The following is a 49,890-nucleotide window of genomic DNA, read 5'->3' on the forward strand; positions in this document are numbered from 1 at the left end:
TCCCTGCGGGATCTTCGACCCTTGACCCACACCGCCACGACCAGGAGGGCGCAGCTATCCCGGAGCTGCTCACCCGAGTGGTCGCAGTTGGGGGTCACCCCAGCCGGGCTAAACCGCCCGCGGAACCACACCCACTGTGACCCAAGAACCGACCCGCACCCCGAAAACCCCGCCGAGCCCAAGCATCAAGGCCGAACCAGATCAATCCACACATGCGGCGCCCCAGTAGGCGACGTGACGTAGGACCGCCCGGTAGGCCGCAAGTCCGGGTTGGCCTCGTACCGGTCGGCGAGTTCCTTCGTGGCGGTTTCGTCTCCGTTGTCGGAGGCAACCAAGAGCTCAGCGACTTCGTCGGTGAGGTGGACGTCGGCGCCGTCGAGGGTGTCGGTCATGGTGCCCCAGTTGTCCCAGAGGAGGAGTTCGTCGCCGTGGAGGTGGGCGAGTTGGAAGTGGACGTAGTTGCGGATGAACCAGCCGCCGCCGATGGGGGAGCCGGGGTCGATGCCGAACAGGTTCTCGTCGAGGTCGCCGGAGCGTACTCCCAGCCACACCTCCGCCGCCGAGAGGAACGGGCCGCCGCGGGGTGACTTGAGGAAGGGGCCGCGCGGCATGTCCTGTACGTCGAAGGGGTGGCCGGAGGCCGGGTCGAGTTGGGCGTCGATCATCACCCAGCGGTCGCCGTTCCAGTACTCGACGACGACGTGGTCGTGGTTGTAGCCGTCGCGGAAGTAGTCGGAGAACCCGATCCGGCTGCGGGCCGGGATGCCCTTGTGGCGAAGGGCCGACACGGTCAGCAGCGTGTAGTCACGGCAGCAGCCGACGATCCGGTCGAAGGGGTCGCGCGGTTCGGCCAATGGCTTGCCGTTGCGTTTCTGATCTGTCGCCAGCATCGACGAGACCCATCGGTGGTCGATCTCGGCGAGCCGGTCGCCAGTGAACTGGATCCCGCCGCCGCGGTAGTGGATCACCAGGTTGCGAATCACCGCCGCGATACCGGCGACGTCGTCGGGCAACGCGTCGTACAGGTGCGCGTACACACCTGGATCGCTGTACGAGGTCTGAACGGCGTAGTCCATCAATGTTTCCCTTCGGGACTGCGTGGAGCTGAGGAAATGGGCAGGGCGATGTCGACGGCCGGCTGGTCGCGGGGGAGCAGGTGACAGTCGGGCAGGTAGACCTCACGCGGCGGGCCGGCCGTGGAGACTCCGGCCGAGCGGACCCAGTCGCCGACGAGGTCGTAGGCGAGCATGATCCGCGGGTACGCGCACTCGTCCATCGTGATCGTGCAGTACGCCTCCCGGTGGGACGGCTCGACCCGGATCGCGATCGGCCCGGACGGATCCACCAGGCCCTCGAACGGCACACACACCTCGACCGTCGCCTCGGCCTCCGGGGTGACCGCGCCGTGGTAGATCACCCACGACCCACCGGTCAGCGTCGCGCCGGCGTCGGTGAGGTGCCGGCGGATGTCGTCGGTCGAGGTCACGATCACCCCGACCAGCGACTGCTGATCGGTGTCGCTCCGGATCGCCGCGATCTTCGTTTCGGGTACGTCGCGGGTCAGCACCGGCCGGGGTGACAACCCGGGCGTTCCGGACCGCGAGAGCCGGTCCCGCAGGTACTCCAGCGTCGCCCGCCGGGCCGCCGTGGTCGCCTCTTCGGCCGCCCACCACCGGTCCAGCCGGATGAGTGCCTCTTCGTCCGATCCCGCCAGTACTTCGGCGATCGTGGTCAACGGCATGTTCAACTGCCGCAGCACACTGATCCGCCGGGCCCGCTCGAGCTGCTCCTCGTCGTACAGGCGGTACCCGTTCGACGGGTCGACCTGGGCAGGCGGGAGCAGCCCGGAGACGTCGTACAAGCGCAACGCCTTGTGCGACAGCCCGGTACGCCGCCCGAACTCGCTGATCGTCAACACGCGACCACCAAACCCCCTGCCCCAGGGGCAAGGTCAAGATTCACCCTGGGAACGCGTGCAGATCCGGCTCGACCCACCCTGTCCGCGCGGCCGGTGAAGCCAACGTGCGCGAGTGGTAGAACCGCGTCAGCAGCCGCTTGTCCATCAGTCCCGGATTACGTCGCAACAACTCGTCGAAGCTCTCACCCGGCGCCTCGGCCATGTGGTACGCCGTCAACTCCACCCACGCCCGGCTGACCGTCGCGTTGTACTTCTGCGGTACGCCGGCATACCGAGCCGTCCGCTGGATCCCGTCACTGATCAGCTCCACCGCGGCGGCCGTCCCACACCGCCGTACGGCGAGCCACGTCAGCTTCACGTGCTCCCGATGCCCGAACCGCTCCGCGGAAGCCATCACTTCGCCCATCAACTCATCGAACGTACTCACACCGCACCCAAGGCCGTCAGCACTCGCCGTGCCTGTCTCACCGAGCCCGGCGCGATCCCTGCCAGCGCTCGCTCTTCCAGTTCCGCGTACGCCCGCTGCACCCGGCCGGCGCTCTTCACGCCGGCCGAGGTCAGCGAGATCTCCACCGCCCGCCGGTCACCCGGCCGCGGCGCCCGCTCGATCTGCCCCTTCTGCTCCAGCCGGTCCAGTACGCCGGTCAACGTGGTCGGCCTGACTCCGGCCGCTGCCCCGAGCTCCGACACGGTCCGGCCGCGACCGTCGGCCAGATTCGCCAGCACGTTCAGCTCCGAAGCCGTCAGCCCCAGCTCGGCCAGCTCCGTCCCCAGCACCTGCAGCGTCGCGTGGGTCGCCCGCTGCAGCACCACCAGCAACAACTCATTCTCCACGGATCCAGATTATCCGGATCCGTAGTATTCAGCCAGTCACTTCAGTCGGCAGCGCGGCAAGCAGGGCGTCGGCGTGGCGGCGGTAGCCGAGGTTGTTGGGGTGGAAGCTGTCGGGGGCGAGCAGGCCGCGCCACGGTGGGCGGGCGTGGCGGGAGACCCGGGCGACCGGGAGACCGCGGCCCGTCGCGGTGGTGGAGATGAACTGGTTGATCCCGGTGACGTACGGGCTGCACACACCGCCGACCCGCCAGAACCGGTCCGGAACGGTCAGGTCCATCACTACCGACGACGACGGCAGCCGGTCGATCACCGAGCGCAGTTGCTCCCGGAATCGGCGAGGCGGCGTGGCGAGGATGTCGTTGTTGCCGATCCCGCACGTCACCAGGTCGGCCCCCAGTCCCTCGACCAAGGGAAGCTGGTCCTCGAGCACGTGCCGCGTCTGCGCACCGGACCGGGACAGGTTGACCACGCGCCACGGACGACCGGTCCGGCGCAGGGCGTTGAGCACCTGGCCGACGTACCCGTGCAGGGGTGTCGAAGCGCCCAGCCCCTGCGCCGTCGAGTCCCCGAGCACGACCCACAACGGTCCATCGGCCGCGAGAGCCTGATCGTTGTGCCGGAGCCAGAAATCCGCGTACGTCCGGGCTTGGACGTCGACGTACGCGACCCCGTCCAGCCATCGCCGCAGCGTCGGTCCGGTGGGCCTGCGGTCCGCGTCACCCCAGTGCATCACCGCTCGGTGCAGCGCGCCGATCGGCGTCGTACGTTCGCGGACGGCCCGACGGCGCAGCAGGAACATCGGTCCCCCAGAGATGAACAGAAGGTGACCGGTGAATGTACTGCAGGAAGGTTAACGCCCCTCAGAGTGCGCGCAGCAGCACCAGGCAGCGGGGAGCGAGCGGAACGGTGGCACCGGCCTCGACCTCGGTGACCATCGAGTTGCTGGTGTCGAGCACCACCTCGTACGCCGGAGCCCAGGAAGCATCCGGTACGACGACCTGCCGCGTCTCGGGCGTCGCGTTCAGCGCCAGCAGGAACGAACTGTCCGTCAGCGCGTTGCCTTCGGCATCGGTCGCCCGGAGCGCGTCGCCGGCCAGGAACATCCCGATCGTCCTCAGGTTGCCGTCGTACCAGTCGGCCTCGGTCATCTCGCCACCGTGCGGCGCGATCCAGGACAGGTCCTTGCGGCCACCCGGTACGACGGGTTCCCCGGAGAAGTAGTGCCACTGCCGCAGGACAGGATGCGCCGTCCGCAGCGCGATCAGCTTCTTGGTCAGCTCCAGGTGATCCGCCCAGAGACCCGGCAGGCTCCAGTCGAACCACGAGATCTCGTTGTCCTGGCAGTAGGCGTTGTTGTTGCCGTGCTGCGTCCGCCCGCACTCGTCGCCGGCGGTGATCATCGGTACGCCGGTGGACAGGATCAGCGTGGACATCAGGTTCGCCATCTGCCGTTTGCGCAAGGCGATCACGGCCGGGTCGCCGGTCTCGCCCTCGACCCCGCAGTTCCAGGACCGGTTGTCGTCGGTGCCGTCCCGGTTGTCCTCGTGGTTCGCCTCGTTGTGCTTGTGGTCGTAGCTGACCAGGTCGCGCAGGGTGAACCCGTCGTGCGCGGTGATGAAGTTGATCGACGCGTACGGGTACCGCCCGTCGTCGCCGTACAGGTCACTGGATCCGGACAGCCGGTAGGCGAGGTCCTTCACGCCGTCGGACGTGTTGCGCCACACGTCGCGCACGCTGTCGCGGAACTTGCCGTTCCACTCCGACCACGGGGTGCCGAAGTTGCCGACCTGGTAGCCGAACGGGCCGATGTCCCACGGCTCGGAGATCAGCTTGACCCGGCCGAGCACCGGATCCGCCGCGACCTCGGCCAGGAAGGGATGGTCGACCGTGTCCACCTCGTGCCGCTCGTTGCGGATCAGCGTCACGGCCAGGTCGAACCGGAAACCGTCGACGCCCATCTCCTCGACCCAGTAGCGCAGCGAGTCCATCACCAGCCGGCGCACCTGCGGGTGTGAGGTGTCCACCGAGTTGCCGGTGCCGGTCACGTCGTACGTCGTCCCGCCGTGGCCGAGCCGGTAGTACGCCCGGTTGTCGATCCCGCGGAAACTCAGCGTCGGTCCGTCGAAACCGCCCTCGGCGGTGTGGTTGTAGACCACGTCGAGGATCACCTCGATGCCGGCGGCATGGAACGCGGCCACCATGGCCTTGAACTCGGCGACCTGCTCACCGCGGGAACCCGACGACGAGTACGGCGCGTGCGGCGCGAAGTACCCGAGGCTGTTGTACCCCCAGTAGTTTGGCAGCCCGCGCGCCGCGATGGCCGGCTCGGTGAGGAAATGATGGATCGGCAACAACTCGACCGAGGTGACGCCGAGGTCGGTCAGATAGTTGATCACCGACGGATGCGCCAGGCCGGCGTACGTCCCGCGTTGATGCTCGGGTACGTCGGGATGCAGCTTGGTGAAGCCCTTGGTGTGCAGTTCGTAGATGACCGTCTCGCCCCAGTGCACCGGGCGGCTGATCGGGGGCGGCGGCTCCGACCCGGCGACGACCACGCTGACCGGGACGTGCCCGGCCGAGTCGCCGTCGGAGGAGTCGTAGATCAGTGGGCTGGAGTAGTCCAGCGTGCCGTCGACTGCTCGTGCGTACGGGTCGAGCAGCAGCTTGGCCGGGTTGAACCGCAGACCGTGCGAGGGATCGAACGGGCCGTGCACCCGGTAGCCATACCGTTGCCCATGGCCCACTCCGGGGACGAACCCGGTCCAGGACTCACCGGTATGGGCCAGATCCAGGTTCCGCTGGCTGCCGTCGTCGGCGATCAGCGTCAGCTCGACCCGCTCCGCGGCGGGAGCCCACAGGGTGAACGTGGTGCCATCGGTCTGGACCACAGCCCCCAGGTGGAGCCCGGTGTCGAGAGCACTCGGGGCGGCGGTCGCTTCGGTCACCGGCACATTCTGCACAAGACCTCTCAAACCGTCGCGGGCGCAGGGTGAGTTATCGATAACGATGGTGGTTGTGTTCATGGGACGGTAGTTGCGAACGTCTGTGCGCAATGATACGAAAGGATCGTTACTAAATTACCCATGCTGGTGCCAAGCTAAGCAGGATTTCCCGGACTCGAGTAAGGGACCTCATGTCGGAACAGTTGGCCGATCTGACCGTCGGCCTGATCGGCGCGGGCAACATCGCGCACGTGCACGTGTCGGCCTGGAAGGCACTCGGCGCCCGCGTCCTGGTGCACTCCGAGGCCGGTGCGGCCGAGCTCGCCGAGCAGTACGGGCTGGAGGTCGCGCCGTCACTCGACAGTGTCTTGCAGCAGGTCGAGTTCGTCGACGTCGTGACCCCGTCGCCGACGCACAAGGAGATCGCGCTGGCCGCGATCAAGGCCAGCCGGAACGTGATCTGCGAGAAGCCGCTGACGCTGACCGCGGCCGACTCGCACGAGGTGATCGCGGCCGCCGCGGCCGCCGGAGTGAAGGTCTACCCGGCCCATGTGGTCCGGTTCTTCCCGGCCTACAGCGCGGCGTACGACGCTGTCCGGGCCGGCCGGATCGGCGAGGTCGCGGTGGCCCGGTTCTTCCGCCAGGCGTCGTCCCCGGCCGGTGCCGGGTGGTACCGCGACGTGGCCCGCTCCGGCGGCGTGATCATGGACCTGATGGTTCACGACCTCGACCAGGCCCGTTGGCTGTGCGGCGAGGTGACCAGTGTGTACGCCGTCCAGAACCCGCCGACCGTGGACGGGATCAGCCCGGTCAACGTCGCGGCGCATGTCACGCTCACCCACGACACCGGTGCGATCAGCCATTGCCGTGCGACCTGGGGTGCGACCGGGACCAAGTTCCAGTCCGGGTTCCACGTCGCCGGCGCGTCCGGCGTACTGAAGTACTCCTCCGAGACCGACACCGGGTACGCCGAGGAGCTGCAGGACGGTGCGATCGGCGGCGACCTGCTGATCCCGGCGTCGACGCTGGGGGAGAGCCCTTACCTGACTCAGCTTCGTGAGCTCGCTCTTGGTCTGCGCGGCGGGCCCGAGCCCCGAGTGCTTGCCTCGGACGGCGCGACCGCGGTCTACCTGGCCGAGGCTGCCCGGTCGTCCATGGAGACCGGCCGCACCATCGACATGACAACCTTCGACCCGTCGGGAGCAGTGGCATGAAGGTCGCGATCGCCTCGTTCGCTCACACCCACGCCTCGTCCTACGCGTCCCTGCTCGGTGCCATGCCGGATGTCGACGTACTGTCGGCCGACCCGGACGGCGGGTCCGCACCGGATGCGGGTCCCCGCGGCGCGGAGTTCGCCGCGAAACACCAGGTGGCGTACGTCGATTCGTACGACGAACTGTTCGACTGGCGCCCCGACGCCGTCGTGGTGACGAGCGAGAACGCGTTGCACCGCGAGTTGGTCGAGCGGGCCGCGGCTGTCGGTGCGCACGTGCTCTGCGAGAAGCCGCTGGCCACTGAGGTCGCCGACGGCGAGGCGATGCTGGCCGCCTGCGCAGAGGCCGGCGCGATCCTGATGATTGCCTACCCGGTTCGCTTCGCGCCGTCGTACCTGCGGCTGCGCGCCTCCGTTGAGGCCGGGAAGCTCGGCGACGTGTTCGCCGTACTGGGCACGAACAACGGGAAGATCCCGTACGACCAGCGGCAGTGGTTCACCGACGCCAAGCTGGCCGGTGGGGGAGCGCTCGTCGACCACACCGTGCACTGCGCCGACCTGATCGACGGCCTGACCGGTGGTGCCTCGGCCACGCGGGTCTACGCGGCCGCGAACCACGTTCTGCACCAGGACAAGAGTGTCGCGGTAGAGACCGGTGGGCTGGTCACGATCACCTACGACAACGGGCTGTTGGCAACCATCGACTGCTCTTGGAGCGTGCCGGACAACGGCCCGACCTGGGGTGGCGTGTCCCTGCAGGTGACCGGGACCAACGGATCGGTGGAAATCGAGCCGTTCCTCCCGCACGTCGGCGGGACGGATGCCGCGGGGGAGGTGTTCCTGCCGATCGGCACCAACCTGGACGCCTCGATGCTGCACACGTTCCTGACCGCGGTGCGCGAGTCGGGCCCGGCGGTGGCCGGCACGACGCCGGCCGTCGTACCGCAGCCCGATGGCGCGGTCGGCCTGCGGACGCTCCGGATCGTGGACGCGGCCCGGCGGTCCGCGATCTCGGGTCAACCGGTCGATCTGTAGCCTCCCCCGCAGTACAAGTGTGTGGAGTGGTCCGGTACGGTTCCGGGGATGTGACCGGCGGGTAGGACCCCGAGCTGTAAGGAGCGAGGCGATGGGCGAGTTCGTCAACCTCACCGTGAGCGACGGTGTCGGCACGATCCGGCTGGATCGGCCGAAGATGAACGCGCTGAACGTCCAGGTCCAGGAGGAGATCCGGACCGCCGCGCTGGAGGCGACGGCGAACGACGAGGTCCGCGCGGTGGTGATCTACGGCGGCGAGAAGGTGTTCGCGGCCGGCGCGGACATCAAGGAGATGGCCGACATGTCGTACGCCGACATGGTCAAGCGCTCCGGGCCGTTGCAGTCCTCGCTGTCCGCGGTCGCCGCGATCCCGAAGCCGACGGTCGCGGCCATCACCGGGTACGCACTCGGCGGCGGCTGCGAGCTGGCCCTGTGCGCGGACTACCGGATCGCCGCCGAGGACGCCAAGCTCGGCCAGCCGGAGATCCTGCTCGGCATCATCCCCGGCGCCGGCGGGACGCAGCGGCTGTCCCGGCTGATCGGTCCGTCCAAGGCCAAGGACCTGATCTACACCGGCCGCTTCGTGGACGCCGCGGAGTCGCTGTCGCTGGGACTGGTCGACAAGGTCGTGCCCGCCGCGTCGGTCTATTCGGAAGCTGTCGCCTGGGCGTCGCAGTTCTCCCGCGGTGCCGCGCTGGCGCTGCGGGCCGCCAAGGAGGCGATCGACGCCGGGCTCGGGGTCGACCTGCAGACCGGGCTGGAGATCGAGCGGCAGCAGTTCGCCGCGCTGTTCGCCACCGAGGACCGCGGCATCGGGATGAAGTCCTTCGTCGAGAACGGCCCGGGCAAGGCCGAGTTCAAGGGAATCTGACGTGACCACAACTTCTCATGGCTCCGCCGAGAAGCCCGCTGCCACCGCCGAAGAGGTCGAGGCGGCCTGGAACGACAACAAGCTCGCCCAGGTGCTGTACCACGACTGGGAGGCGTCGACGTACGACGAGAAGTGGTCGATCTCGTACGACGAACGCTGTGTCAGCTACGCGCGGGACCGGTTCGTCGCGATCGCCGGATCGGACGGCTGGCCCTACGGCAAGTCGTTGGAGATCGGCGCCGGCACCGGCTTCTTCACGCTGAACCTCAAGCTGGCCGGCGTTCTGGACGAGGCGCACGTCACCGACCTCTCACCCGGCATGGTCGAGGCGGCCAAGAAGAACGCGAAGACCCTCGGGTTCGCGATCGAGGGCCGGGTCGCGGACGCCGAGAAGCTGCCGTACGACGACGACACTTTCGACCTGGTCATCGGGCACGCGGTCATCCACCACATCCCGGACGTCGAGCTCGCCTTCCGCGAGATGCTGCGCGTGCTCAAGCCGGGCGGGCGGTTCGTCATCTGCGGCGAACCCACCCGGTACGGCGACTTCGTGGCCCGGCGGTTGTCGCGCTTCACCTGGTGGGCGACGACGAACCTGACCAAGCTGCCGGCGCTGACCGAGTGGCGCCGTCCGCAGTCGGAGCTGGACGAGTCGTCACGGGCCGCTGCTCTGGAGGCTGTGGTCGACCTGCACACGTTCGACCCGGACACACTGGCCCGGATGGCCGGTCGGGCCGGGGCGGTCGACGTACGGACGGTCACGGAGGAGTTGTTGGCCGCCTGGGTCGGGTGGCCGATCCGGACGTTCGAGGCCGCCGTACCGGAGCAGAAGCTCGGGTTCGGGTGGCGGATGTTCGCGTACAAGTCATGGCTGCAGCTGTCGAAGGTGGACAAGCTGCTGTCGGCCGTCGTACCCGACGAGCTGTACTACAACGTCTCAATCACTGGTGTGGCCCGGACCGGGGCGGCGGGGCGGGGACGGAATCCAGAGCAGTAGGGTGACCTGATGCGGTTGCTGACCGCGGCGAATCTGCGCTGGGTGGTGCGCCATCGGGCGTGGACGCCGTACTACCTGAAGCGCTACTGGCGGTTCGCCTGGTTCAAGCTCCGTCACCCTGGTGTGGTCACCGAGGGATTCGTCTTCCTGGGCAAGAAGCTGGAGGTCGTCGCGCGGCCCGGGCACGGCCGGATCATCCTCGGCAAGTGGGTGCACCTGGGTGACGAGACCCGGCTGCGCGCGCACGAGGGGACGCTGCGGATCGGCGACAAGGTGGTGTTCGCCCGCGACGTCACGGTCAACTGCTACCTGGACATCGAGATCGGCGCGTCCACGCTGATCGCGGACTGGACCTACATCTGCGACTTCGACCACAAGACCGAGGACCTCGGCCTGCCGATCAAGGACCAGGGCCTGGTCAAGTCGCCGGTCCGGATCGGCCCGGACTGCTGGCTGGCCACCAAGGTCACCGTCACCCGCGGAACCGACATCGGCCGCGGCGTGGTGATCGGCGCGAATAGTGTTGCCCGTGGCAACATTCCTTCGTACGCCGTCGCAGCCGGGGTGCCGGCCGTGGTCGTCGCCGACCGCACCGCCCGGTTCGCCGCCGACGCAGCCCGCCGGGCCTACCTGGCCGGACTGGCCGAGGCGAACGACCGGATTGCGGCCCGGCTCCGTGCCGGTGAACCCGTTGAGCCGAGTAGGGACGGCGTACCGGGGGAAACTGAGGGTGATGGCGGTGACGCGGCGGGTGAGGGAGTTGACGACGAGGGGTTCTCAAGTTACTCACCAGTCGGGCACTATGTCCCCCACGTTCGGTCGCACACCGACCGGCTGACCGTCGGAGAGGAGATCCAGCGTGGCTGACCAGAGCGGGACGGACGCGGCTGGGCGGTCGCCGCTCGACCAGGCGGCGGCCGACTCGATCACCCCGGCTGAACCGCCGGCGGCTCGAGAGATCGGTGTGAACCGAAGGCTGGACCCAGAAGTGCAGGCAGTGGACGGCAGGACGGCTTCACCGGCCCCGCTCGCGGGTGCCCGGCGCAGGTTGTCGCCGCGCCCTGTCCCGGTCAGCCGGCGCAGGAGAGCGCCGGCGCAGGAGACCACGACGGCGACGGACGAGGAACCGACCCCGGCTGAGGAGATGGACGACGTGGGTACGCACGACGAGAAGGCGGCTGCTGACAAGGCGGTGACACCGCCCGAGGAAGCAGCCGACAGCAGCAAGGACAGCGCCGGCGAGGCGGGCGGCCGTGGGGCGACCGCGACGGCGACGAAGTCGGCCCGGCCGAAGACCGCGGCGGAGATCGTCGCCGAGCAGCGGGCCCGGGAGAAGGCCGCGGCCGAGTCCTCTTCATCGGCATCGGCTGCGGGTTCGCCTTCGGCTTCGGGTTCGGGTTCGAAGGATCCTGGGGAGACCGCGGTGACCAAGCCGGTGGCCAGGGTGTCCTCCAGCACTGCGAAGACGGGTGCCGCGGGCAACAAAACGACGTCGGTCAAGACCACGTCCGCGGGGAAGAGCAAGCAGGCGCTGAGTTCGGTGGGCTCCGGAGTGCGGAGGCTGCGGAACCTGATCGCCTCGCTGATCTGGCTCGCCGCGGTGATCGCGGCCGCGGTGCTGGCGCTCGGTGCGCTGTTCACCGCTCTCGATCAGACGAACCAGAGCAACGAGATCGTGCGCTGGGTGCTGGAGCGCGGGCACGATCTGGTGGGCCCGTTCAAGGACCTGTTCCGCCTCGAGACCGCCAAGAACACCCTGCTGGTCAACTGGGGCATCGCGGCGCTGGTCTACCTCATCGCCGGCAAGATCCTCGAACGCTTCGTCCGCCCATAGCTCGCTGGCGGATTATTTCGCCGCTGGCGTGCTGCAACCCGCCAGCGGTGCAACAACCCGCTACCGAGGGTGTGCCACGAGGACCAGGTCGAGGGAGTCGTCCAGGTTGCCGGGGCGGATGACGAAGTCTTCGTGGGTGGTGCTCCGGACCAGTTCGGTCAGGTTGTCGTCCCAGGCGTCGTACCCGGTCGCGAGCTGGGCGTCCACGCAGGAGCCGTACTGCGCTTCCCACGTGCGCAGGCGGTTGCGGTGGTGGAGTCCGAGTGCGTGGGTGATCTCGAAGTGCGGCTCGAGCAGTTCGGTGAATTCTGCAGCCGTCAGCTCCCGGGTGTGGTACCAGTTGCCGCTGGGGAACGTCAGCCGGTTCGGCGTACTCAGCACCAAGGTGCCGGCCGGATCGAGGATGCGCGCGCACTCGGTGACGAACCGCGGCTGCTCCCACAGGTGCTCGATCGTCTGCAGCGAGGTGATCAGGTCGAAGGTCGCGTCGGCGAACCCGGTCTGGACGAGGTTGCCGCGCACCACATTGACCTGTGGATAAGCCCGGCGGACGTGCCGAAGAGTCGTATCTTCATAGTCGAGACCGGTCACGGAGTCCGCCCCGGCCAGGCGGAGCAGCTCCGCGCCGTAGCCCTCGCCGCAGCCGGCGTCGAGGACGCGACCGGTGGGTGACAGCTGGGCGGTGATCCAGCGGTAGGCGGCGTCGTGGCGCGCGAACCAGTAGTTCTCGTGCCAGATCCCGGGCGCTGTTCTCTCGCCGGTGAGCGGTAACGTCTCGGTCACCCGAGTCAGACTAGTGCTGGGCCGGACTGTGATGGGACTCGCACGGGAATATGTTTCTCGTGAGTAACATCCGTGGCAGGCTTGGGAGAGACCGTTAACCAGAAGGGGTCCCACACGCTATGAAGATCGTCGTCTGCGCGAAGTTCGTGCCGGATGCCACCGCGGACCGCCGCTTCCGTCCGGAGGACAACACGGTGGACCGCGCCGGTGTCGACGGGCTGCTGTCCGAGCTGGACGAATATGCCGTCGAGACCGCGCTCACTGTGAAAGAAACTGGCGGGGACGCTGTTGATGGCACAGTGACCATCCTCACGGTCGGCCCGGAGCAGGCCGCCGACGCGGTGAAGAAGGGTCTGCAGATGGGCGCCGACGCGGGTGTCCACGTGATCGACGACGCGATCCACGGCTCGGACGCGGTGGCCACCTCGCTGATCCTGGCCAAGGCGCTGGCCAAGCTCGAGGCCGACCTGGTCGTGTTCGGGATGGGCTCGACCGACGGGTCGATGGGGGTCGTGCCGGCGATGGTGTCGGAGCGGCTCGGGCTGCCGGCCGTGACACTGGGCTCGGAGGTGACCGTCGACGGCCAGACCGTGCGGATCCGCCGCGACGGCGACACCGCGAGCGACACGGTCGAGGGCACGCTGCCGCTGGTGCTGAGCGTCTCCGACCAGGCGAACGAGCCGCGGTACCCGTCGTTCAAGGGCATCATGGCCGCGAAGAAGAAGCCGGTGCAGACCTGGTCGCTGGCCGACCTGGAGATCCCGGCCGACCAGGTCGGTGGCTCCGCGGCCTGGACCGAGGTGGTCGAGGTGACCGCCCGGCCGCCGCGCACCGCCGGCACGATCGTCACCGACGAGGACGGTAGCGGTGCTACCCAGCTCGTCGACTTCCTGTCCACCAACAAGTTCCTCTGAGGGGCGATCAGTTCATGTCGAACGTTCTGGTTCTCGTTGACCACACCGCCGGCAAGGTCCGCAAGACCACCGCGGAGCTCCTCACCATCGCCCGCCGCCTCGGTGAGCCGGTCGCCGTCTTCGTCGGCGACGGTGTGCAGGAGGCGCTGCCGGCGCTCGGGCAGTACGGCGCGACCAAGGTGATCGCGCTGACCAACCCGGAGCTGACCCAGTTCCTGGTGGCGCCGAAGGCCGAGGCGCTGCAGCAGGTCGCGGCCAAGGTCGAGCCGGCCGCGATCCTGATCTCGTCGAACGCCGAGGGCAAGGAGATCGCCGCCCGGCTGGCGGTCAAGCTCGACTCCGGCCTGATCACCGACGCCGTCGACGTCCAGGCCGCCGACTCCGCTCCGGTCACCACCCAGTCGGTGTTCGCCGGCAACTACACGGTCCAGGCCAAGGTCACCCACGGCACCCCGATCATCACGGTCAAGCCGAACGCGGCCACCCCGGAGGCGGCCGAGACCTCGCCGGAGGTGGAGGAGTTCGACGTCACCATCTCCGACGCCGCCAAGACCGCGCGCATCGTCGAGTCGAAGCCGCGGGAGGCGACCGGCCGTCCGGAGCTGACCGAGGCGGCGATCATCGTGTCCGGTGGTCGCGGCACCGGTGGTGACTTCGGCCCGGTCGAGGCGTTCGCCGACTCGCTCGGCGCCGCGGTCGGCGCGTCCCGCGCGGCCGTCGACTCGGGCTGGTACCCGCACGCCTACCAGGTCGGCCAGACCGGCAAGACCGTGTCCCCGCAGCTGTACGTCGCGGCCGGTATCTCCGGCGCCATCCAGCACCGGGCCGGTATGCAGACCTCGAAGACCATCGTGGCCGTCAACAAGGACGAGGAAGCCCCGATCTTCGAGCTGGTCGACTTCGGCGTCGTCGGCGACCTGCACAAGGTCCTCCCCGCCGCCACCGAGGAAATCACCAAGCGCAAGTCCTGACTCCCAGGCTGGGTCTCTACCCCCGGGGACCCAGCCACCACCCCGGCCGGAGTTCACCCCTCGATCTCCGGCCCTCGACGGCCCGGCCCGGCACCCCTCCCGGGCCGGGCCGTTACCACTGCGCCTAGCTCCAGACGCGGCGGCGGGAGTCGATCCCGGTGCCGTACTCGGGGTCGCGGCCGCGGATGAGGAGCCAGTGGTCGGTGGCTCTGGCTCGGTAGAGGCGGAGGTCGGCAGGGGCGCGGAGTTCGTCGGCGGTGAAGCTGCGCAGCCCGGCGAGGCGGGCCGAGTAGAACGCGGCGCCGCGCTCGAGTTCGTCGTCGGGGACGAGTTCCGCGCGGGCGCGCAGGTAGACGGCCGATGCCTGGCCGACGGCCACGCTCGAGTCGTAGATGGCGATGCTGACGTCCGGGTCCCGCGCGACGTTCACCGAGTGCTCGGCATCCGGTGAGGACACCCAGTAGAAGTCGGCGTGCCCGTCCGGCGTGAAGTACACCGGCGTGACCCACGGCCGGCCGTCCGCGTCCACGGTGGCCAGCGTCATGTACTTGTTCGCTTCGATGACCGCGGCCGCCCGCTGGTCGAGGATCTCCTGTGTCATGACTGCTCCTTTCCGGTACGACGACCAGACTGCGGGCCGACGATACGGAAAGTCATCCGTGGTCACCACCGATCCACCGAGCACGCCCCTATACAGCGGCTGGTGTCCCACCGCTGAGGCCCGAGGAGCGGGAACAACCACGGCGGACATACCCTTGAAGCCGATATGACTTCTTCCGACCGTCGCACGGTGTACCTGGACCACGCGGCGACGACTCCGATGCTGCCGGCGGCGATCGAGGCGATGAGCCATCACCTCGCGCGGACCGGCAATGCGTCGTCCCTGCACGGCTCCGGCCGCGCCGCCCGCCGGACGGTCGAGGAATCCCGCGAGACGATCGCCGCCGCGCTCGGTGCGCAGCCGAGTGAGGTGGTCTTCACCTCCGGCGGCACGGAGGCCGACAACCTCGCTCTGAAGGGCCTGTGGTGGGCCCGCCTGGCCGAGGACCCGCGCCGCCGCCGGATCCTGCTCAGCGGGATCGAGCACCACGCCGTACTGGATCCGGCCGTCTGGCTGGCGCGGCACGAGAAGGCCGAGATCGAGTGGCTGCCCGTCGACGAGCTCGGCCGGGTGCGGCCCGACGACGTACGGCGAGCGATCGAGGCGGACCCGGAGTCCGTGTCGTTCGTCACGTTGATGATGGCGAACAACGAGGTCGGCACGATCCAGCCGGTCCGCGAGGTCGCGGCGCTGGCTCGTGAGTACGACATCCCCGTGCACACCGACGTGGTGCAGGCGGTCGGGCAGCTTCCGGTGGACTTCGCCGAGCTGGGAGTCGACGCGATGACGGTGTCCGCGCACAAGCTCGGCGGCCCGTACGGCATCGGTGCGCTCGTCGTCCACAAGGAGACGAAGCTGACGCCGGTCCTGCACGGCGGCGGCCAGGAGCGCGACGTACGGTCGGGCACCCTCGACGCGCCCGCCACCGCAGGGTTCGCGGTGGCGGTGGAGCACGCGGTCAAGCACCAGGCGGACGAGGCGCGCCGGCTCACCGAGCTGCGGGACGCGCTGGTCAGCGGGATCGTGAACACCGTCGAGGGCGCGCAGCTCTCGGGTGACCCGACGGACCGCTTGCCCAACAACGCACACTTGTCCTTCAGCGACTGCGAGGGCGACTCGCTGTTGCTGCTGCTCGACGCCCGCGGTATCGAGGTCTCCACCGGGTCCGCGTGCAACGCCGGGGTCGCCGAGCCGAGTCATGTCCTGCTGGCCATGGGGTACGACGACCAGCGGGCGCGCGGGTCGCTCCGGTTCACGCTCGGGCACACCACCACCCGCGCCGACATCGACGCCGTACTGGAGAACATCGGGCCGGTGGTGGAGCGGGCCAAGTCCGCCGGTCTGCAGAACGTGGGAAGGAACAGCTGATGCGGGTACTCGCAGCCATGTCCGGCGGAGTCGACTCCGCCGTCGCGGCGGCGCGGATGGCCGAGGCCGGGCACGACGTGGTCGGAGTGCACCTGGCCCTGAGCCGGAACCCGCAGTCGTACCGCAGCGGCGCCCGCGGCTGCTGCACGATCGAGGACTCCCGCGACGCGCGCCGGGCCGCGGACGTGATCGGCATCCCGTTCTACGTCTGGGACCTGGCCGAGCGGTTCCACGCCGACGTGGTCGAGGACTTCGTCAGCGAGTACGCCGCCGGCCGCACGCCGAACCCGTGTCTGCGCTGCAACGAGAAGGTGAAGTTCAGCGCCGTACTCGAGCGTGCCCTGGCGCTGGACTTCGACGCGGTCGCGACCGGGCACTACGCGCGGATCGTCGAGACCGAGCACGGGCGTGAGCTCCACCAGGCAGTGGATCCGGCGAAGGACCAGTCGTACGTGCTCGGCGTACTCACGCAGGAGCAGTTGAAGCACGCGTTCTTCCCGCTCGGCGACACGGTCAAGACCGAGGTGCGCGAGGAGGCCGAGCGACGCGGGCTGTCGGTCGCGGCCAAGCCGGACAGTCACGACATCTGCTTCATTGCCGACGGCAACACTCCCGGCTTCCTCAGCAAGCACCTGGGCGAGGCGCCCGGTGACATCGTCGACGCGCAGGGCAACAAGCTCGGCGAGCACAAGGGCACCCACGGCTTCACCGTCGGGCAGCGCAAGGGCCTGCGGATCGGTACGCCGGCCGCCGACGGCAAGCCGCGGTTCGTGCTGGACATCAGCCCGGTGGACCGGACCGTCACGGTGGGATCGCGGGAGGAGCTCGCGGTGTCCTCGCTGATCGCGTCCAAGCCGCGGTGGTGTGGTCCCGCGCCGACCACCGAGCTGCAGGTGAAGGCGCAACTGCGGGCGCATGGCGAGCAGGTCGCCGTCACCGCGCGGGTCGAGGGGGACGAGGTGCTGGTCGCGTTCAACGAGCCGACGTCGGCCGTCGCGCCCGGTCAGGCGGTCGTCCTGTACGACGGCACCCGGGTGATCGGCTCGGCGACGATCGACACGGTGTCGCGGGTGGCGGCACAACACGCATGACGACAACCGGGCTGGGTTCGCTACCTGGTGACGACATCCGCGAGTGGACCAAGGTCCTGCTCGACGCGGTGGACATCCCGTTCCTGGCTGAGCTTCCGGCGCGTCCGTACGGCGACATGCTGAGCCGGGCGGTCGCCGTACTCACTGAGCTGGCTGTCGACCTGCAGCCGGCCGGGTGGCGGCTCACGGGTGGCAGTGACCCCCGGGCGAGTCTGGACCAGCGGCGGGCGCGGTCGTTGCTCGCTGAGGATCTGGATGTGCTCGAAGAGCTAGCGGACGGCTACACCGGGCCACTGAAGCTGCAGCTGACCGGTCCGTGGACCCTGGCGTCCACGGTCGAGCGGCCGCGTGGCGACAAGGCGCTGGCGGATCACGGCGCTCGGCGGGACTTGGCGGAGGCGTTGGCGCTGGGGCTTGGTGAGCATGTAGCCGAGGTACGACGCCGTGTGCCCGGGGCGGAGCTCGTCGTACAGGTGGACGAGCCGGGGCTTCCCGCAGTACTCGCTGGAGCAGTCCCCACGGCTAGCGGTTGGAGCAAGCACCGTTCTGTCGACGGTCCAGGCGCTGTGGACCTGCTCAGCCTTGTCACGTCGGTGGCGCCGACGGTGGTGCACTGCTGCGCTGCCCGGCCGCCGGTGGAGGTGTTCACCAAGGCAGGCGCGACCGGCGTCGCCGTTGACGTCTCACTCCTCACCGAGGCCGGCTGGGAGCAGATCGCCCTCGCCGCTGAAGCCGGCACCACGCTCTACGCCGGTCTGGTCGCCACCACCGGCCCGATCCCCAATCCCGAGCAGGCGGCCGATCCTTTGGTACGCCGCTGGCGCGAAATCGGCCTGGATCCCCAACTCTTGAAGCAGGTCGTCATCACACCCGCCTGCGGCCTGGCCGCCTCCCCATCCCCGGCCGACGCACGCTCCCGCCTGGCCCTCCTACGCCGTACCGCGGAAGCCATCGCCGAAGCAGCCGACAACACCTGAAACGTCGGTGGGCCACTGTAAGTTCTCCCCATGAGTACGGAGGAGATCCCGGAGACGACTGCTGCCGAACAGCCTGCTGCGCCGCCAGAGGTGCGTGAGCGGCACGCCGCCTTGAGCCAGGAGATCGAGGAGCACCGGGTCAGGTACTACTTGTCCACCTCGACCATCTCGGACGCGGACTTCGACGCCCTGATGCACGAGCTGGAGGCTCTCGAGGAGCAGTACGCCGAGCTCCGCACCCCAGACTCACCGACGCAGAAGGTCGGCGCCCCGATCTCCACCCTGTTCACCCCGGTGCAGCACCCGACCCGGATGGAGAGCCTGGCGAACGCGTTCTCCGCCGAGCAGATGGAGGCCTGGGCCAAGCGGCTCGAGCGCGAGGTCACGGTCAAGCAGATCCACGCCAGCGGCTTCCTGTGCGAGCTGAAGGTGGACGGGCTCGCGCTCGATCTCGTGTACGAGAACGGCCGCCTGGTCAGCGGCGCGACCCGCGGCGACGGGCGCACCGGTGAGGACGTGACGCTGAACGTCCGCACCATCAAGAGCATCCCGAACGACCTGAAGGGCGAGGACCTGCCGTCCTTCCTCGAGGTCCGCGGCGAGGTGTACTTCCGGGTCGAGGACTTCGAGGAGCTGAACGCGCAGCTGGTCGAGGCGGGCAAGGACCCGTTCTCCAACCCGCGCAACAGCGCCGCCGGATCACTGCGGCAGAAAGACCCACGGGTGTCCGCGAGCCGCCCGCTGCGCTTCGTCGTCCACGGTCTGGGCCGGGTCGACGGTTATCACGTCGGCCGGCTGTCGGAGGCGTACGAGCAGCTCAAGGCCTGGGGCCTGCCGGTCAGCGACCGCGCCCGCAAGGTCGAGACGCTCGACCAGGTGAACGACTTCATCGCGTACTACGGCGAGAACCGGCACTCCGTCGACCACGAGATCGACGGTGTCGTGGTCAAGGTGGACGAGGTCGACCTGCAGCGTGCGCTCGGGTCCACCTCGAGTGCCCCCCGGTGGGCGATCGCGTACAAGTACCCACCGGAGGAGGTCACCACCAAGCTCCTCGACATCGAGGTGAACGTCGGCCGCACCGGTCGCGTCACGCCGTACGGAAAGATGGAGCCGGTCCGGGTGGCCGGGTCGACGGTCGAGTTCGCCACCCTGCACAACGCGCAGGAGGTGAAGCGCAAGGGCGTCTGGATCGGCGACACCGTCGTCCTGCGCAAGGCCGGTGACGTCATCCCGGAGATCCTCGGACCGGTGGTCGAGCTGCGGCCGGATGACGCTCGTGAGTTCGTGATGCCGACCGAGTGCCCGTCCTGCGGTACGACGTTGCGCCCGATGAAGGAAGGTGACGTCGACATCCGCTGCCCGAACTCGCAGTCCTGCCCGGCGCAGCTGCGGGAGCGGATCTTCCACCTGGCCGGGCGGTCGGCGTTCGACATCGAGGTGCTCGGGTTCAAGGCCGCGGACGCGCTGATCGGTGACGAGCTGATCACCGACGAGGGCGATCTGTTCGGGCTGACCGAGGAGGAGCTGGCCCGCAGCCCGTTCTTCACCACCAAGGCGGGGTCGCTGTCGGCGAACGCGCAGCGCCTGCTCGCGAACCTCGAGACCGCCAAGACCCAGCCGCTGGCCCGCGGCCTGGTCGCCCTGTCGATCCGGCACGTCGGGCCGACCGCGGCGCAGGCGCTCGCGACGGTGTACGACGACATCGAGGCGATCCGGGCGGCGAGCGAGGAGGAGCTGTCCCAGATCGAGGGGGTCGGCCCGACCATCGCGCGCGCGATGGTCGAGTGGTTCGAGGTCGGCTGGCACCAGGCGATCGTGGACAAGTGGAAGGCGGCCGGCGTCCAGCTGCGGCAGGAGCGCACGGGTCCCAGCGTGCCGCAGACGCTGACCGGCCTGTCCATCGTGGTGACCGGCACGGTCGAGGGTTTCAGCCGGGACGAGGCCACCGAGGCGATCGTGTCGCGCGGCGGCAAGGCGGCCAGCTCGGTCTCCAAGAAGACATCGTTCGTGGTGGTCGGGGACTCCCCGGGCTCGAAGTACGACAAGGCCGTTCAGTTGGGCGTGCCCATCCTCGACGCGGCCGGTTTCCGGGTGCTGCTCGACGAGGGCGCCGATGCCGCGACGAAGGTCGCCACCACTCCCGAACCGGGCAACGCCTAGGAGCAACCGCTCAAGGTGTCGTGGGTCACCCCCGGGCACGTCGTCATCCGATGGATCCGTTGGCTCGGCTGAGCCGTCGGACTGTTAACTTTGCACGTCCACACGTGGGTCAGAAGGAGCAAATATGACGACGCCGCCACAGGGACCGTGGGGTCCTGGGCAGCCGGGGGGCCAGCCGGGCGGGCAGCAAGGGGGACAGGGGGGCCAAGGCGGTTGGGGTCAGCAGCCACCCGGCCAGGGTGGTGGCGGTTGGGGCCAACGCCCTCAGCAGCCCCCGAAGCAGGATCAGCCTCCGCAGCAAGGCGGCGGTGGTTGGGGACAGCAGCCCGGTCAGCCGAGCCAGGGTCAGCCTGGACGACCAGGCCCCGGTCAGCCAGGTCCCAGCCAGGGCCAGCAGCCTGGCCAGGGTGGCTGGGGGCAGCGGTCCCCGCAGCAGGGCGGCGGCTCCTACCAGCAGCAGCCTTGGAGCCAGCAGGGCTCGCAGCAGGGCGGCTGGCATCAGCAGCAGGGTCAGCCCGGGCAGCCGCAGTGGCAGCCGGGTGGCGGCTCCAAGGGACCGGGTGGCATCGGCAAGGACAAGATGCCGCTGGTGATCGGCGGTGGCGTGGTCGGCATCGTGCTGATCGGCCTGCTCATCTTCCTCGGTGTCCGGGCACTCGGCGGTGACGACGAGCCCGAGGCGGGCCCGACCACCACCCAGTCGAGTGAGCCGACCGGCAGCCCGACCAACGGCGGCGACAAGGGTGGCTCGCTCGGTAACGCGACCGGTCAGGCCAAGACGGCGACCGAGAAGCTCCAGGCCGACGGCTACCAGTGCAGCGACCTGTTCAACACCGGCCAGGGCGCACACCGCGGCTGCTTCAAGTACGACGGCCCGACCGAGGCCGAGGTGATCTTCCAGTTCCAGCCCGACGGCACCATCATCGGCGTACTGCTGCAGTCGCAGAACGAGGACAACGTCAACAACGCCGAGGTCACCTTCGACGCGGCGCTGCAGGCGCTCGGCAACGACACCTTCGGCGGCAGCGAGGTGAAGAAGGTCCAGGACGCGGTCAAGACCGGCCAGAAGTCGCAGAAGGTCGGCAGCACCTGGGGCGAGTTCAAGCTGCGGAACAACGGTGACGAGCTGCAGCTGTCCGGTGGCAAGTCCGGGTCGGACTCGTTCGACCTGCCGCGGAAGAGCTTCGACACCACGGAGGACCAGCTGGTCGCCGCGCTGAAGGCCAAGAAGTACGTCTGCACCAGTTCCTGCAGCAAGCCGGTCGGCAAGTACGGCTCGCAGCGGGTCTACTCCTATGGCAGCAAGGGCGAGGGCATCCGGTCGCTGGAGATGAGCGCCTCGGGTGACCCGGAGGACGTCAAGGCGGCGCTCCCGGCGGCGGTGAACGACGCGTTCGCGGCGATGCGTGGGGCGGATGTGGCGGCGCTGAAGTCGTACGTCCAGGCGCACAGCGACGGGAAGTCGTACGCTGCCTATGTGGCCGGATGGCGGGTCGAGATCCTCGCCAACAACGAGGACTCCTACTCGTCGTCGCGGATCTCGATCAGGTACGAGACGTTCTACGTCTGAGCACGGGTGACGGGAGTCGGATGAAGTTCCCCAGGGAGAAGCGGGAGTCGCGGACGGTGGTCACTCCGCCGCCGGAGGCGATCCAGCGCGTCGACGGCGGCGGTCCCTGGGGTCCGACCCAGTTCGACCTCCCGGACCGCAGCGGCAGCAACAGCCAGTCGATCCTGATCGTCGTGCTGGTCGGCGTCGTGGTCCTGCTGATCCTGGCCGGCCTCTGGATCTTCGCCTACATCCGCTTCAGCTAGACCCTCGAAAGCCTCCCCTCCACCAACTGGAGCGGGAGGCTTTCGCATGCCCGACCGCCCTCGGAGACGGCTGGTGAGGTCAGGCGGTGGCGCGGATGGTGACGGCGAGTGAGGCCAGATAACTGAGACGGGCGACCTCGGAGCCGAGGAACTCGGGCCCGCCGCGGCGGCCGATCACGAGGATGCGGTGGCCGGACTCCAGCGGCGCGGCGACCAGGACCGACTCGGCCAGGCCCTTGTGCTGGTCCGGAGCGGCCAGCGTGGTCGCCTTGTCCAGCGGAAGCCACGTGTCGGCCACATCACCGAACTCCGGCGTCGCACTGGTCTCCAGTGCGACCTTCACCTCGCTGCCGGTGCCGTCCAGCAGCGCGGCCCAGTCGGCGTGCAGCACCGCGGGTGACTGCTCGACCAGGATGTCGATCGCGTCGGCGGGTGCCGACGTCATCTGCTCGACGGCCTCGAGGTCCATGTGCAGTCCGCCGCCGGCGCCGTACCGGGAGAACCAGATGACTTCGACGCCTGGTACGCCGTTGCAGGCGGAGACGAGGCGGTCGGGCAGGACGCCGGGCGGCAGGTCGACGACGATGTCGTCGACGGCGGTGCCGTTCTCACGTCGGTGCTCGACGATCTCGATCGCGTGGATGTCGGCGCTCACCTCACCGAGGGCGGTGGCCACCGTGCCCAGCGAACCGGGGCGGTCCGGGATGATCAATCGCAGCAGGAACACCGAACGATCATCTCCCAGCCGAGGACTCTGCGCGTAACGCCATGTCGCGGCCAATGTTACAGAGCGGAGCACGGGGACACGCCCGGCCCTCTCGGCAGATGGGCAGGTACGCATTGTCCACAGCCTGGGGGACGAGGCAACACGGGCGTGACAACCGCCCACTAGGATGGCTCGGGTGTCACCGAGAACCTCTCGGTGTTCCTGCGAACCATTGGATCAGTTCATGCCATCGATTACCCGCGAAGAGGTCGCGCACCTGGCGCGACTGGCGCGGATCGAGCTCACCGACGCCGAGCTCGACCACCTCGCACCACAGCTCGACCAGATCATCACGCTGGTCGGGCAGGTCAGCGAGGTGGCCGCGGACGACATCCCGCCGACCTCACACGCCCTGCCGATCACCAACGTGATGCGCAAGGACGAGAACGTGCCGTGCCTCACGCCGGAGCAGGCGCTGTCCGGCGCGCCGGCCGCGGAGGAGCAGCGATTCCGGGTGCCGCGGATCCTGGAGGAGGACTGATGACCGACCTGATCCGCAGGACCGCGGTCGAGCTCGCGGAGCTGATGACGTCCGGCCAGGCCAGCTCGGTGGAGATCACCCAGGCGCATCTGGACCGGATCGCCGCCGTCGACGACTCCGTGCGGGCGTTCCTGCACGTCGACACCGAGGGCGCGCTGGCCCAGGCCGCCGAGGTGGACAAGAAGCGTGTCGCGGGGGAGCAGCTCGGCCCGCTGGCGGGTGTCCCCCTGGCGCTGAAGGACGTGCTGACCCAGGAGGGTGTGCCGACTACGGCCGGCTCGAAGATCCTCGAGGGCTGGAAGCCGCCGTACGACTCGACCGTGGTCAAGCGGTTGAAGGCGGCCGGCATCGTCATCCTCGGCAAGACCAACATGGACGAGTTCGCGATGGGCTCCTCGACGGAAAACTCGGCGTACGGCACCACCCACAACCCGTGGGATCTCGGCCGCATCCCGGGCGGTTCCGGCGGTGGGTCCTCGGCCGCGATCTCGGCGTACGAGGCGCCGCTCGCGATCGGCACCGACACCGGTGGCTCGATCCGTCAGCCGGGTGCGTTCACCGGCACGGTCGGCGTCAAGCCGACGTACGGCGGCACGTCGCGGTACGGGCTGATCGCGCTGGCCTCGAGCCTGGACACGCCCGGCCCGTGTGCGCGGACGACCCTGGACACGGCGCTGCTGCACGAGGCGATCGCCGGGTACGACCCGATGGACTCGACCTCGATCAACCAGCCGGTGCCGGCCGTTGTCGAGGCCGCGCGGCGCGCGGATGTGAACGGGCTGCGCGTCGGTGTGGTCAAGGAGCTCGGCGGTGAGGGCTACCAGCCGGGGGTCGAGGCACGCTTCCACGAGGCGGTCGAGCTGCTCACCAAGCTCGGCGCCGAGGTGGTCGAGGTGTCCTGCCCGCACTTCCAGTACGCGCTGCCGGCGTACTACCTGATCCTGCCGAGCGAGGCGTCGTCCAACCTGGCCAAGTTCGACGCGATGCGGTACGGGCTGCGCGTCGGCGACGACGGCGTGAACAGCGCGGAGAAGGTGATGAGCCTGACCCGCGAGGCCGGCTTCGGCGACGAGGTCAAGCGACGCATCATGCTCGGCACGCACGCCCTGTCCAGCGGGTACTACGACGCGTACTACGGGCAGGCGCAGAAGGTGCGGACGTTGATCCAGCGTGACTTCGCCCAGGCCTACGAGCAGGTCGACGTGCTGGTGTCGCCGGCCACGCCGACGACCGCGTTCCCGATCGGCGACCGCGCCGACGACCCGATCGCGATGTACAAGAACGACCTCTGCACGATTCCGGTCAACCTGGCCGGCAACGCGGCCGCGTCGTTCCCGTGCGGCCTGGCCGACGAGGACAACCTGCCGGTCGGCTTCCACGTGATGGCCCCGGTGATGCGCGACGACCTGCTGTACCAGGTCGGTTCCGCGCTCGAGGCCGCGCTGGCCGAGCAGTGGGGTGGCGTGCTGATGACCAAGGCTCCGGAGCTGGAGGTGACCCGATGACCGCAGACGTCCTCGACATCAAGGACGCACTGGCGCAGTACGACCCGGTGATGGGCCTCGAGGTCCACGTCGAGCTGAACACGAAGTCGAAGATGTTCTGCGGCTGCCCGACCGAGTTCGGCGCGCCGCCGAACACCCAGACCTGCCCGGTCTGCCTCGGCCTGCCGGGTGCGCTGCCGGTGGTGAACGAAGGCGCCGTGCGCGCGGCGATCATGATCGGCCTGGCGCTGAACTGCGACATCGCCGAGTGGTGCCGGTTCGCCCGGAAGAACTACTTCTACCCGGACATGCCGAAGAACTTCCAGACCTCCCAGTACGACGAGCCGATCGCGTACAACGGGTGGACCGAGGTCGTGGTCGACGGTGAGACGTACCGGATCGAGATCGAGCGCGCCCACATGGAGGAGGACACCGGCAAGTCCACCCACGTCGGTGGCGCGACCGGCCGGATCCACGGTGCGTCGCACTCGCTGGTCGACTACAACCGGGCCGGGATCCCGCTGATCGAGATCGTCACCAAGACGATCGAGGTGCCGGGGGAGAAGGCCGCCGCGGTGGCGCGGGCGTACGTGAGCATGCTGCGGGACCTGCTGCTCGCGCTCGGCGTCTCCGACGTCCGGATGGACCAGGGCTCGCTGCGCTGCGACGCCAACGTCTCGCTGAAGCCGTCCGGGTCGACCGTGTTCGGCACCCGCACCGAGACCAAGAACGTGAACTCGTTCCGCTCGGTCGAGCGCGCGGTGACGTACGAGATCACCCGGCAGGCGGCGATTCTCGCGTCCGGCGGCAAGGTCGTGCAGGAGACCCGGCACTGGCACGAGGACACCGGGATCACCACCTCCGGCCGGGAGAAGTCGGACGCGGAGGACTACCGCTACTTCCCGGAGCCGGACCTGGTCCCGGTCGCCCCGTCCCGCGAGTGGGTCGAGGAGCTGCGCGCTTCGTTGCCGGAGGCACCTTCGTTGCGGCGGGCGCGGTTGCAGCAGGACTGGGGTTTCACCGACCTGGAGATGCGCGACGTCGTGAACGGCAACGCGCTGGAGCCGATCGTCGCGACGGTCGAGCTCGGGGTGACGCCGGCCGCGGCGAAGAAGTGGTGGCTGGGTGAGCTGGCCCGGGCGGCGAACGAGTCGGGTCAGGACCTCGACGCGCTCGGCGTCGGTCCGGCCGAGGTCGCCGAGGTGCAGAAGCTCGTCGACGCCGGGTCGCTGAACGACAAGCTGGCGCGGCAGGTGTTCGACGGCCTGATCAAGGGTGAGGGCACGCCGGCCGAGATCATCTCGGCCCGCGGCCTGGCGCTGGTTTCGGACGACTCCGCGCTGATCGAGGCCATCGACCGGGCCATCGCCGCCAACCCCGACGTGGTGGAGAAGGTCAACTCCGGCAAGCCGGCCGCCGCCGGCGCCCTGATCGGCGCCGTCATGAAGGACATGCGCGGCCAAGCCGACGCAGCCAAGGTCCGCGAGCTGCTCAACGCCAAGCTCGGGATCTGAATCGACGGTACCCGGGGTCAGCCGAAGGGCTGACCCCGGCCCGGCGCAGCCTCAGGCTGCGTCTTTCTGCGCCGGCGTCTCGTGCGGAGCATCGGCGATGACCTGGCGCTCCACTCGGCCGTCGTCCACGTCGTGAGCGTCGGCGAGCAGGGTCCGGGCGACCGAGAGCTCCTCGACCGGGCAGCGGACCTCGTAGCGGGTCGGCACCACCTCGGTCGCGACCACCTCCGGCCGGTTCCGGATCAGGGCGCGGAACAGTCCCCACAGCGTCCCGAGCAGGCCGCCGTACACGAGGCCCCAGATGACCACGACGAGTCCGGTCAGGCTGGTCTCGGCCACCAGCGTGACGAACACACCGGCCAGCAGTCCGAGCACCGCGCCGTGCTGCGCGCCCGCGGCGGTCAGCTTGACCACCGGCGCCGCTTGCGATTTCTGTGCCAGCCGGAGGTCGGCCCCGACGATGTCCAGGGACCCGGCGTCCATCCCGTAACTTCGCAGGTAGTCCACTGTCCGCTGAGCATCCTCGAACGTGCTCACCGAAGCGATCACACTGCTGGGTACGACGGACACCTGGTCGGGCCGCATTACGGTCTCCTCCTTGAACGTGGCGGAATCTTCTTCCACAAGTACCAGACGGGCGAAGAGCCCAAACGGTTGGCGAGAACCGTCAACGGCTGATCGTGATGCGCAGGATCCGGTCGTCGCCGTTCTGGGTGTCACCGCGGCCGTCGGTGTTCGAGGTGGTCAGCCACAGGGATCCGTCCGGTGCGGCCTCGACCGTTCGCAGCCGCCCGAACTCGTTCGTGAAAAACGCCTGCGGCTCGCCGGTCCGCTTGCCTCCGGCAACCGGTATGGCCCACAGCCGCTCACCGCGCAGCGAGGCCATGAACACGTGCCCCTGGGCGAAGGCGATTCCCGACGGCGACGCGTCACTCGTCCGCCATTGCGCGATCGGGTCCGTCATCCCGTCCAGCCCCTCGATCCCTTCCGCGGCCGGCCAGCCGTAGTTCGCGCCCGAGGTGATCGTGTTGAGCTCGTCCCAGGTGTTCTGCCCGAACTCGGCGGCGTACAGCTGGTTCCCGTCGAAGGCGAGACCCTGCACGTTCCGGTGGCCCTTGGAGTACCACAGTCGGCCGCCCGGATTCCCCGGTGCTGCCTTCCCGTCGGTGGTGATCCGCAGGATCTTCCCGCCCAGCGAGGCGTCGTCCTGTGAGTTCGGCCGGTCGGCTCCGTCACCGGTCCCGGCGTACAGGTAGCCGTCCGGCCCGAACCGCAGCCGGCCGCCGTTGTGGATCGACGCCGCCGGGATCCCGTCCAGGATCACCTGCTGGTCGCTCAGCCGGTTGTCCCGGTAGGTCAGCCGGGCGATCCGGTTTTCACCGCCGGCGCTGTAGTACGCGTAGATGTACGGGCGGCTCGGGTACTGCGGATCGACCGCGAGCCCGAGTAGGCCGCCCTCCGACGACGGGTCCACGTCGTCGACCTCGCCGACCTCGGTCACCCGGCCGCCCGCGATCCGCTTGATCTTGGCCGAGTCGCGTTCACTCACCAGCGCGCTCTGGTCGGGCAGGAACGCCAACCCCCACGGCACCTCGATCCCGGTCGCCACCGTCGACGCCACGGCCAGCTTCACCGGCCCCCGCGGGGTGGCGGTGGTCCGCGGCGGCGCCGACGTCGTGCCCGGGCTCGTCGGCGCAGGCGTCGTACTGGTCGAAGGACTGGTCGCCGAGGTCCCCGACCCGGACGCCTCGCCGCCGTCCCCGGAACACCCGGCCACGAGCGCGAACGCGGTCAGCATCACCGCGGTACGAGACCCCTGCCTGACCTTCGTCCTGACCACGCCGTCTCCTCGGGTCGATGCCGTACCCCCAAGTTAGCGGCTCACACCAGCCCCGGACGTCAGCTGAGCCAGGTCGGGCGTAACGGGAAGTGGGCGTTGGCCTCGTCGTCGAGTTTTACGGCGAGGACCTGGTGGAGTTGGGTGTTGTTGCGTTCGAAGCCGACGCGGCAGGCGGCCAGGTAGAGGCCCCAGATCTTTGCGGTGGGGTAGCCGACCTCGGCGACCGCCTCGTCCCAGTGGGCGACGAGGTTGTCGGACCAGGCCGCGAGGGTGAGCGCGTAGTGCTCCCGCAGGTTCTCCTCGTGGCGGACCTCGAAGCCGGCGTCCTGGGCCTCGGCGATGATCCGGCCGGAGCCGATCAGCTCGCCGTCGGGGAAGATGTAGCGGTCGATGAACGCACCGGTCGAGCGGTACCGGTTGTCCGGCCGGGTGATGCTGTGGTTCAGCAGCCGGCCGCCCGGCTTGAGCCGGTCGAGCAGGAAGCCGAAGTACGACGGGTAGTTGCGCACGCCGATGTGCTCGGTCAGGCCGATCGAGCTGATCGCGTCGAAGTCGCGCTCGGCGACGTCGCGGTAGTCGAGGAAACGCACCTCGGCCAGGTCCTCCAGGCCGTCGCGTTTGATCGCCTCGGCCGCCCACTCCGCCTGCGCCGACGACAACGTCACGCCCAGCGCCTTCACGCCGTACTCGCGGGCCGCGTGCCGGACCATGCCGCCCCAGCCGCAGCCGACGTCGAGAAGTCGTTGCCCAGGGCGCAGATCGAGTTTGCGCGCGACCAGGTCGTACTTCTCGAACTGCGCCTGCTCCAGCGTCGCGTCCGGCGACGGGTAGACGGCGCACGTGTACGTCATCGACGGGCCGAGGATCCACTCGTAGAACGTGTTCGACACGTCGTAGTGGTGGTGGATGGCGGACCGGTCCCGCGTCCGTGAGTGGCGCAACCCTTCGAACGTACGACGCCACTTCGGCAGGTGCTCCTGCGGCGGTGGAGGCGGCGGTTTGAGGTGATTCCAGCCCAGACCGCGGACGATGCGCAGTGCCTCGGCCGGCGTCGGCCGCTGGAAATGCAGCTGGTTGAGCATCAACTGCATCAGCGGGTACGGATTGCCCGGATGGACGCCGGTGATCTCCAGGTCGCCCATCACGTAGGCGCGGACCATTCCGAGGTCGCCGGGCGCGGTCAGCACGTAGGACAGTCCACGCTCGGAGGCGAGATGCATGTGGATCGGTGAGTCTTCAGGTCCGGTGGCGCTGCCGTCGTACGCCGTGAACCGGAACGGCAGCCCGTCCGGTGTCACAGTGGTCAGCGCTTCGGCGATCGAAACCCGGGTCTCCAGGGTGGTCATCGGCGTGTCACCGCCTTCTCGTAGAGCCCGGTGAGCCGGGCGTCGGGGTCGTAGCGTTTCTTGACCTCTGTCAGGGCCGGGACGTTGTACAGCCGGTCGAACGTGTCTCGGTCGTAGTAAGCGTCGGAGTACAGGGACTTGTGCCCGTCGAACTCGGCCACCGCCTGCTCGATGCGGCGATTCACATCACCGTCACGAGCGCCGGGAGCGATCGGCACGGTGCCCCAGAAGCCGACGTTGACGTACGTCGTCCCCGGCTCGAGGGGATACAGCGGCCAAGCGGCGGAGCCGCGCAGGCGCAGCGGGCACAGCCACACCGGGCGCATCCCCACCTCGGCGTCGAACCAGCGCAGGAACCCGGCCAGCCGGGTGACCGGGATCTCGACGTCCTGGATGACGCGTTCGCGATCCGGCTTGCCGCGGCGGCGGTTGATGCGCGCGGCCACCTGATACCTGTTCTCGAGGCCGACGAGCTTGTGGAACACGTCGCTGCGCCGCCAGCGCTTCGGCCACAGCCGTCGTACCAGCGGCTTCTGCGCGCCGAAGGCGGCCGAGCACCAGAACCAGTCGGTGTCCCACCGCCACAGGTAGTCGTGCGCGGTGAGGAAGTCCTTCGGGCGCTGCTGGATCGAGCGGTAGTAGATCTGCTGACCGGTGTAGTCGCTCGTCCGCACCGCTGCGTCGCTGTTGCGGCCCAGCGTCAGGTACGCCTCAGACGGGCTGAACGCGACCCCGTCGACGAAGTGCACCGGCTCGTCGTCGTACATGCCGGAGGCAATGATCTCCTCGATCACCGGGGCCAGCTGGTCGAGTCCGAGCTGGACGTGCCGGAGCGCGACGTACGGCGAGATGCGGTCGAGCTCGATCTTGAGCCGGGTCGCGTAGCCGAGCGTGCCGTAGGAGTTCGGGAAGGTCCGGAACAGTTCCGCGTGCTCGCCGTCCGGCCGGGCGGTGACGAGGTCGCCGGCGCCGGTGAGGATGTCCAGCTCGAGGACGGACTCGTGCGGCAGGCCGGCCCGGAACGACGAGGACTCGATGCCCAGCCCGGTCACCGCGCCGCCGAGGGTGATCGTCTTCAGCTGCGGCACGACCATCGGCGTCAGCCCGTGTGGGAGGGTCGCGGCGACCAGGTCCTCGTACGTGCACATGCCCTGGACGTCTGCCGTTCGCGCCTCCACGTCGACGCTGATCACCCCCGTCAGTCCCGACACGTCCAGGCCCGGCCGCTCGATCTCGGTCCGGGGCCGGAACAGGTTCGAACTCCGTTTCGCCAGCCGGACCGGCTCCCCGGGCGGGATGCGCTGGTACGACGAACGAAGCCGTCCCACGGCCTGATCGTGATCAACGGTCGCAGCCAGATCCGATGTCGAGGGCACCGATCCACTGTACGACGAATGAGCCTGTGGACGGCGGGATGAAAAGTGTCCGGTCCGGCGAGTAGGTTCTGGGGCATGGCTGACGTGAAGGCATGGTTGCCGTGGGAGGACGCGGAATCCACCCTCGGCGGGGTGCCCGCGGGATTCGACGTGGAGTGGTACGCCGGTGGTGACCGGCCGGCCTCGATCGACCAGGTGGAGTTCTACGTGCCGGCGTACATGGGCGGCTCCGAGGTGGTCGAGGTGGTCCGGGACATGCCTGCGCTCAAGGTGGTGCAGCTGCAGACGGCCGGCTTCGAGAACGTGCTGCCCCATCTGGCCGATGACGTGACCTTGTGCAACGCGCGGGGGGTCCACGACGCGTCGACGGCCGAGCTCGCGGTCGGCCTGATCCTGGCGTCGTACCGTCGCCTCCCGCGTGCCGTGCGCAACCAGGATCGGCACGTCTGGCCCGCGTCCTACGACGAGATGGACGACTCGCTCGCGGACCGGACCGTGCTGATCCTCGGGTACGGGTCGATCGGGGAGGCGCTGGAGCGGCGGCTGACCGGGTTCGAGTGCGAGATCATCCGGGTCGCGCGGCGGGAGCGGGAAGGCGTGCACCCGATCAGCGAGCTGCCGGAGCTGCTGCCGCTGGCCGACGTCGTCGTCCTGCTGACCCCGGCGACGGCCGAGACACGCGGCATGGTGGACGCCAAGTTCCTGGCCCAGCTGAAAGAGGGCGCGTTGCTGGTGAACGTCGCGCGCGGCGTCGTCGTGGACACCGACGCGTTGCTGGCCGAGCTGACCGGTGGGCGGATCCGGGCCGCGCTGGACGTGACCGAGCCCGAGCCGTTGCCCGCCGGACATCCGCTGTGGTCTGCTCCGAATGTGCTGATCAACCCGCACCGCGGGGGTGCCTCGACGGCGTTCGGGCCGCGGGTGGCCCGGCTGGTGCGGGCGCAGCTGGAGCGGTACGCCGCGGGCAAACCATTGATCAACGTGGTGGCGGGTCCACCGCGATGAAGGAGGACAACGATGTCCGAGGCCGTACTGCTGATCGGGACCAAGAAGGGGCTCTGGATCGGCCGGAGTGACGCTGGGCGCCGGAACTGGACGCTGGACGGTCCGGTGCCGCAGTTCGAGATGCAGGGCGTGTACGCGGTCGGCATCGACAGCCGCGGCGATCAGCCCCGCGTGTTCGTCGGTGGGACGAGCGAGCACTGGGGGCCGGCGGTCTTCCACAGCGACGACCTCGGCAAGACCTGGGACGAGCCACCGGAGGGCTCGATCGGGTTCCCGAAGGACTCCGAAACCTCGCTCGAGCGGGTCTGGCAGATCCAGCCGGGACCGCCCGGCCAGCCGGAGGTCGTGTACGCCGGGACGCAGCCGTCCGCGCTGTGGAAATCCACCGACGGGGGAGTGACGTTCGAGTTGGTCCGCGGGTTGTGGGACCACCCGCATCGCAAGGAGTGGGGCGCCGGGTTCGGCGGTCAGGCGGTCCACACCGTGCTGCCGCATCCGACCGATCCGGGCCGGGTCAGCGTCGCGATGTCGACCGGCGGCGTGTACCGGACCACCGACGGCGGTGAGTCGTGGTCGCCGGCGAACCGGGGGATCAAGGCGTACTTCTTCCCCGACCCCTACCCGGAGTTCGGCCAGTGTGTCCACAAGCTGGCCGCGCATCCCGCCGTACCGGACCGGATGTTCGCGCAGAACCACCACGGCGTCTACCGGTCGGACGACGCAGGCACGAGCTGGACGTCGATCGCGGACGGGCTGCCGTCGGACTTCGGGTTCCCGATCGCGGTGCATCCGAACGAGCCGGAGACGGTCTATGTCTTCCCGCTGATAGCGGACGGGAACCGGATCCCCACCGACGCGAAGTGCCGGGTCTTCCGGTCCCGCGACGCCGGGTCCACCTGGGAGGCGCTGACCGAGGGGCTGCCCGACGTACCGTCGTACGCGCCGGTGCTGCGGGATGCCATGTGCACCGACGCGGCCGACCCGGCCGGTGTCTACCTCGGCACGCGGGACGGGTGCGTCTACGCGAGTGCCGACGCGGGCGACACCTGGACCGAGGTCGCGCGGCACCTTCCGGACGTGTTGTCCGTACGCGCCGCGGTAGTCGGCTGACATGGCGGTCGGGGTCAAGCTGCCGACGGTGCTGAGACCGTTCGCGGGTGGTGCCGAGCGAGTCGAGGTCGACGGCACCACCGTCGGCGAGGTCGTCGCTGCCCTGGACCCAGTCCTCCGCCGGCGGCTCACCGACGAGCAAGGCGCCGTCCGCCGCCACGTCAACATCTACCTCGGCAACGACAACATCCGCGACCTCGACGGCCTCAGCACCCCGCTGAAGGACGGCGACGAGCTGATGATCCTGCCGAGCGTCGCAGGAGGCTGACGCCTGCTGGATCAGTGCCTGAACAGGCGGGTGCCGGTGTGGGACAGGGTGATGCCCAGGGAGGCGCAGGCGGCGGCCACGTCGGGGGAGCGGAGTGAGCCGCCGGGTTCGGCGAGGTAGCGGACGCCGTGGCGGTGGGCCTCGATGATGTTGTCGACGAAGGGGATCGCGCCGTCCGAGACCATCGCGACATCCGTGAGCGGGTCGGTCGAGCGGGCGGACCACCAGAGGTCGGCCTTCTCGCCGGCCAGGCGGGTGCAGTCGATCCGCGACTGCTGGCCGGCGCCGATTCCGATCGCCATCGCGTCCTTCAGCATCACCACGGTGTTGGACTGCGTGTACCGCGCGACGATCATGCCGAGCAGGAGATCGCGTGCGGCGGTCTCCGGCAGGTCCGGATCCAGCATCGAGCGAGTCAGCGGCAGGTGGTCCCGGTGCTGCGTCAATCGCAGTCCGTACACCTCGCGGACCTCCGCGTCGGCAGGCTCGAAGGTGGGATCCGCTTCGAGCACGAGGAAGTTGCCGCGCTTCTTGCCGGCCAGGACGCCGACGACGCCTTCGTCGTACCCGGGAGCGATGATCCCGTCGCAGACAAGGCGCCGGAGCCGGTCCGCGAGTTCAGCGTCGACCGGGTGCGACACGGCGACGAAATCGCCGTACGAGGACTTGGGATCGGCATCTCGGGCTCGCACATAAGCAGCGCTGACCGTGTCGGCCAAAGCGGCTCCCGCGGGGGAGACATGCTTGAACGACGCCGCCGCAGGTAGGCCGAAGGTGCTCGACGCCTCCCGGACCAGTTGCCACGCGGTGAGCGCGTCAAGAAGGTTGATGTACGACGGGGAGCCGCAGACCACCGTGAACGGCCATTGGCCGAGCGGCGTGACGGACGCGGATTGGTGTGGATTCATGCCGTAGCGCAACTGCATCGGACACCTCCGAAACTCGGAGGCGCCCAGGCGGACGACGCCTTGTCTGATGGGTCCGCTCCCCGGTGGTACTCCACCCTCGCCAGTCGCGGTTTCGGCGGCAGCCTATTGCACGAAGGCGCGGTGGTCGCCACCGCTGTGGCGAAACACATGGCTAACGCCAGGTGCCCGTCCAGTCGTAGAGCGGAGCGGTGGTCGCGTATTCCCGCAGGTAGCTGATCCGGCCGCCTAGGTGGCTGACACCCAGCCGTAGATGTTGCCGGGGCGGCCGGCGTCCTTGGCCTTCTTGGGGTTGAACGGCCCGTGCTTGCGGACCTTGTCGCCGGAGTTGCCTTCCACGGTGGTGATCTTGCCGTTGCCGACGGCAACCACAACGCCGGTGTGCACGCTGGTGCTGGTGTTCTGCGGCCCGGTGCCGTACAGGACGATGTCGCCCGGTTTCATCCCGGTGTTGCCGGAGTGCGCGCGGCCCTTGCGCTGACCCCAGTAGTAGATGTCACCGGTGAAGGCGTAGTTCGGGATGTTGATCCCGGCCTTGCGCCAGGTCCAGGTGGCGAAGTGGGCGCACCACGCGTTACAGGTGCCGTAAGGGTTGCAGTTGCTGCCGGGTGGGGTCTCGCCCTGACCGATCTCGCCGTTGGCGGCGTTGACGATCTTCGTCCGGGTGCCGGCGGCTTCAGCCGTGACCGGGACCGTGCCCAGCAGGGCAAGGACGACACCGGCCAGTACAAGTCGCAACGAGGGGCGCATCTGAGGTGCTCCATTCTGATGATGGGACAAATCCCCCAACGGTCCGCAATCGCAGTATGTAATTATCTAACATCACAAAGCAATGACGACGTTGTTAATTTACGACGGAATAGAGTGAGGCCATGGTCGATGTGAAGCCACGCAGCCGGACAGTGACCGATGGACTCGAGGCGACCGCGTCGCGCGGCATGCTCCGGGCGGTCGGGATGGGAGACGACGACTGGGCGAAGCCCCAGGTGGGGGTCGCCTCGAGCTGGAACGAGATCACCCCGTGCAACCTGTCCCTGGACCGGCTGGCCAAGGCGGTCAAGGAAGGCGTGCACGCCGCCGGCGGGTACCCGCTGGAGTTCGGCACGATCAGCGTGTCCGACGGCATCTCGATGGGCCATGTCGGCATGCATTACTCGCTCGTCAGCCGCGAGATCATCGCCGACTCGGTCGAGACCGTGATGGAGGCCGAGCGACTCGACGGCTCGGTGCTGCTGGCCGGCTGTGACAAGTCGCTGCCCGGCATGCTGATGGCCGCCGCCCGGCTCGACCTCGCCTCGGTCTTCCTGTACGCCGGCTCCATCATGCCGGGCCGGCTCGGCGACAAGGACGTCACGATCATCGACGCCTTCGAGGCCGTCGGCGCCTGCGTCCGGGGACTGATCACCAGGGAAGAGGTCGATGCGGTCGAGCGCGCGATCTGCCCCGGTGAAGGTGCCTGCGGCGGGATGTACACCGCCAACACGATGGCCGCCTCCGCCGAGGCGCTCGGGATGTCGCTGCCCGGGTCGGCCGCGCCGCCCGCGGTGGACCGGCGCCGCGACGGCTATGCCCGCAAGTCCGGCGAGGCGGTCGTCGGCCTGCTGGAGAAGGGGATCACGGCCCGCCAGATCCTCACCAAGGAGGCGTTCGAGAACGCCGTCGCCGTCGTGATGGCGCTCGGCGGCTCGACGAACGCCGTACTGCATCTGCTCGCGATCGCGCGGGAGGCCGAGGTCGACCTGACCCTGGACGACTTCAACCGGATCGGCGACCGGGTGCCGCACCTCGGCGACCTCAAGCCATTCGGCCGCTACGTGATGACGGACGTCGACCGCGTCGGCGGCATCCCGGTGGTGATGCGGGCGCTGCTCGACGCCGGCCTGCTGCACGGCGACTGCCTGACCGTGACCGGCAAGACGATGGCCGAGAACCTGGCCGCCATTGCGCCGCCGGACGTTGACGGCGTGATCATCCGCGCACTGGACAAGCCGATCCACGGCACCGGCGGCATCACCATCCTGCACGGCTCGCTTGCGCCGGAGGGCGCGGTGGTGAAGAGCGCCGGCTTCGACTCCGACGTGTTCGAGGGGACGGCGCGGGTGTTCGACGGGGAGCGCGGCGCGATGGACGCGGTCGCCTCGTTGGTGCCCGGCGATGTCGTGGTGATCCGCTACGAAGGTCCCAAGGGTGGTCCGGGCATGCGCGAGATGCTCGCCGTGACGGGCGCGATCAAGGGCGCCGGCCTCGGCAAGGACGTCCTGCTGCTCACCGACGGCCGCTTCTCCGGCGGTACGACGGGACTCTGTGTCGGCCACGTCGCCCCGGAGGCCGTGGACGGGGGGCCGATCGCGTTCGTCCGTGACGGCGACCGCATCACCCTGGACGTGAAGAACCGCACCCTCGACCTCCACGTCAGCCCCGAGGAGCTCCAGAGCCGCCGCCAGGGCTGGACGCCGAAGGCTCCGGACATCACCAAGGGCGTCCTGGGCAAGTACACCCGCCTGGTCCGCTCAGCCTCTGAGGGCGCTGTCTGCATCTAAGACAGCCATCTCACGGAATGGGACACGGGGGCAGCGAACTTGACCCGATCGCATTGTGTCGGCGAGTGTTGCCTACATGCGATCGATTCTCCTCGTACTTGTGCGGCGCGCCGACTGACGCGACCACAGAGTCGAGCGCGCCCCTTCAGCCAACCCGGCGGAAGGGGTTTTTTGTTGCCAATGCGACTATCTGCGACCCAGGTGTTCACCGGCAACGGCCACGAGCGAGGATGGATCGGTCGCGAAAAAGCCATAACGTGACAGGACAAGGAAGGCACTCATGAGTGAGCAGCTGACCGGGGCACAGGCTCTGATCCGCGCACTGGAACATGCCGGGGTGGACACCGTCTTCGGCATCCCGGGTGGCGCGATCCTCCCGGCGTACGACCCGATGCTCGACTCGACCCAGATCCGCCACATCCTGGTACGTCACGAGCAGGGCGCCGGCCACGCCGCCCAGGGGTACGCTGCGGCGTCCGGGAAGGTCGGTGTCTGCATGGCCACCTCCGGACCCGGCGCGACGAACCTGGTGACGCCGATCGCCGACGCGTACATGGACTCGGTCCCGCTGGTCGCGATCACCGGTCAGGTGGCCAGCGCCTCGATCGGCACGGACGCGTTCCAGGAGGCCGACATCCGCGGCATCACGATGCCGATCACCAAGCACAACTTCCTGGTCAACGACCCGAACGACATCGCCAGCACGGTCGCCGAGGCGTTCCACATCGCCTCCACCGGCCGGCCCGGCCCGGTCCTGGTCGACGTGACCAAGGACGCGATGCAGGCGAAGGTCGACTTCCACTGGCCGACCGAGCTGTCGCTGCCCGGCTACCGTCCGGTGACCCGCCCGCACCCCAAGCAGGTGCGTGAGGCGGCCCGGCTGATCGCGGCCGCGGAGAAGCCGGTGCTGTACGTCGGCGGTGGCGTGATCCGCGCCCAGGCCAGCGCCGAGCTCAAGCAACTCGCCGAGCTCCTCGGCCTCCCGGTGGTCACCACGCTGATGGCCCGGGGCGCCTTGCCGGACACGCACGAGCTGCACTTCGGCATGCCCGGTATGCACGGATCGGTGTCCGCGGTCGGCGCCCTCCAGCGGTCCGACCTGCTCATCTGCCTGGGCGCGCGGTTCGACGACCGGGTGACCGGCAAGCTGGACTCCTTCGCCCCCGATGCAAAGGTCATCCACGCCGACATCGACCCGGCCGAGATCGGCAAGAACCGGGCCGCGGACGTGCCGATCGTGGGCGACTGCAAGGAGGTCATCACCGACCTGATCGCCGCGCTGAAGACCGAGATCGCGAACTCCGGCCACACGCCGTCGTACGACGCCTGGCGCAAGCAGCTTGAATCGGTCCGGGCGAAGTACCCGGTCGCGTACGACGAGCCCGAGGACGGCACCCTGTCACCGCAGTACGTGATCGAGCGGATCGGCAAGATCGCCGGCCCGGACGCGGTCTACACCGCGGGCGTCGGCCAGCACCAGATGTGGGCCGCGCACTACCTGCCGTTCGAGAAGCCCGGCCACTGGCTGAACTCCGGCGGCCTCGGCACCATGGGGTACGCCGTGCCGGCCGCGATGGGGGCCAAGGTGGCCCGGCCGGACAAGACCGTGTGGGCGATCGACGGCGACGGCTGCTTCCAGATGACCAACCAGGAGCTCGTCACCTGTGCGCTGGAGGGCATCCCGATCAAGGTTGCCGTGATCAACAACCAGTCGCTGGGCATGGTCCGGCAGTGGCAGACGCTGTTCTACGACAAGCGCTACTCCAACACCGACCTGCACTCGGCCCGGATCCCGGACTTCGCCAAGCTGGCCGAGGCGATGGGCGGCGTCGGGCTGCGCTGCTCCGACCGGGACTCGGTCGACGCGACGATCGAGAAGGCGATGGCGGTCACCGACGCACCGGTGGTGGTCGACTTCGTCGTGCACCGCGACGCCATGGTCTGGCCGATGGTCGCGGCGGGCACCAGCAACGACGACATCCAGATCGCCCGCGACATGGCGCCGACCTGGGAAGCGGAGGAGCTGTGATGAGTAAGCACACTTTGTCGATTTTGGTTGAGAACAAGCACGGTGTGCTGGCCCGGGTGGCGGCACTGATCTCCCGGCGCGGCTTCAACATCGACTCCCTCGCGGTCGGCCCGACCGAGCACCCCGAGGTGTCCCGGATGACCATCGCGGTCAGCGTGGACGAGCAGCCGTTGGAGCAGATCACCAAGCAGCTGAACAAGCTGGTGAACGTGATCAAGATCGTCGAGCTCGAGCCCAGCCAGACGGTTCAGCGCGAACTGCTGCTGGTGAAGGTCAAGGCGGACACCCTGACCAGGGGGCAGGTGCTGGAAACCGTCCAGCTGTTCCGTGCGAAGGTGGTGGACGTGGCTCCGGACGCGATCACGATCGAGGCGACCGGCAATCCCGAGAAACTCGAGGCCATGCTCCGGGTGCTGGAACCCTTCGGCGTCCGCGAGCTGGTGCAGTCCGGCATGGTGGCGATCGGCCGGGGCAGTCGCTCCATCTCCGACCGCACCCTCCGGCCGGTCCCGGTGCCACCGCCGTACGTCGCTTCGGGCACCCCGAACGTCCAGGCGCAACCCGCCGACCGACCGAACCACCCGATCCCGACGCCCCCGCCGGGCCGACCCGTGGCCCCGGCCCGTCAGGCCTGAGCGCCGTACCCCCGTCAACACAGAATTCGAGGAGAAGAGCTCCAAGTGGCAGCTGAAATGTTCTACGACGACAACGCCGACCTGTCGGTGATCCAGGGCCGCCACGTGGCCGTGCTCGGGTACGGCAGCCAGGGCCACGCCCACGCGCTGTCGCTGCGCGACTCCGGCGTCGACGTCCGCGTCGGCCTGCCCGAGGGCTCCAAGAGCCGGGCCAAGGCCGAGGCCCAGGGCCTGCGGGTGCTCACCCCGGCCGAGGCCTGCGAGGAGGCCGACGTGATCGTCGTCCTCGCGCCGGACCCGGCCCAGCGCAAGCTGTACGCCGAGGCGATCGAGCCGAACCTGGTCGACGGCGACGCGCTCGTCTTCGGCCACGGCTTCAACATCCGGTTCGGCTACATCAAGCCGCCGGCCGGGGTGGACGTGTTCATGGTCGCCCCGAAGGGCCCGGGTCACCTGGTCCGCCGCGAGTACTCCGAGGGCCGCGGCGTACCGGTGCTGGTCGCGGTCGAGCAGGACGCCACCGGCGAGGCGTGGGACCTGGCGCTCTCGTACGCCAAGGGCATCGGCGGCCTGCGGGCCGGCGGGATCAAGACCACCTTCACCGAGGAGACCGAGACCGACCTGTTCGGTGAGCAGGCCGTCCTCTGCGGTGGCGTGTCGGCGCTGATCCAGGCCGGGTTCGAGACGCTGACCGAGGCCGGCTACCAGCCGGAGGTCGCGTACTTCGAGTGCCTGCACGAGCTCAAGCTGATCGTCGACCTGATCTACGAGGGCGGTATCGCCAAGCAGCGCTGGTCGGTGTCCGACACGGCCGAGTACGGCGACTACGTGTCCGGCCCGCGGATCATCGACGCGTCGGTGAAGGCCCGGATGAAGGAGGTGCTGTCCGACATCACCGACGGCACCTTCGCCGCCCGGTTCATCGCCGACCAGGACGCCGGCGGGCCGGAGTTCGCCGAGTTCCGCAAGCAGAGCGAGTCGCACCCGATCGAGGCAGTGGGCAAGGAACTGCGCGGCCTGATGGCGTGGGTCAAGTCCCACGACGAGGACTACGTCGAGGGCTCCGCCGCCCGCTGACACCGCCACCCCGGCTGCCGGCAGCCGGGGCCGTGAGCACCATCCCGGGGCCTGGGACAGGTTATTTCCTGTTCCAGGCCCCGGTTTCGTGTCCCAGGTCCCGCTCCTAAGCCGGGGGTTTGGCACAATCGGTGACGGCTCGGGTGCGGAGGGGGGAGGTGACCGGTGGTGGATGACGGCAGGCAGCTGCCGCGGCCGCCTCGGCGGGTCCCCGCGAGCGCGCCGACGCTCACCCAGCTCCAGGTCAGTACGCCGCGGGCACCGCAGCCGCCACCGCGCCGGCCGTGGAAGTTCGGCCGGTTCCTGGCCGGGTTCGTCGTCTTCCTGCTGATCCTCGCCGCCGGTGCGAGCGCCGGCTGGTACGTCCGCGCGCAGAGCCTGCGGATCGAGACCGAGCAGGTCCTCGACGCGGTGAAGCCCGGCGTCGTCCGGGTGCTGGCCACGACGTGTGAGGGCACCGGCGAGGCAACCGGTGTACTGATCGGTGACGGCCTGATCCTGACCGCCGACTCCGCGATCAAGCAGCCGCTGTCGATCGCGATCGTGACCGAGGACGGCCGGGTCCGCCGGGCCAACCCGCTCGGCAGCAGCGCCGACGGCGTCGCCGTGCTGCGGATGATCGGGCGGCTGGAGCACGAGCCGGTGCCGCTGGCCACCGTGAACCCCGATCCGAAGGCCGAGCTCGCGCTCCTCGGCTACACCGCCGCGGGCGACCTGACCGCCCGATCCGTCGGTACGACGGAACAGCCGCAGGCACTGAGCACGGTGATGAACACGGCCAAACTCGGCGGCCCGATCATCGGCAAGTCCGGCGAGGTGGTCGGCCTGGTCGCCGGCGACACGCTCGCGACCAGCTCGATCGTGCCATTGGAGAAGTTGCGGCAGTACGTCGTACCGAAGTCGACGAGCATCACGCCCGAAGCGGGCGGCACCTGTGAGCGGTCGCGCGGGCCGCAGAGTGGCATGCTCCCGGATCTGCTCGTCGCGTCGACGCCCCTGGCGGTGGAGTCGCAGAAGCTGCTCGGCAACTACCTGACGTTGCTCAACCGGCACGACTTCGCGGGGTTGCGGCAGCAGGTGTACTCCAAGCGGCTGATCGGGGCGTATCCGGAGGAGCGGGACCGCAACAAGCACCAGACGTCGTACTTCTTCGAAGCCAAGATCACCGAGGTGACCCGGGACGGCGTCGACGGCGCGAACGTCCGGATGACGTTCGTCGTGCTGTTCTCGCCGAACGCCGCCGGTGCCAAGGGTGAGACCTGCAACAGGCTGGACGTGCGCTACCTGCTCGTCCGCAACGGCGGCCAGCTCCGCCTCGACCAGGGCAACTCGGTCACCGACGCGCAGAGCTGTGATACCGACTGACCGGTTCGTCGTGACCTCGGGTACTATCGGTGACAGCGGGCACAGCGCGGTGCTCTGAAATCACGAGCCCCTACCGCTTCTGCAGGAGACTTCTCCCATGACTGACGTAACCCGGCCCGTCGTCCTGATCGCCGAAGAGCTCAGCCCGGCCACCGTCGAGGCGCTCGGCCCCGATTTCGAGATCCGGCACACCAACGGCGCCGACCGCGCCGAACTGATCCCGGCCATCGCCGACGTCGACGCCATCCTGATCCGCAGCGCCACCAAGGTGGACGCCGAGGCCCTGGCCGCCGCGAAGCGGCTCAAGGTCGTCGCCCGGGCCGGTGTCGGCCTGGACAACGTGGACGTGAAGGCCGCCACCCAGGCGGGCGTGATGGTGGTCAACGCGCCGACCTCCAACATCGTCAGCGCCGCCGAGCTCGCGGTCGCGCTGCTGCTCGCCGCCGCGCGCCGCGTGCCGGCCGCCGACCAGTCGCTGAAGAACGGCGAGTGGAAGCGCAGCAAGTACTCCGGGGTCGAGCTGTTCGAGAAGACCGTCGGCATCGTCGGCCTGGGCAAGATCGGCGTCCTGGTCGCCCAGCGGCTGGCCGCCTTCGGTATGAACGTGATCGCCTACGACCCGTACGTGCAGGCCGGCCGGGCCGCGCAGATGGGTGTCCGGCTCGCCACCCTCGACGAGCTGCTGAGCGTCAGCGACTTCATCTCGGTGCACCTGCCGAAGACCCCGGAGACGATCGGCCTGATCGGCGACGAGGAACTGCACAAGGTCAAGCCCGAGGTGATCATCGTGAACGCGGCCCGCGGCGGCATCGTCGACGAGCAGGCGCTCTACTCCGCGCTGAAGGAGGGCCGGGTGGCCGGCGCCGGTCTCGACGTGTTCGCGACCGAGCCGTGCACCGACTCGCCGCTGTTCGAGTTCGAGAACGTCGTCGCCACCCCACACCTGGGCGCGTCCACCGACGAGGCGCAGGAGAAGGCCGGTATCGCGGTCGCGAAGTCGGTCCGGCTCGCGCTGTCCGGTGAGCTGGTTCCGGACGCGGTCAACGTCCAGGGCGGCGTCATCGCCGAGGACGTCCGGCCGGGTATCGCGCTGACCGAGAACCTCGGCCGCATCTTCACCGCGCTGGCCGGCGGCGTCGCGCAGCAGCTCGACGTCGAGGTCCGTGGCGAGATCACGCAGTACGACGTGAAGGTGCTCGAGCTGGCCGCGCTGAAGGGCGTGTTCGCCGACGTGGTCGAGGACAACGTCTCGTACGTGAACGCACCGCTGCTGGCGGCCGAGCGTGGTCTCGAGGTGCGCCTGGTCACCGACCACGACAGCCCGGAGCACCGCAACCTGATCACTCTGCGCGGCACGCTGGCCGACGGCGCGCAGGTGTCGGTGAGCGGCACGCTGGTCGGCGTACGGCAGTCCCAGCGGCTGGTCGAGATCGACGGGTTCGACGTCGAGATCGAGCTGTCGGCGCACCTGGCCTTCCTCACCTACGAGGACCGGCCGGGCATCGTCGGCCAGATCGGCCGCATCCTCGGCGAGGCGGACGTGAACATCGCCGGTATGCAGGTCAGCCGCGACCGCCAGGGCGGTAAGGCGCTGGTCGCCCTGGCCGTCGACTCCGCGATCGCGCCGGCGGTCCTGGACGACATCGCCACCGTGGTCCAGGCCGACACCGCCCGGACCGTGGACCTGGAAGCCTGATTCAATCAGCCGGCTGCTTTACTGGAGGTAGTCAGCCGCCCGCAGGCGCATGGCGGCCGATGAGGGCCCGAGCCCAATGGCTCGGGCCCGCCTTCATGTTCAGGCAGGCCTAGCGCCGGGTGGCCAGCAGTACGGCGGCGTCGGCGGCGACCATCACCTCGACGGTGGTGAAGCGCTTGTCCATCAGCCACTCCTGGCGCAGCGTGTCGACCCGCCCCTCGTACATCGGCGGCCACACGGCGGACGGGGTGAAGTCGTCCAGTACGACGAAGCCGCCGGGCTCGACCACGTCGGCGATGATGTCGCGGGCCGAGATCTTCGCCTCCCGCGCGTCAACGAACAGCAAAGCGAACGGGCCTCGCTCGATCAGCGCGGTCCAGTCGGCCGAGACGACCTCGATCCGCTCGTCCTGGGCGAACAGCTCCGCCACCGCCTGCGCCAGCTGCGGATCGCTCTCCGCGGTGACGATCTTCGTCTGCTCGGTCGCGCCGCTGCGCAACCAGGCCGAGCCGACGCCACAGCCGGTGCCGAGCTCGCCGACGATGCCGGTCTTCGACGCCGCCAGCGTGGCGAGCAACCGGCCGGTCTCGTTCCGGGTCGAGCTGACGAATCCGCGCCGGCCGGACAGGCTGAGGGCCGCCGACACCAGCGGCGGCAGTTCTGGAGGAGCACTCACCGGGTGAGAGTCGCACAGCATCGGTCCAGGCATCGCACCGAGATCTCACATCCCGGGACAACCTGCCCGCATAGTGGTGAAATAGTCGGACGTCAGAGTAAATTCGGGCTCATCATGCCGCCCGCAGCTGTCAGCGTCCTACAGCCGGCGAACACCCTCGGAGTGCAGCATGTATGACATGTATCCAGCCAACTGGCCCGCGATCGACGCCCGGGAACGGAAGGCCGCCCGGCGCCGCCGCCCGGCCCGCCGTACCGCGGACACCGCCCCCGAGGCCAGGGCTGCCCAAGAAGCCATCAACCGCCTCTACAACGGGGGAGAACCCAAGAAGTGAGCACCCAGAAGACCTTCAAGCTGGCCGTCGTCCCGGGTGACGGAATCGGACCCGAGGTGACCGCCGAGGCGCTGAAGGTGCTCGACATCGTCGCCGGGCAGTACGGCGTGACGTTCGAGCGGACCGAGTACGACCTCGGCGCGAAGCGCTGGCACGCCACCGGCGAGACACTGCCGGACGCCGAACTGGAGAGCATCCGCGGCCACGACGCGATCCTGCTCGGCGCGATCGGCGACCCGACGGTGCCGTCCGGCGTACTGGAGCGGAACCTGCTGCTGAAGCTGCGGTTCACCCTGGACCACTACGTCAACCTGCGGCCCTCGAAGATCTACCCGTCGGTCGGCTCCCCGCTGGCGAACCCGGGCGAGGTCGACTTCGTCGTCGTCCGCGAGGGCACCGAGGGCCCGTACACCGGCAACGGTGGCGCCCTGCGCGTCGGTACGCCGGCCGAGATCGCCACCGAGGTGTCGGTCAACACGGCGTACGGCGTGGAGCGGGTGGTCCGGGACGCGTTCGCCCGGGCCCAGGCGCGGCCGCGCAAGAAGCTCACCTTGGTGCACAAGACCAACGTGCTCGTGCACGCCGGCCACCTGTGGAAGCGGATTGTCGACGCGGTGGCCGAGGAGTTCCCCGAGATCACGGTGGACTACCTGCACGTGGACGCGGCGACCATCTTCCTGGTCACCGACCCGGCCCGGTTCGACGTGATCGTCACCGACAACCTGTTCGGCGACATCATCACCGACCTGGCCGCCGCGATCAGCGGTGGGATCGGCCTGGCCGCGAGCGCCAACATCAACCCGGACCGGACCGCGCCGAGCATGTTCGAGCCGGTGCACGGCTCCGCCCCGGACATCGCCGGCCAGCAGAAGGCGGACCCGACCGCCGCGATCCTGTCCGCCGCTTTGCTGTGCGAGCACCTCGGCCTGACCGAGGCCTCCGCCGCGATCGAGGCGGCCGTCACGGCCGACATCGAGGAGCGCACCGGAACGTCGCGATCCACCGCCGAGATCGGGGACGCGATCGCCAAGCGGGCAGTCGGCTGAGGCTCGCATGACCACTCGGGCTAGAGGTACGGTGCGGCTATGAGCGAGCGTAGCGAGCGAACAAGAAACACTGCCGCCATCGCGCTCATGCCGGAACCGAGCGCCAGCGAGGTGCCGGCATGAGCGCCGATCTGCAGTTCACCGTTGAGCCAACCACCCAACCGGCCAGCGACGACCAGCGCGCCGCGATCCTGGCGAACCCGGGATTCGGGCAGAACTTCTCCGACCACATGGCGATCGCCACCTGGGACAAGGAGAACGGCTGGCACGACGCGAGGATCACCGCCTTCGGACCGCTGGAGCTGTCTCCGGCCACCGCGGTGTTCCACTACGCCCAGACCATCTTCGAGGGGATGAAGGCGTACCGGCATCCCGACGACTCGATCCACCTGTTCCGCCCCGAGGCCAACGCGGCCCGGTTCGCGAGGTCCGCGCACCGGCTCGCGCTGCCGGAGCTGCCCGAGGCGGCCTTCCTCGACTCACTGCGGAAACTGGTCGAGATCGACCGTGCCTGGGTGCCCGGCGGCGGCGAGACGTCGCTCTACCTACGGCCGTTCATGTTCGGCTCGGACCCGTTCCTCGGCGTCCGCCCGTCGGCCCAGGTCACGTACTGCGTGATCGCCTCACCGGCCGGCTCCTACTTCGCCAACGGCGTCAAGCCGGTCCGGATCTGGCTGAGCGAGGAGTACACCCGGGCCGCTCCCGGTGGCACCGGCGCGGCCAAGACGGGCGGCAACTACGCTTCGTCACTGCTCGCCCAGGCCGAGGCCATCGAGCAGGGCTGCGACCAGGTCGCCTTCCTCGACGCGGTGGAGAAGAAGTGGGTCGAGGAGCTCGGCGGGATGAACCTGTACTTCGTCCACGACGACAACTCGGTCGTCACGCCGGAGCTGTCCGGCACCATCCTCGAGGGCGTCACCCGGGACTCGATCCTGAAGCTCGTCACCGACCTCGGCTACCACGTCACCGAGCGGAAGATCTCGATCGACGAGTGGCGTGACGGCGCCGCCTCGGGCAAGATCCGCGAGGTGTTCGCCTGCGGCACCGCCGCGGTGATCACGCCGGTGGCGTCGCTGAAGTGGGAGGACGGCGAGGTCCAGGTGGCCGACGGCAACGGTGGCCCGGTGACCGCCGCCGTACGCAGCGCCCTGCTCGACGTCCAGTACGGCCGCGCCGCCGACCCCCACGGCTGGATGACCCGCGTCTGCTGATCACACGTGATTGACGACCCGCTCCTGACTCAGGAGCGGGTCGTCGCACGTACGGCACCGGCCCGCACGATCGCCCGCAACAGATGCCAAGGGCAACATCCGGCGCCGCCACCGCGTACGGCGTCTCCCAGCGCCGGCAGCAGGTACACGAGGAACAAGCGCCTGCGGCAGTGTGGGTACCCCAGAACGGAACCGTGCCAAAGGCACGCATCGGTCCTCCCCGGGGCGCCTTTCACAGCATCTTTTCAGGTCGGGGATGTGGACGGACGGTCGCTGTTCACCGTTCGGTTTCGATAGGGTCGGGGCCCATGAGCACCTTCCCGGACGACGTCGAGGCCTATTACGCGGAGCTCGCCGAGCGGCGCGGCTGGTCGCCCGAGACCGTGGCCGCGATGCGGGCGACCGTGCAGCTGATCCGGGATCTCGACCGCGGCACCGCCCCACGCACGTACGGCGCCCTCGCCGCCGACGACGGCACCGACTGGCTGTACGAGGCCGTCTGGCACGAGCGCGAGTGGGTCGTGGTCCGCCAGCTCGGCGCGGCCGAGGACGGCACGCTCACCCGCTACTGGTGGCAGCGTCTCGAGGACGACGAGGGCATGCTCACCGACCAGGCCCTCGACCGCGAGGAGTGGGGGCTGCGCCCGCTCACCCGCGACGACTTCTACACCGCCTGGGACGACCCAGGCTGGTCCCTCACCGCCTGATTCTACGAACTGATGGACTCTGTCAGGCCCTGGAGTACTGGTTTGCGTACTGGATGTTCGTGATGCGAGACGGTTTCGTCATCAGTCGGACCTCTTGTGGCAGACTGCCAAATGTCATGAAGAACTACCGGGTCATTATTCCGTAGGCGCGCTCAGCAAGCAGTACCTGAGCGCGCAGACCTCTCGCACCTTGCGGGAGGTTTTTTGTATGTCCCGACCAGTCCCTTCCGGAAGGCCGATCATGAGCATCTCGGACGAGTTCCACGTCTATGACACGACTCTGCGCGACGGCGCGCAGCAGGAGGGTTTGGCGCTGTCCGTGGCCGACAAGATCGCCATCGCGCAGCATCTGGACGACCTGGGCGTCGGCTTCATCGAGGGCGGCTGGCCGGGAGCGGTGCCGAAGGACACCGAGTTCTTCGAGCGGGCGCGGACCGAGCTGCACCTGCGCAACGCCACGTTCGCCGCCTTCGGTGCGACCCGCAAGCCCGAGGCCGCCGCGGCCGACGACCCGCAGGTCGCCGCGCTGCGCGACTCCGGTGCGTCCGTCGTCACACTCGTTGCCAAGAGCCACGATGCGCACGTCGAACGTGCCCTGCGGACGACTCTCGAGGAGAACCTCCGGATGGTCGCCGACACGGTCCGCCACCTGCGTGAGAACGGCCAGCGGGTCTTCCTCGACACCGAACACTTCTTCGACGGGTACCGCGCCAACCGTGCCTACGCGCTCGAGGTGGTACGGGTAGCCGCCGAGTCCGGCGCCGACGTGGTCGCACTGTGCGACACCAACGGCGGGACGCTGCCGCGGGAGTTGCAGGACATCGTCCGTGACGTCCTCGAATCCACCGGCGCGCGACTCGGCATCCACTGTCACAACGACGCCGGCTGCGCGGTGGCGAACACGATCGCCGCCGTCGAGGCCGGCGTCACGCACGTTCAGGGCACCATCAACGGGTACGGCGAACGCACCGGCAACGCCGACCTGCTCGCGATCGTCGCCAACCTCGAGCTGAAGCGGGAGCTGAAACTCCTCCCGGCCGGCAAGCTCGCCGAGTCGTTCCGGATCGCTCACGCGATCGCCGAAGTGACGAACGTGCCGCCGTCGACCCGGCAGCCGTACGTCGGTGTGTCCGCCTTCGCCCACAAGGCGGGGCTGCACGCCAGCGCCATCAAGGTGGATCCTGACCTCTACCAGCACACGGACCCCGCCCTGGTCGGCAACGACATGCGGATGCTCGTCTCCGAGATGGCCGGCCGGGCCAGCATCGAGCTCAAGGGCCGTGAGCTCGGCTTCGACCTCGGCAACGACCGCGAACTGGTCAGCCGGGTCACCGACCGGGTCAAGGAGATGGAGGCCCGCGGCTACACGTTCGAGGCCGCGGACGCGTCGTTCGAGCTGCTGCTCACCGAGGAGGTCACGGGTCAGCGGGCCAGCTTCTTCGACGTCGAGTCCTGGCGGGTGATCACCGAGTCGCGCGCCGATGGCGAGGCAGTGTCGGAGTCGACGGTGAAGCTGGTCGCCGGTGGCGAGCGGGAGATCGTCACCGGCGAGGGCAACGGCCCGGTGAACGCCCTTGACCACGCCCTTCGCACCGCGATCGAACGCGCGTACCCGGTGGTGAACAAGTTCGAGCTGGTCGACTACAAGGTCCGCATCCTCGACCAGGGTCACGGGACGGACGCCGTCATCAGAGTCCTGATCGAGACCGCCGACGGTGAAGGCTCCTGGGTGACGGTCGGCGTCGGCCACAACATCGTCGAGGCGTCCTGGGAGGCCCTCGTCGACGGGGTCACTTACGGCCTCCTCCGCCACAAGGAGGTCGCGCGATGAGTGTCGTCGCGGTCGAACGGACCGTCACCGTCCTCACCGCACGCGTGGTGGAGACCGACGGCCTGCTGGCCCGCATCGCCGTCCTCCTCAACCCGTACGACGTCCGCGAACTCTCGCTGTCCCTCGACGACTGCACCTTGCAGGTGACGGTCGAGGGCGACGGCTTCGACGCAGGCAGGGTCGCGGCCCGCCTGGACAAAGTCATCGGCGGCGCCACTGTGAGCGAGCTCTGCTCGTGAGTCAGGACGCTCGGGCACCAGCAGCCTTTCGAAGGGGACGCGCACTTCCCCAGGAGGTTCT

The 49,890-nt window shown here is 69.1% G+C and carries 46 protein-coding genes, 2 pseudogenes and 1 riboswitch; of the genes and pseudogenes, 32 read left to right on the forward strand and 16 right to left on the reverse strand.

All coding sequences use genetic code 11. The features are described 5' to 3' along the window. Window positions 1-185: 185 nt before the first annotated feature. The 6 genes from AB0F43_RS37425 to glgX all read right to left on the reverse strand — a co-directional run bounded on the left by AB0F43_RS37425 (window position 186) and on the right by glgX (window position 5,697). The gene (locus AB0F43_RS37425; protein WP_360488444.1) at window positions 186-1,076 is read right to left on the reverse strand and encodes a transglutaminase domain-containing protein; all 891 of its coding nucleotides are present in this window, start codon (window positions 1,074-1,076) and stop codon (window positions 186-188) included. Further along, window positions 1,076-1,918: a MerR family transcriptional regulator gene (locus tag AB0F43_RS37430; RefSeq protein WP_360488447.1), complete on the reverse strand. Its 843-nt coding sequence runs from the start codon at window positions 1,916-1,918 to the stop codon at window positions 1,076-1,078. Before AB0F43_RS37430 ends, AB0F43_RS37425 begins: the two co-directional genes overlap by 1 nt. 40 nt (window positions 1,919-1,958) lie before the next feature. Further along, a complete protein-coding gene (locus AB0F43_RS37435) occupies window positions 1,959-2,345 on the reverse strand; it encodes a hypothetical protein (protein ID WP_360488450.1) in 387 nt (128 codons plus the stop codon). Continuing rightward, entirely contained in the window at window positions 2,342-2,752 is a 411-nt protein-coding gene (locus AB0F43_RS37440; protein ID WP_360488453.1) for a MarR family transcriptional regulator, read from the reverse strand. Before AB0F43_RS37440 ends, AB0F43_RS37435 begins: the two co-directional genes overlap by 4 nt. 28 nt (window positions 2,753-2,780) lie before the next feature. Next, window positions 2,781-3,551: an SGNH/GDSL hydrolase family protein gene (locus AB0F43_RS37445; protein ID WP_360488456.1), complete on the reverse strand. Its 771-nt coding sequence runs from the start codon at window positions 3,549-3,551 to the stop codon at window positions 2,781-2,783. Between the two features lie 61 nt (window positions 3,552-3,612). Next, complete coding sequence (glgX, locus tag AB0F43_RS37450; RefSeq protein ID WP_360488459.1) at window positions 3,613-5,697, reverse strand: glycogen debranching protein GlgX; 2,085 nt, start codon at window positions 5,695-5,697, stop codon at window positions 3,613-3,615. A 188-nt stretch (window positions 5,698-5,885) separates the two neighbouring features. Here glgX and AB0F43_RS37455 point away from each other — a divergent pair, with 188 nt between their 5' ends. The 6 genes from AB0F43_RS37455 (at window position 5,886) to AB0F43_RS37480 (ending at window position 11,644) form a co-directional block, all read left to right on the forward strand. Next, window positions 5,886-6,908, forward strand: coding sequence for a Gfo/Idh/MocA family oxidoreductase (locus tag AB0F43_RS37455; RefSeq protein ID WP_360488462.1), 1,023 nt, complete (start codon window positions 5,886-5,888; stop codon window positions 6,906-6,908). Continuing rightward, window positions 6,905-7,942 (forward strand): Gfo/Idh/MocA family oxidoreductase, encoded by a 1,038-nt coding sequence (locus tag AB0F43_RS37460; protein WP_360488465.1) that lies wholly within the window; start codon window positions 6,905-6,907, stop codon window positions 7,940-7,942. The genes AB0F43_RS37455 and AB0F43_RS37460 overlap by 4 nt, the downstream gene beginning before the upstream one ends. A 91-nt stretch (window positions 7,943-8,033) precedes the next feature. Further along, window positions 8,034-8,813, forward strand: a complete 780-nt coding sequence (locus AB0F43_RS37465; protein WP_360488468.1) for an enoyl-CoA hydratase-related protein — start codon at window positions 8,034-8,036, stop codon at window positions 8,811-8,813. A 1-nt stretch (window position 8,814) separates the two neighbouring features. Then, window positions 8,815-9,810 (forward strand): methyltransferase domain-containing protein, encoded by a 996-nt coding sequence (locus tag AB0F43_RS37470; RefSeq protein ID WP_360488470.1) that lies wholly within the window; start codon window positions 8,815-8,817, stop codon window positions 9,808-9,810. 9 nt (window positions 9,811-9,819) lie between these two features. Continuing rightward, a complete protein-coding gene (locus AB0F43_RS37475) occupies window positions 9,820-10,677 on the forward strand; it encodes an acyltransferase (RefSeq protein ID WP_360488473.1) in 858 nt (285 codons plus the stop codon). Further along, on the forward strand, window positions 10,670-11,644 hold the full coding sequence (locus AB0F43_RS37480) for a hypothetical protein (protein WP_360488476.1): 975 nt from the start codon (window positions 10,670-10,672) through the stop codon (window positions 11,642-11,644). The genes AB0F43_RS37475 and AB0F43_RS37480 overlap by 8 nt, the downstream gene beginning before the upstream one ends. 60 nt (window positions 11,645-11,704) lie before the next feature. On the opposite strand, the gene AB0F43_RS37485 is transcribed toward AB0F43_RS37480, so the two are convergent. After that, window positions 11,705-12,427 carry a class I SAM-dependent methyltransferase gene (locus AB0F43_RS37485; RefSeq protein ID WP_360488479.1) on the reverse strand — a complete coding sequence of 241 codons (723 nt, stop codon included), beginning with the start codon at window positions 12,425-12,427 and terminating at the stop codon, window positions 11,705-11,707. A gap of 119 nt (window positions 12,428-12,546) precedes the next feature. Here AB0F43_RS37485 and AB0F43_RS37490 point away from each other — a divergent pair, with 119 nt between their 5' ends. Together AB0F43_RS37490 and AB0F43_RS37495 are read left to right on the forward strand one after the other, a co-directional pair. Further along, the gene (locus AB0F43_RS37490; RefSeq protein ID WP_360488482.1) at window positions 12,547-13,341 is read left to right on the forward strand and encodes an electron transfer flavoprotein subunit beta/FixA family protein; all 795 of its coding nucleotides are present in this window, start codon (window positions 12,547-12,549) and stop codon (window positions 13,339-13,341) included. Window positions 13,342-13,355: 14 nt separating this feature from the next. Beyond that, a complete protein-coding gene (locus AB0F43_RS37495) occupies window positions 13,356-14,312 on the forward strand; it encodes an electron transfer flavoprotein subunit alpha/FixB family protein (RefSeq protein WP_360488485.1) in 957 nt (318 codons plus the stop codon). A gap of 124 nt (window positions 14,313-14,436) precedes the next feature. Here AB0F43_RS37495 and AB0F43_RS37500 read toward each other — a convergent pair whose 3' ends face one another. Continuing rightward, entirely contained in the window at window positions 14,437-14,913 is a 477-nt protein-coding gene (locus AB0F43_RS37500) for a pyridoxamine 5'-phosphate oxidase family protein (RefSeq protein ID WP_360488488.1), read from the reverse strand. Window positions 14,914-15,078: 165 nt separating this feature from the next. On the opposite strand from AB0F43_RS37500, the gene AB0F43_RS37505 reads away from it, so the two are divergent. The 6 genes from AB0F43_RS37505 to AB0F43_RS37530 all read left to right on the forward strand — a co-directional run bounded on the left by AB0F43_RS37505 (window position 15,079) and on the right by AB0F43_RS37530 (window position 22,327). Next, window positions 15,079-16,281 carry a cysteine desulfurase family protein gene (locus tag AB0F43_RS37505; protein ID WP_360488490.1) on the forward strand — a complete coding sequence of 401 codons (1,203 nt, stop codon included), beginning with the start codon at window positions 15,079-15,081 and terminating at the stop codon, window positions 16,279-16,281. Then, window positions 16,281-17,372 (forward strand): tRNA 2-thiouridine(34) synthase MnmA, encoded by a 1,092-nt coding sequence (gene mnmA, locus AB0F43_RS37510; protein WP_360488493.1) that lies wholly within the window; start codon window positions 16,281-16,283, stop codon window positions 17,370-17,372. The genes AB0F43_RS37505 and mnmA overlap by 1 nt, the downstream gene beginning before the upstream one ends. Next, window positions 17,369-18,349: a methionine synthase vitamin-B12 independent gene (locus AB0F43_RS37515; RefSeq protein ID WP_360488496.1), complete on the forward strand. Its 981-nt coding sequence runs from the start codon at window positions 17,369-17,371 to the stop codon at window positions 18,347-18,349. The genes mnmA and AB0F43_RS37515 overlap by 4 nt, the downstream gene beginning before the upstream one ends. 30 nt (window positions 18,350-18,379) lie before the next feature. After that, a complete protein-coding gene (gene ligA, locus AB0F43_RS37520; protein ID WP_360488499.1) occupies window positions 18,380-20,512 on the forward strand; it encodes an NAD-dependent DNA ligase LigA in 2,133 nt (710 codons plus the stop codon). A 124-nt stretch (window positions 20,513-20,636) separates the two neighbouring features. Beyond that, window positions 20,637-22,082 (forward strand): hypothetical protein, encoded by a 1,446-nt coding sequence (locus AB0F43_RS37525; RefSeq protein WP_360488502.1) that lies wholly within the window; start codon window positions 20,637-20,639, stop codon window positions 22,080-22,082. 20 nt (window positions 22,083-22,102) lie between these two features. Continuing rightward, window positions 22,103-22,327 (forward strand): hypothetical protein, encoded by a 225-nt coding sequence (locus AB0F43_RS37530; RefSeq protein ID WP_360488505.1) that lies wholly within the window; start codon window positions 22,103-22,105, stop codon window positions 22,325-22,327. 79 nt (window positions 22,328-22,406) lie between these two features. On the opposite strand, the gene AB0F43_RS37535 is transcribed toward AB0F43_RS37530, so the two are convergent. Next, window positions 22,407-23,054, reverse strand: coding sequence for an amino acid-binding protein (locus AB0F43_RS37535; RefSeq protein ID WP_360488508.1), 648 nt, complete (start codon window positions 23,052-23,054; stop codon window positions 22,407-22,409). Window positions 23,055-23,277: 223 nt separating this feature from the next. Between AB0F43_RS37535 and gatC the strand changes: the two genes are divergently transcribed. From gatC to gatB, 3 genes are read left to right on the forward strand one after another with little or no spacing between them, the layout of a single operon-like run. Further along, on the forward strand, window positions 23,278-23,574 hold the full coding sequence (gatC, locus tag AB0F43_RS37540; protein ID WP_360488511.1) for an Asp-tRNA(Asn)/Glu-tRNA(Gln) amidotransferase subunit GatC: 297 nt from the start codon (window positions 23,278-23,280) through the stop codon (window positions 23,572-23,574). Then, the gene (gatA, locus tag AB0F43_RS37545; protein WP_360488514.1) at window positions 23,574-25,079 is read left to right on the forward strand and encodes an Asp-tRNA(Asn)/Glu-tRNA(Gln) amidotransferase subunit GatA; all 1,506 of its coding nucleotides are present in this window, start codon (window positions 23,574-23,576) and stop codon (window positions 25,077-25,079) included. The genes gatC and gatA overlap by 1 nt, the downstream gene beginning before the upstream one ends. Continuing rightward, window positions 25,076-26,572, forward strand: coding sequence for an Asp-tRNA(Asn)/Glu-tRNA(Gln) amidotransferase subunit GatB (gatB, locus tag AB0F43_RS37550; protein WP_360488517.1), 1,497 nt, complete (start codon window positions 25,076-25,078; stop codon window positions 26,570-26,572). Before gatA ends, gatB begins: the two co-directional genes overlap by 4 nt. 51 nt (window positions 26,573-26,623) lie before the next feature. Here the strand turns inward: gatB and AB0F43_RS37555 are convergent, their stop codons facing one another. From AB0F43_RS37555 to AB0F43_RS37570, 4 genes are all read right to left on the reverse strand, one after another. Continuing rightward, entirely contained in the window at window positions 26,624-27,157 is a 534-nt protein-coding gene (locus AB0F43_RS37555; protein ID WP_360488519.1) for a general stress protein, read from the reverse strand. Window positions 27,158-27,239: 82 nt separating this feature from the next. Beyond that, window positions 27,240-28,412 carry a PQQ-dependent sugar dehydrogenase gene (locus AB0F43_RS37560; protein WP_360488521.1) on the reverse strand — a complete coding sequence of 391 codons (1,173 nt, stop codon included), beginning with the start codon at window positions 28,410-28,412 and terminating at the stop codon, window positions 27,240-27,242. Window positions 28,413-28,471: 59 nt separating this feature from the next. Then, window positions 28,472-29,758 carry a cyclopropane-fatty-acyl-phospholipid synthase family protein gene (locus AB0F43_RS37565; protein WP_360488524.1) on the reverse strand — a complete coding sequence of 429 codons (1,287 nt, stop codon included), beginning with the start codon at window positions 29,756-29,758 and terminating at the stop codon, window positions 28,472-28,474. After that, entirely contained in the window at window positions 29,755-31,086 is a 1,332-nt protein-coding gene (locus tag AB0F43_RS37570; protein ID WP_360488527.1) for an FAD-binding oxidoreductase, read from the reverse strand. The genes AB0F43_RS37565 and AB0F43_RS37570 overlap by 4 nt, the downstream gene beginning before the upstream one ends. 123 nt (window positions 31,087-31,209) lie before the next feature. Between AB0F43_RS37570 and AB0F43_RS37575 the strand changes: the two genes are divergently transcribed. Genes AB0F43_RS37575 through AB0F43_RS37585 form a run of 3 tightly spaced genes read left to right on the forward strand, consistent with a single transcriptional unit; the run spans window position 31,210 to window position 33,517 of the window. Further along, a complete protein-coding gene (locus tag AB0F43_RS37575) occupies window positions 31,210-32,139 on the forward strand; it encodes a 2-hydroxyacid dehydrogenase (RefSeq protein WP_360488530.1) in 930 nt (309 codons plus the stop codon). A 12-nt stretch (window positions 32,140-32,151) separates the two neighbouring features. Beyond that, window positions 32,152-33,249 (forward strand): exo-alpha-sialidase, encoded by a 1,098-nt coding sequence (locus AB0F43_RS37580; RefSeq protein WP_360488533.1) that lies wholly within the window; start codon window positions 32,152-32,154, stop codon window positions 33,247-33,249. Window position 33,250: 1 nt separating this feature from the next. Next, window positions 33,251-33,517 carry a MoaD/ThiS family protein gene (locus AB0F43_RS37585; protein WP_360488536.1) on the forward strand — a complete coding sequence of 89 codons (267 nt, stop codon included), beginning with the start codon at window positions 33,251-33,253 and terminating at the stop codon, window positions 33,515-33,517. Between the two features lie 11 nt (window positions 33,518-33,528). Here the strand turns inward: AB0F43_RS37585 and AB0F43_RS37590 are convergent, their stop codons facing one another. Both AB0F43_RS37590 and AB0F43_RS37595 read right to left on the reverse strand, forming a co-directional pair. After that, the gene (locus AB0F43_RS37590) at window positions 33,529-34,443 is read right to left on the reverse strand and encodes a 5-aminoimidazole-4-carboxamide ribonucleotide transformylase (protein WP_360488539.1); all 915 of its coding nucleotides are present in this window, start codon (window positions 34,441-34,443) and stop codon (window positions 33,529-33,531) included. 17 nt (window positions 34,444-34,460) lie between these two features. After that, window positions 34,461-34,543: riboswitch (ZMP/ZTP riboswitch) on the reverse strand. A 128-nt stretch (window positions 34,544-34,671) separates the two neighbouring features. Continuing rightward, window positions 34,672-35,193, reverse strand: a complete 522-nt coding sequence (locus tag AB0F43_RS37595) for a CHAP domain-containing protein (protein WP_360488542.1) — start codon at window positions 35,191-35,193, stop codon at window positions 34,672-34,674. A gap of 122 nt (window positions 35,194-35,315) precedes the next feature. On the opposite strand from AB0F43_RS37595, the gene ilvD reads away from it, so the two are divergent. The 6 genes and pseudogenes from ilvD to serA all read left to right on the forward strand — a co-directional run bounded on the left by ilvD (window position 35,316) and on the right by serA (window position 43,785). Continuing rightward, window positions 35,316-36,983 carry a dihydroxy-acid dehydratase gene (ilvD, locus tag AB0F43_RS37600; RefSeq protein WP_360488545.1) on the forward strand — a complete coding sequence of 556 codons (1,668 nt, stop codon included), beginning with the start codon at window positions 35,316-35,318 and terminating at the stop codon, window positions 36,981-36,983. 277 nt (window positions 36,984-37,260) lie between these two features. Continuing rightward, window positions 37,261-39,012, forward strand: a pseudogene (locus AB0F43_RS37605) (acetolactate synthase large subunit); the annotation flags it as partial. Further along, window positions 39,012-39,515, forward strand: a pseudogene (gene ilvN, locus AB0F43_RS37610) (acetolactate synthase small subunit); the annotation flags it as partial. The pseudogenes AB0F43_RS37605 and ilvN, both read left to right, overlap by 1 nt. 189 nt (window positions 39,516-39,704) lie before the next feature. Continuing rightward, window positions 39,705-40,724 carry a ketol-acid reductoisomerase gene (gene ilvC, locus AB0F43_RS37615; RefSeq protein ID WP_360488573.1) on the forward strand — a complete coding sequence of 340 codons (1,020 nt, stop codon included), beginning with the start codon at window positions 39,705-39,707 and terminating at the stop codon, window positions 40,722-40,724. A 168-nt stretch (window positions 40,725-40,892) separates the two neighbouring features. Beyond that, window positions 40,893-42,089, forward strand: coding sequence for a serine protease (locus tag AB0F43_RS37620; RefSeq protein WP_360488548.1), 1,197 nt, complete (start codon window positions 40,893-40,895; stop codon window positions 42,087-42,089). 97 nt (window positions 42,090-42,186) lie between these two features. After that, a complete protein-coding gene (gene serA / locus AB0F43_RS37625) occupies window positions 42,187-43,785 on the forward strand; it encodes a phosphoglycerate dehydrogenase (protein WP_360488551.1) in 1,599 nt (532 codons plus the stop codon). A 109-nt stretch (window positions 43,786-43,894) separates the two neighbouring features. Here serA and AB0F43_RS37630 read toward each other — a convergent pair whose 3' ends face one another. Continuing rightward, window positions 43,895-44,461 carry a class I SAM-dependent methyltransferase gene (locus AB0F43_RS37630; protein ID WP_360488553.1) on the reverse strand — a complete coding sequence of 189 codons (567 nt, stop codon included), beginning with the start codon at window positions 44,459-44,461 and terminating at the stop codon, window positions 43,895-43,897. Window positions 44,462-44,639: 178 nt separating this feature from the next. On the opposite strand from AB0F43_RS37630, the gene AB0F43_RS37635 reads away from it, so the two are divergent. The 6 genes from AB0F43_RS37635 (at window position 44,640) to AB0F43_RS37660 (ending at window position 49,829) form a co-directional block, all read left to right on the forward strand. Beyond that, on the forward strand, window positions 44,640-44,795 hold the full coding sequence (locus tag AB0F43_RS37635) for a hypothetical protein (RefSeq protein WP_360488556.1): 156 nt from the start codon (window positions 44,640-44,642) through the stop codon (window positions 44,793-44,795). Next, window positions 44,792-45,841, forward strand: a complete 1,050-nt coding sequence (locus AB0F43_RS37640; protein ID WP_360488558.1) for a 3-isopropylmalate dehydrogenase — start codon at window positions 44,792-44,794, stop codon at window positions 45,839-45,841. Before AB0F43_RS37635 ends, AB0F43_RS37640 begins: the two co-directional genes overlap by 4 nt. Window positions 45,842-45,960: 119 nt before the next feature. After that, on the forward strand, window positions 45,961-47,052 hold the full coding sequence (locus AB0F43_RS37645; RefSeq protein ID WP_360488561.1) for a branched-chain amino acid aminotransferase: 1,092 nt from the start codon (window positions 45,961-45,963) through the stop codon (window positions 47,050-47,052). Window positions 47,053-47,360: 308 nt separating this feature from the next. Continuing rightward, entirely contained in the window at window positions 47,361-47,759 is a 399-nt protein-coding gene (locus AB0F43_RS37650; RefSeq protein WP_360488564.1) for a hypothetical protein, read from the forward strand. Between the two features lie 241 nt (window positions 47,760-48,000). Continuing rightward, entirely contained in the window at window positions 48,001-49,590 is a 1,590-nt protein-coding gene (gene cimA, locus AB0F43_RS37655; protein ID WP_360488567.1) for a citramalate synthase, read from the forward strand. Further along, window positions 49,587-49,829, forward strand: coding sequence for a hypothetical protein (locus AB0F43_RS37660; RefSeq protein WP_360488570.1), 243 nt, complete (start codon window positions 49,587-49,589; stop codon window positions 49,827-49,829). Before cimA ends, AB0F43_RS37660 begins: the two co-directional genes overlap by 4 nt. The last annotated feature ends 61 nt before the right edge of the window (window positions 49,830-49,890 follow it).

The sequence above is a fragment of the Kribbella sp. NPDC023972 genome (assembly GCF_040639075.1).
Classification (GTDB): Bacteria; Actinomycetota; Actinomycetes; order Propionibacteriales; family Kribbellaceae; genus Kribbella.

What these genes read in the sequence shown, in the direction of transcription:
- AB0F43_RS37425 (WP_360488444.1), bottom strand. Translation starts at nt 1,076, where the DNA reads ATGGACTACGCCGTTCAGACCTCGTACAGCGATCCAGGTGTGTACGCG.
- AB0F43_RS37445 (WP_360488456.1), bottom strand. Translation starts at nt 3,551, where the DNA reads ATGTTCCTGCTGCGCCGTCGGGCCGTCCGCGAACGTACGACGCCGATC.
- AB0F43_RS37455 (WP_360488462.1), top strand. Translation starts at nt 5,886, where the DNA reads ATGTCGGAACAGTTGGCCGATCTGACCGTCGGCCTGATCGGCGCGGGC.
- AB0F43_RS37460 (WP_360488465.1), top strand. Translation starts at nt 6,905, where the DNA reads ATGAAGGTCGCGATCGCCTCGTTCGCTCACACCCACGCCTCGTCCTAC.
- AB0F43_RS37465 (WP_360488468.1), top strand. Translation starts at nt 8,034, where the DNA reads ATGGGCGAGTTCGTCAACCTCACCGTGAGCGACGGTGTCGGCACGATC.
- AB0F43_RS37475 (WP_360488473.1), top strand. Translation starts at nt 9,820, where the DNA reads ATGCGGTTGCTGACCGCGGCGAATCTGCGCTGGGTGGTGCGCCATCGG.
- AB0F43_RS37490 (WP_360488482.1), top strand. Translation starts at nt 12,547, where the DNA reads ATGAAGATCGTCGTCTGCGCGAAGTTCGTGCCGGATGCCACCGCGGAC.
- AB0F43_RS37495 (WP_360488485.1), top strand. Translation starts at nt 13,356, where the DNA reads ATGTCGAACGTTCTGGTTCTCGTTGACCACACCGCCGGCAAGGTCCGC.
- AB0F43_RS37500 (WP_360488488.1), bottom strand. Translation starts at nt 14,913, where the DNA reads ATGACACAGGAGATCCTCGACCAGCGGGCGGCCGCGGTCATCGAAGCG.
- AB0F43_RS37505 (WP_360488490.1), top strand. Translation starts at nt 15,079, where the DNA reads ATGACTTCTTCCGACCGTCGCACGGTGTACCTGGACCACGCGGCGACG.
- mnmA (WP_360488493.1), top strand. Translation starts at nt 16,281, where the DNA reads ATGCGGGTACTCGCAGCCATGTCCGGCGGAGTCGACTCCGCCGTCGCG.
- AB0F43_RS37515 (WP_360488496.1), top strand. Translation starts at nt 17,369, where the DNA reads ATGACGACAACCGGGCTGGGTTCGCTACCTGGTGACGACATCCGCGAG.
- ligA (WP_360488499.1), top strand. Translation starts at nt 18,380, where the DNA reads ATGAGTACGGAGGAGATCCCGGAGACGACTGCTGCCGAACAGCCTGCT.
- AB0F43_RS37525 (WP_360488502.1), top strand. Translation starts at nt 20,637, where the DNA reads ATGACGACGCCGCCACAGGGACCGTGGGGTCCTGGGCAGCCGGGGGGC.
- AB0F43_RS37530 (WP_360488505.1), top strand. Translation starts at nt 22,103, where the DNA reads ATGAAGTTCCCCAGGGAGAAGCGGGAGTCGCGGACGGTGGTCACTCCG.
- gatC (WP_360488511.1), top strand. Translation starts at nt 23,278, where the DNA reads ATGCCATCGATTACCCGCGAAGAGGTCGCGCACCTGGCGCGACTGGCG.
- gatA (WP_360488514.1), top strand. Translation starts at nt 23,574, where the DNA reads ATGACCGACCTGATCCGCAGGACCGCGGTCGAGCTCGCGGAGCTGATG.
- gatB (WP_360488517.1), top strand. Translation starts at nt 25,076, where the DNA reads ATGACCGCAGACGTCCTCGACATCAAGGACGCACTGGCGCAGTACGAC.
- AB0F43_RS37555 (WP_360488519.1), bottom strand. Translation starts at nt 27,157, where the DNA reads ATGCGGCCCGACCAGGTGTCCGTCGTACCCAGCAGTGTGATCGCTTCG.
- AB0F43_RS37565 (WP_360488524.1), bottom strand. Translation starts at nt 29,758, where the DNA reads ATGACCACCCTGGAGACCCGGGTTTCGATCGCCGAAGCGCTGACCACT.
- AB0F43_RS37575 (WP_360488530.1), top strand. Translation starts at nt 31,210, where the DNA reads ATGGCTGACGTGAAGGCATGGTTGCCGTGGGAGGACGCGGAATCCACC.
- AB0F43_RS37580 (WP_360488533.1), top strand. Translation starts at nt 32,152, where the DNA reads ATGTCCGAGGCCGTACTGCTGATCGGGACCAAGAAGGGGCTCTGGATC.
- AB0F43_RS37585 (WP_360488536.1), top strand. Translation starts at nt 33,251, where the DNA reads ATGGCGGTCGGGGTCAAGCTGCCGACGGTGCTGAGACCGTTCGCGGGT.
- AB0F43_RS37590 (WP_360488539.1), bottom strand. Translation starts at nt 34,443, where the DNA reads ATGCAGTTGCGCTACGGCATGAATCCACACCAATCCGCGTCCGTCACG.
- AB0F43_RS37595 (WP_360488542.1), bottom strand. Translation starts at nt 35,193, where the DNA reads ATGCGCCCCTCGTTGCGACTTGTACTGGCCGGTGTCGTCCTTGCCCTG.
- ilvD (WP_360488545.1), top strand. Translation starts at nt 35,316, where the DNA reads ATGGTCGATGTGAAGCCACGCAGCCGGACAGTGACCGATGGACTCGAG.
- ilvC (WP_360488573.1), top strand. Translation starts at nt 39,705, where the DNA reads ATGTTCTACGACGACAACGCCGACCTGTCGGTGATCCAGGGCCGCCAC.
- serA (WP_360488551.1), top strand. Translation starts at nt 42,187, where the DNA reads ATGACTGACGTAACCCGGCCCGTCGTCCTGATCGCCGAAGAGCTCAGC.
- AB0F43_RS37635 (WP_360488556.1), top strand. Translation starts at nt 44,640, where the DNA reads ATGTATCCAGCCAACTGGCCCGCGATCGACGCCCGGGAACGGAAGGCC.
- AB0F43_RS37645 (WP_360488561.1), top strand. Translation starts at nt 45,961, where the DNA reads ATGAGCGCCGATCTGCAGTTCACCGTTGAGCCAACCACCCAACCGGCC.
- AB0F43_RS37650 (WP_360488564.1), top strand. Translation starts at nt 47,361, where the DNA reads ATGAGCACCTTCCCGGACGACGTCGAGGCCTATTACGCGGAGCTCGCC.
- cimA (WP_360488567.1), top strand. Translation starts at nt 48,001, where the DNA reads ATGAGCATCTCGGACGAGTTCCACGTCTATGACACGACTCTGCGCGAC.
- AB0F43_RS37660 (WP_360488570.1), top strand. Translation starts at nt 49,587, where the DNA reads ATGAGTGTCGTCGCGGTCGAACGGACCGTCACCGTCCTCACCGCACGC.